Consider the following 43,877-nt stretch of genomic DNA (forward strand, 5'->3'; position numbering starts at 1 on the left):
GCACGCCTCGCAACAATGATCGTAGGCAGCGTCATCAGCGTCAGCACGAAACCGCCCACCAAGGCCGCCGAACGCGGCATGCCGGCGAAGTTGATGAAGACGGCAAGCCCGAGAAGACCGTAAACGATCGACGGTACGGCCGCGAGATTGTTGATGTTGACTTCGATCAGGTCGGTGAGGCGGTTCTTCGGCGCGAACTCCTCGAGGTAGATCGAGGCGGCGACACCGATCGGCAGCGCCAGCACCAGCACGATCAGCATCATGTAAAGCGATCCGACGAGTGCGACGCCGACGCCCGCCGCTTCCGGGCGGCTCGACGCACCGAAGGTGAAGATGCCGGTGTTGAAGCCCTTCTTGAGCACGCCGGCATCGGCAAGCTGGTTCATCCAGGCGACCTGCTGGTCCTTGACCTTGCGGTTGGCCTCGGCGACCGAGAGATCGATCTGGCCCTTGAACGCGGAATCGATGTTCGCTGCGGCGAGCAGAGTCACCGGCACGGTCTTTCCGATAATCGAAGGGTCGGCGACGACGATATCCCGCAATTGCGTGCGGGCGCTCGCGGAAACCATGTCGGTCGCCTGTTTGACCAAGGGCCGCTTCGTCGCATCGAGCCCAAGCTGGTTCACGAGCGCATTTCGGACGAGCACCGGATAGTTTGCGGTCATCAACGTTTTGGGATCGGTGGCGCGCTCGTTCTTCGGATCGATCACCTTCTCGGTGAACTCGATCGGCAGCGTGATCGTCGTCTGCAGGAAGGCGGTGTAACCGTTGGAGACCACCGTCGAGATGAGGATCGCCAGAAACAAGAGGCCAAGGGTGATGGCCGTGATGCCGTAGGCGCGAAAGCGCCGCTCTGCCGCATAACGGCGCTTGATGCCAATATCGCGGCGGGTTTCGGCAGGACGGGTGGAGACCTTTACCGTGGGGGAGGCAAGCTCGGTCATTCGTACTGTTCCCGATATTTGCGCACGATGTAGAGCGCGTAGATGTTGAGGCAGAGCGTGATGACGAACAGCGTGATGCCCAACGCGAAGGCGACCAGTGTCTGCGGCGACGTGAACTCCAGGTCGCCCGTCAACTGATGGACGATCTTGACCGTAACCGTCGTCATCGGCTCGAAGGGGCTCAATTGCATGCGCGCCGCGACACCGGCGGCAAGCACGACGATCATCGTTTCACCGACCGCTCGCGAGGCCGTCAGCAACAACGCGCCGACGATGCCGGGCAGTGCGGCCGGCAGGATGACCCTCTTCACCGTCTCCGAACGCGTGGCACCAAGGCCAAGGGAGCCATCGCGCAGCGCCCGCGGCACCTGGGTGATGATGTCGTCGGACAACGAGGACACGAACGGAATGAGCATGATGCCCATGACGATCCCAGCCGTGATGACGCTCTGCGCCTGAATGAAATTCTGGTAGCTGCCAGTGATGAGACCGCTCAATTGCGCCGAAATATCGCGCAGGAACGGGCCGACCGTGACGAGCGCAAAGAAGCCGTAGACGATCGTCGGGATGCCGGCGAGCACCTCAAGCAGCGGCTTCGCCGTCGAACGCAGCCGCGGGCTTGCGTATTCAGCCATGTATATGGCCGCAAAGAGCCCGATGGGCACTGCGAACAGCATCGCGACGAAGGCGATATAGAGCGTGCCGCCGAGAAGCGGCAGGAGACCGAACTGGCCCGATGTGCCGCTGCTGCCGGCTGCCGCGAAGCGGGGGTCCCAAACCGTGCCGAAGAAGAACTCGACAGGCGATACCATGGTGAAGAAGCGCCCCGCTTCCGACAGCATCGACGTGACGATACCGATCGTCGTGAGGATGGCGATCGACGAGGCCACAATCAGCGAAGCGAGCATGACGCGCTCCACCTGGTTGCGGGCGCGAAAACGGGCGCTGATGTTGCGGATCGCATAGATGCAGCCCGCAACGGCGACGAGCAGCACGACAGCGCTCATCAGCCAACGGCTCGTGTCTCGCATCGCATTGAACTGCTTGGCGGCCTCGACCATGTACGGCTCGCCCTCGCCGGCGAGAGCCACGCCCTTGGCTGCAAGCGTTTCGCGCAGGTTGGCGGAGCCGTTTTCGAGCGCGGCGATTTCGTCCGCGTTCAAGCGGGCGAGACCGACGGCGACAGACTTGACCTGTCCGAGCGCAAGCTGCGTCGTCGCTTCACCCTGGCTCAGTACGGAATCGGGAAGCGACGAGCGAACGCTGGAATCGATGTAAAGCGGCGATGCGATCAGCCAGGCGGCAAGCACAAGCGCCGCCGGCAGGATCGCCCAGATGGCAACATAGCTGCCGTGATAGCCGGGCAAGGAGTGCAGATTCGCGAGTTTGCCGCCCGACTGAGCAAGCGAACGCGCGCGACCGGCGAAATAGGCAATGAAACCAATCAAAACAATGATCAAAAGAAGGAGCGAAGTACTCATCGGCACGTCTCCCCGGCAACGACCGTCGCGGCCACCGGCAAATCGAATGAACGCAAACCCGGGCGCGACGCAAGGCCACGCCCGGGCGTGTCTTTAGTTAGAGCAGGTTACCGGCTTCGAAAGCCTTGCGGATTTCTTCACGCTCGGCATCCGGAGCAGAAACCAGGCCGTATTCGGCGAGCGGGCTGTCGGGGCCGATCATCTGATCGTCAATGAAGAACTCGACATATTCCTTGAGGCCCGGAACGACGCCCAGATGCGCCTTCTTGACGTAGAAGAACAGCGGGCGGGAAACCGGGTATTCGCCTGAAGCGATCGTTTCGGTCGAGGGAACGATGCCGTTGACGGTTGCAACCTTCAGCTTGTCGGCGTTGTTTTCGTAGAACGAAAGGCCGAATACGCCGATGCCGCTCTTGTTGGAGGCGATCCGGGCGAGCGTTTCGGTGTAGTCGCCGTCGATGTCGACAGCCATGCCATCCTTACGGACAGCGATGCACTTGGCGAGCTGTTCCTTGGCATCGCTGACGGCAGCCTTGATGACGTCCTGGGCGCCCGATTCCTTGCAGCCTTCCGTGAGAATCTTCTCTTCGAAGACTTCGCGCGTGCCGTGCTTCTGGCCCGGGATGTAGGCGGCAATTTCAGCTTCCGGCAGCGAAGCGTCGATTTCCGACCACTTCTTGTAGGGGTTGGCAACGAGCTTGCCGTCGACGACGACTTCAGCGGCCAGAGCCTTGTAGAGGTGTTCCGGCTTCAGGGCGAGGTCGGGGTTGCCGGCGTCGGTTGCGAAGACGATGCCGTCATAACCGATCTTGACTTCCTGGATTTCGGTTACGCCAGCTGCCTTGCAGGCCTCGACTTCGCTGTCCTTGATCTTGCGCGAGGAGTTGGCGACGTCGATCGTGTCTTCGCCGACGCCCTTGCAGAATTCCTTCAGGCCTGCACCGGAGCCGCCGGATTCGACCACCGGAGTCTTGAAGTCCGGGAAGGCTTCGCCGAAGCTTTCGGCGACGATCTTTGCGTAGGGAAGAACGGTCGAGGAGCCGGCGACCTGGATCTGGTCGCGAGCCGCTGCGACGCCCGCGAAGGCGGCGGATGCGACAAGCGCCGCTACAGTGAGTTTAAGAGCTTTCATTGATGTTCTCCCGGAATGGGCTTGTGGTTGGTGCGCTAAGGATCCAGCGCTCTCTTCGCCGTGTAATCGGCTGCCCCTAGTTAGCCGCCGATGGTCACACCTTTTATGTCAGTTCGGTGAAACATTTATGACAGGCTATGTCATTGAATAAGCTGCGTTATTTCGAATTCCACGAGAAGGCGGCGACGTTTTGTGTCAGAAGCGGACCGTGAAAATCGTGCCTTTGCCGACCTCCGAATGGACAAGGAGGCGGGCACGGTGGCGCGTGAGAATATGCTTGACGATGGCAAGCCCGAGGCCGGTTCCCTTTTTCGAACGGCTCGCCTCCACGTTAACCCGGTAGAAACGTTCGGTAATTCTCGGTACGTGCTCGGCCGGAATGCCCGGGCCATGGTCCTGGACGGTCACCTCGGCCTGCTCGCTCTCTCCGCCTGTGAGACGCACCTCGACCCTCTTGCCCTCCTGCCCGTATTTGCAGGCGTTCTCGATCAGGTTCTCGAAAACCTCGATCAATTCATCGCGATCGCCCGGGACGAAGACCGGTGCATCGGGAACGTCGAGCGATATCGCCACGTCGAGCTCGGTCGCGAGCGGCAGCAGGCTGTCGCGCACGTGCCCGAGCAGCGGCGCCAGATCGACCATGTCTTCCGGGGCAAGATGCGATTTCAGTTCGAGCCTGGAGAGCGACAGGAGATCGTCGACGAGCCGGCTCATGCGGGTGACCTGCTCGTGCATGATGCCGAAAAACCTCTCCTGCGCCTTCGGATCGTTGCGCGCCGGCCCCTGCAGCGTCTCGATGAAGCCGCGAAGAGAGGCGAGCGGCGTACGCAGTTCGTGGCTGGCATTGGCGACGAAATCCGAGCGCATCCGGTCGATCCGGCGCGCCTGCGAGATGTCGCGATAGGTCAGCAGGAAGATACGCCGGCTCGAAGCATCGGTTCCAATCTCGGCAGGCGCCACCCTCACGACATAGACGGCATCCGACGGCAGTCTCTCGGTGTGTTCGATCTGATTGATCTTGCCGGTGGCGATTGTCTCACGAACCATATCGAGGATGCCCGGGGAACGGACGCGCGCGGAAAGATCGCTGTTCGGGGGAATCGTGCCGAAGGCCTTTTCGGCGGCAATGTTCTGGAACAGCACTGTCTCGTCCGCGCCAACGACGAGCACGGGCATATCGAGTGCGTTCAACGCCGGTACCAGCGGGTCGCTCCCCTTCTCGGCGACAACGGCACTTACCGGCGCCGGCTGGACCGACGGCACGCTGCGATTGAGCAGCGCCGCGGCAAGCACGATCCAGAACGGCAGCACGGCGAGGATGTGAATACCGGCGAACGTGGCGAGAACGGCGATCAGGATCGAAAGGCCGAGAACCCACCGTTCCGCCTTCAGCTTCGGCAACAGCGTTCGCCAGAACACCTTTGCGTCGTCCAACACAACATCCTCATGACTCAATTGCAGTTCTCCCTGATCACGATGCCGCGAAAGCAGAGAGATAGCGCTGCTTCATGACATGATTTTCACGACGTGCTTGAATCCGCAATGCAATTATGGCCTCCTTCGCGGAAATCGAGCGTCAGCGGGAGGCAAAGCAAATGGCAGCAGAAACAGCGGCAGCTGGGGCCAAACCGGAGAGCCGGGCGGTCGAATTGCGGATCGGCGGCAAGTCCCGCATCTTCGATATCGATAACCCGGAATTGCCGAAATGGATCGATGACGACGCCTTCTCGTCCGATGATTATCCCTACAAGAAGAAGCTGGAAGAAGACGAGTACGAAGAAACGCTGACGAAACTGCAGATCGAACTGGTCAAGGTCCAGTTCTGGATGCAGGCGACGGGCAAACGGGTGATGGCGCTTTTCGAAGGCCGCGACGCGGCCGGCAAGGGCGGCGCCATCCACGCGACGATGGCCTATATGAACCCTCGTTCCGCCCGCATCGTCGCGCTTACCAAACCGACCGAGACCGAGCGCGGCCAGTGGTATTTCCAACGCTACGTGGCGACCTTTCCGACGGCTGGGGAATTCGTGCTCTTCGATCGCTCCTGGTACAACCGCGCCGGTGTGGAACCGGTCATGGGTTTCTGCACATCGGAGCAATACGAGCATTTTCTCAAGCAGGCCCCCCGCTTCGAGAAAATGATCGTCCACGAGGGCATCCAGCTGTTCAAATTCTGGCTCAATATCGGCCGGGAGATGCAGTTGAAGCGTTTCCATGATCGCCGGCACGATCCCTTGAAGATCTGGAAGCTGTCGCCGATGGATATCGCCGCGCTGAACAAGTGGGACGACTACACCGAGAAGCGTGATCGGATGCTGAAGGAAACGCACACCGACCATGCCCCCTGGACGGTCATTCGCGGTAACGACAAGCGCCGCGCGCGGATCAATCTGATCCGCCACATGCTCAAGAATCTGGACTATGACGGCAAGGACAAGGCGGCCATCGGCGAGGTCGACGACAAGATCGTCGGCTCCGGGCCGGGCTTTCTGAAATGATCTGAAGCGCGGGACGCGCGTCCGAGTAAACGCGCGCCATGTCGAGTCCAGGAACAGTCATGCCCCACATAGAAGTGCTCGTGCGCGCTCGAACGCGGGCGGCGCAGAACGCTCGACCGCACTAGATCATTTCACTGTTTCATTGAAACAGTGAAATGATCTAACTCTTTGAAACTACGCAATTCCGGACGGAAAACCGTTTACCCACTTTTCCTGGAATTGCTCTATTGCCCCGGCAGCACACGAATCGCGAAAATATCCAGGCTGTTGCCCGCGCCGCTGACGTCGCTGTTCAGCACGAGCCTGCCGGGACCGCTTGGCGCGAGACTCCGATCGAATGAGATCTTGAAAAGCATATCCAGCCGCTCGTCATGCACGGTGAACCGGTGGCGGCCACAGGCACCGAGCGAGGAGAAGTCGCATTCGACGGAAAATTCCGCCGTCTTGCCGGGCATCGCCTGGACGGTGAGCGCCAACGTCGATGATTTGCCCGAGAGCTGTGTCAGTATATCGGCGGGAATTTCGAAGACGAGATCCCCTTCCTTGCCGCCGACTGCCGAGGTCACGCGCACGCGCTCGCCGCCTGCGTCGTTCAAAGGCTCGACGGTGGAGCGCGCGCCCGGCTTGATCGCCGCGACCTCCGCCGGCGTGAATACCTCAACCCACTCGCCCGAGAAGCCCTCCTGCGCGGCGAGGTTCTGAAGTCCCGCCGCCCCATCGAAATCTTCCGATTCCACCGTGGCAGGCGGATTGGCGACGCCGGTATCGGCCGGGGATTTCAGCAAATCGTTCGTCTGGATCCACCACACCGCGGCGCCGGCCGCCGCCGCGAGCGTTGCCACGACCATGGCAAAGGAGAGCAGGCGGCCTCGCCGACGCTTGCGCGGCCGCTTTTCCGCGGCGCCGACGTCGGGCGCAGCCGACGCGGCCTTGTCGCCCGCAGCTGTGGATTGCGGTGCGGGGACTGTCCGCCCCGAGGCCAACGAGTCCTCACGATCGGCGCGCAGGGCACCCAGGTCGCTTTCGCCCTGTCCCGCGCGGCCTTGTCCATCGGCAGTCGGCTCGCGCCGGGGGGAAACGGAAAGATCCGCAGCCGCCGGGCTTGGCGCCGCCCGCTCGCCCGCTCCGCCCTGGCCGACGACCGGTGCTGCAGGTGCCGCAGCGGAACGCCCCCGCAAGGCCGCGCGTTCTTCCGTCTCGATCGCGTGAATGACCGCTTCGAGCCGGTGACGCTGTTTCGCGATCACGTCGGGGTCTTCGATTTGCTGCTTCTTCAGTCCGTTTTCCAGCGCCTGGCGGGCCGACTGATAGATGCGTGCACGGATTTCCGCATTGGTCCTGTCGGAGCGTTCCAGTGCATTTCTGATCGCAGTTTCGAGTCCGCTCACATCAAGTCCTTCTGTGCAACGAAGCCTGCTGCAGGTTTCCTCAGATCGTGCTGATTTAAAGAAACATGCAACAATTCAAAGCAGTACAGCGACCTTTGCGCGCCTGACAAGACGCGCGGCGCTGCAGCGGCGCGCCGCGGCCCGAGCGGGTGTTCCATCCTTTCAGGAGAGAACAGTCCCCTACCCGATCCACGCCGTTGGTTTTATTAACGATTGGGTAACCGTTGCTTTCGGAATTCGCAAGTCCGGGTGCAAAACCACCGGGACTTCTACGGGGAAAAACCAGGTGGGTGCGCATCACTGCGTGGAAAGCGTCTCTTTGCAAGTTCGTTGGTTGCTGTTATTTGTTTTGACGTTTACGCAAACGTCAAAAGAGTGAAGGATGGAGAAACCTGATGTCCTTGCCGCCAATCCTTTCCGGAACAACGAGACTGCCGGTGGTCGGCGCACCGCTCTTCATCGTCTCGCATCCACGGCTGACGATCGCGCAGTGCAAGGCGGGCGTCATCGGCTCCTTTCCCGCCCTCAATGCGCGCCCGCAATCGCAACTGGATGAGTGGCTTGCGGAAATCACCGAAACGCTCGCCGATCACGATGCCAGGCATCCCGACCGGCCTGCGGCGCCGTTCGCGGTCAACCAGATCGTCCACAAGTCGAACGCCAGGCTTGAGCAGGACCTGATGCTCTGCATCAAATACAAGGTGCCGATCGTCATATCGTCGCTCGGCGCCGTCCCGGAAGTGAATGCCGCCATCCATTCCTACGGCGGCATCGTGCTCCACGACGTCATCAACAATCGGCACGCCAATTCGGCGATCCGTAAGGGCGCGGACGGACTGATCGCGGTTGCGGCCGGGGCCGGCGGGCACGCTGGAACGCTTTCGCCGTTCGCGCTTGTCCAGGAGATCCGGGCGTGGTTCGATGGGCCGCTTCTGCTTTCGGGCGCCATCGCTACCGGCGGCGCCATCCTCGCGGCAGAGGCGATGGGCGCGGACATGACCTATATCGGCTCCCCCTTCATCGCCACCGAAGAAGCGCGCGCCAGCGATGCCTACAAACAGATGATCGTCGACAGCAGCGCCGCCGACATCGTCTACTCCAACTATTTCACCGGCATTCACGGCAACTACCTGAAGCCCTCGATCAGCGCGGCAGGCATGGATCCGGACAGGCTGCCGGAGGCGGATCCCTCCAAGATGGACTTCGGCAGCGCCGCCGAAGGGGCAAAGGCCTGGAAGGACATCTGGGGCTGCGGCCAGGGCATCGGTGCGATCCGCGAGATCGGCACGGTGGCGCAACTCGTCGACCGGCTGGAGCGGGAATACGACGCGGCGCGAGCAAGGCTCGGCCTTCGCGCCAATCGCCATGTCCAGCCGTCCAAGGAATTTTCAACTTCTCGAAACTGATGGCTTGAAATCTTGCCGCTTTGCGTTTATCAGCGCCTCACACTTCGTTCCGCGGCTTTCCGCGGGACCGTTGAGGGCCGCTTTAGCTCAGTCGGTAGAGCACATCATTCGTAATGATGGGGTCACGTGTTCGAGTCACGTAAGCGGCACCATTTCTTCCCAGGCGTCGACTTGCGATGCGCTTGCGCTGAGCCAAATGTGCAGCGCCTTTGAGAGTTCGTCACCCAGCTCACACGCACGATTAGACCAAATCCGGTCGCAACGATCGACGCGGCGACCAGTTGCCCTCGCCTGCCGGATGATTTGGCTTAACTTAACCAAAATTTAACCATGACGGACATCGGTGAAGTCTTCGACGAGGGCTGCCCCGCTTTGCTCGCATTCACCCGACCATGATGGGCGATGGATAAGGCAGGCATCGCGTTTCTGGCTCTTATACTCGTCCTCATCTCTATCGTGATGAGCATACTGGCGGTCGATCAAACAGCGATAGAAATGCCGCCCAATAAGCCGGCAATAGTTCCCACCAACTTCGCTCCTCTTCAATGAAGCGACCATCCGCGCTGGAACAACAACGGCTCCCAGCGAGTTGCTGCTGCATGTCTTTGTCCCTAAATCGACCTCGATTTAGGGACAAAGACATGCAGCAATTCAAAGTGCTACAGCGATCTTTGCGCGTCCGATGAGACGCGCGGCTGTAGGCGTGACAACGAGCCCGGAAAACTGCATGCGTCTTGTGATAATGGCTGTAGTCGCCTCAGTGATCAGCATACTGGCCTTCAAATATGCTGATAATTCCTTGGGGAACGCACCTATCGCGGCCACAGCCGAAGAGCTTTCCAAAGATTGAGACGTGATTGAGCAGGCCTGGTCTTAGCGGTCTTGCACGGATCGCGAGGGGGCGATACAGCTACATCGCGATGAAGGTCAGTGGCATTGGACGGGTCATCTTCTGGGGTGGCGGGAGCCTGTGGATCGGACAGGCCATCGCCCCGGCGCAACTGCACAGGCATCATGCGATACAGGTCTGCATCGGCTTTGATGGCCCGATCCAATTTCGCGGGCGGACCGATGTTCCCTGGATCTCCTATCGCGGTGCGCTGATCGCTCCGGATCTTGCCCATGAATTTCGCGCCCCTGGGCGTCAGGTCGGCAATATTCTGTTTGCGCCGGAAACGCCGATCGGGCAGGCCCTGCTCGAGCGGTACAGCAACGGCTCCATCGCGCGCATTCCGGACAGCCTCGCGGCAGACGTTTCAGCTGATTTGAAAGCGGCCTGGGCAGCCGGTGCCGGTGACGACGATCTCGCCTCTCATGCGCAGGCATTGCTCAACCGATTGGCCGGCACGGCTTCGTCTCGCCACAGGGCGGATCCCCGCATTCTGAAGAGTATCGACTGGATTTCGCACCATCTCGACGGGCCTTTGCGTCTTGCCGATGTTGCCGCCGTCGCGGGGCTGAGCGAAGGGCGTTTCAGGCATCTGTTCGTTGCCGAAACGGGGATCGCCTTCCGCCCCTATATCCTCTGGACAAGGCTAAACAGGGCTTTGGAGCTCGGCTTCGGCGGGACAAGCTGGACCGAGGCGGCCCATGCGGCGAATTTTTCCGATCAGGCGCATCTTATCCGCACCTGCCGCCGGATGCTCGGCCTTGTGCCAACATCACTGCGGATCGACATCACCGCTGCCGAACAGAAAATACCGGTCTGACACATTTCAACGGCGCGCGCCGGTTCAGACCTACAATTGCTTCCGATTCAGAAATCGCGCAGTAGCCCTTTCGTTCAATTCTCTCCGCCGAACAGTCCGTAAAGCAGGCCATCCCAAACCTGTTCGAAATGGAGCTGCCATGACAAGGCGTCAGATTCTGAAATCAAGACTTCTATGGGCCGCACCGCTCGCGCTGATCACAATGGTCGGCCTCGGCGCCGCAGCAAAAATGAGGTCGCCACTTCCCGAAAACCTCGATCTCTCACTCACCCGTTACTCGGACGCGGGCGTCTATGAAACCCGCCTCGACACAGACATGAACCCTGTCTCGATCGGGGCTATGCACGTTTTCACCGTCACCCTGAAGACGCGCGACGGAAGGCCGGTGGAAAAAGCCGCATTGACGATCGATGGCGGCATGCCACAGCACGGCCATGGTCTGCCGACCACGCCGCGCGTGACCGCCGATCTGGGTGGCGGCCGCTATCGCGTCGAGGGGATCAAATTCAACATGCCGGGCTGGTGGACCGTAACCGTGCACGCGACAAGCGGCGCAGGCAGCGACGAAACCACCTTCAATCTGAAACTCTGAGGCGAGCCCCATGAAACGGTCCGGCATTCCCTACGCCGCCGCCGGCATCATCGCGCTCGTTGTGCTGGCCGGTTTTTCATACAAGGGTGGAATTTTCGTCAACCAGAACTGGTCCGAGGAGCAGAAAAGCCTGATTGCCTCACTGTCGCTCGATGCCTTGCCCGCCCTGCCCGCCGATCCGTCGAACCGGGTCGCGGATGACCCCAGAGCGGCGGAGCTCGGCAAGGCGCTGTTCAACGACAGGCGTCTGAGCGCAAACGGCAAGGTCGCCTGCGCGACCTGCCACTTGCCCGACCGCCAGTTCCAGGACGGTACGCCCCTCGGCCACGGCGTCGGACAGACGAACCGAAGGACCATGCCGATCAGCGGCACGGCCCATGCACCCTTCCTCTTCTGGGATGGCCGCAAGGACAGTCAGTGGGCACAGGCCCTCGGGCCGCTCGAAAGCGCCGTCGAGCACGGCAGCGACCGGACCGCTCTCGCACGACAGGTCGCGGTTCACTACCGCCGCGACTATGAGCGGCTGTTTGGCCCGTTGCCCGAGCTCACAAGTCTGCCGGATCACGCATCGCCGGAGGGCAACTCCGCGGCCAAGTCTGCCTGGCCGAACATGACCGAGGGGGAGCGCGAGGCGGTCAACCGTGTGTTTGCCAATATCGGCAAGGCCATCGCCGCCTTCGAGCGGACCATAAAGCCGCGCGAAACGCGCTTTGACCGCTATGCCCGCAGCCTTCAGGCGGGAACGGCACCCAATAACGGGCTGAGCGAAACCGAAATCGCGGGATTGGCCATCTTCATCGGAAAGGGAAACTGCATCAATTGCCACAACGGGCCGCTGCTGACAGACAATCACTTTCACAATACGGGCGTTCCGACCGTCGAAGGACTGCCCAAGGACACCGGCCGGGCACTCGGAGCCTTGCAGGTGAAGAACGATCCGTTCAATTGTCGCGGCCGCTACAGCGACGCCGCGCCACCCGACTGCACCGAACTGAATTTTATGGTCAGCGAAGGCGATGAGCTGTTGCGCGCCTACAAACCGCCGTCGCTCCGCAACGTGGCACTGAGGCCACCTTACATGCATGCCGGACAGTTCAGGTCGCTTGACGAAGTCGTTCGTCACTACAACAAGGCGCCTCCGGCGCCGGCTGGACATTCGGAGCTTGAGCCACTGAACCTGAATGACAGGGAAGTCCAGGCGCTACAGGCCTTCCTTGCCACTCTGAGCGAAGAAGACTGATTGAAAACGAGCGCCCGGATCCGGCGCTTTCGCCAATACATCAGGATTCGTCGCGCGCGCAAAATCACACGGCATCCGATGGGTATGAAGCGGAACACGGTGTGAGGCTGGGTTTCGGTCCAGATGCCTGGGCGACGAATCGTGGAAATTTGGGGCGCAGCGAAACCGGAACTTGATGCTCAAACATATGGAAGGGTCCCAAGCGACGAGTAGCGTTCGTTCAGGCCATCGAGGGCTTCCAGGTCGTCGCCATTGATATCGAAGTCAAACACGTCGATGTTCTCTTCCAAATGTTGCCGCTGATTGGCCTTGGGAACGGGGACCGTGCCACGCTCAAGGTTCCATCGGATCAGCACCTGCGCCGGCGATTTGCCGTATTTGGCGGCAATCTTTGCAAGCGTCGCATCCCGAAGCCGTTTCGTACGCGTGAGGGGGCTGTATGCCTGGATGACGATCTGCTTTTCCCGCGCATAACGCAGCATGTCATTGCTGTGTCCGAACGGACTCCACTCGATCTGATTGACCGTCGGGACTTCGCCGGTCGCATCTATCAACGTGTCGATCAACTCGATCGAGTAATTGCTGACGCCGATGTCTTTCGTAAGGCCATCCTCTTTCGCCCGGATAAGACTTCGCCAAAGATCCTCTCCCGCACCCGTTCGCGGCGGACGGTGTATGAGCATGAGATCGGCATAGTCCAGCTGCAGTTCGTCGAGATTTTTTCGCGTCGCGTGATAGGCGTCCCCGAGCTCCTCCACTTTCGTTACCAGATAGAAGCCCGCGCGCTCGACGCCGCTCCTGCGGATTCCGTCGGCGATGCCTGGCTGGGTTCCGTAGTCTCCGGAGGTGTCGATCATTCGATAGCCGAGATTGAGGGCGGTCGCGATCGTGTCCGCGGTGTCGCTCGTCAACTGCCAAGTCCCGACGCCCATGACCGGTATCCTGTTGCCGGTGTGCAGCTTTATCTCGGTTCTCGGGTCCATGATTTGCACCTTTGCCTTGGTTGGAACGATTGGATCCAGGGCGCCGCAGCGCTCTGCTCTCACCACCAAACATCTGCTCGGGAAAAGGGTTCCAGCCGATCGCTCTGTGGAGCGGGGAACAATCGGCGCTTGCGGGGATTGAATCACATGAAGTCGGCGGAACGCTCCATCCAGTACCACGCTGAACTTGTTTCTGGTGGGAAGTCGGATCGGGGCGAAGCCGAAGCTCCCAGCGACGATACCGCGGGCGCCTGCGCCGCGACTGAGAGGGCAAGCACATGGCCTTTTCGGCACCTGAAGATGTACAGTCCGTAAGAATCGACCGAGCGGGTATCGAGGCCTTTCTCGGCGTTCCTTCCGGTGCGAGCGGCCTGGTGATCTTTGCCCATGGCAGTGGAAGCGGGCGCTTCAGCCCTCGCAACAATCGCGTTGCGGCCGCACTGAGGGAAGCAGGATTGGCGACACTTCTCGTCGATCTCCTGAGACCTGAAGAGGAACAGGACCGCCGGAACGTCTTCGACGTCGATCTCCTTGCCGAACGGCTCGTGGCGGCCAAGCGTTGGGTCGCCGAAGCTCCCGAGACCGTGCACTTGGCGGTCGGCTACTTCGGCGCGAGCACAGGTGCCGGCGCGGCGCTGCAGGCGGCTTACGCCGAACCGGATGTAGCCGCCGTGGTATCACGCGGCGGACGCCCTGACCTTGCCATCCAGATGCTACCGGGCGTTCGCGCCCCAACCCTGCTTCTCGTCGGAAGTCTCGACGGGCCGGTGATCGACATGAACCAACGCGCCTTCGACGCGCTGGCCTGCGAGAAGCGGCTCATCATTATCGACGGTGCGGGCCACCTGTTCGAGGAGCCCGGCACGATGGATCAGGTGATCCGGCATGCGACAGATTGGTTCTTGATCCATCTCGGCAACACTCAAAGAGGGATATGACCATGACATCTCCACAACAGAAATTTGCAGATCGACAGGACGCCGGACGGCAGCTCGCAGGCGTTCTGGCGAAATATGCCCGGTCGGACCCCCTGGTCTTGGCATTGCCGCGTGGCGGCGTGCCCGTGGCATCCGAAATAGCGAAGGCCTTGCACGCACCGCTCGAACTGGTTCTGGTGCGCAAGATCCGCGCGCCGGGACATCCCGAATATGGCATCGGCGCTGTGGTGGACGGCAGTGATCCGCAGCTCGTATACAACGAGGAGGCAATGCGCCTCGTCAATCCGAATGCTGCTTACGTCGAGGCCGAAACCCGGCACCAGCTCGCGGAAATCGAGCGGCGGCGCGAAGTCTATCAGGGAGCCCAGGCTCCTACGCCAACCGAGGGGCGCACGGTGATCGTCGTGGACGACGGCGTCGCAACCGGCGGCACTGTCAAGGTTGCTATGAAGGCGTTGCGCAAAGCGGGAACGGGCAAGATCATCCTTGCCATTCCGGTCGCAGCGAGCGACGCGCTCGAGCAACTGAAATCGGAAGCTGACGACGTCATCTGCCTGCAAACCCCGGAGCCATTCCGGGCGGTCGGCGTCCACTATAGCGACTTCGACCAGACATCGGACGAAGAGGTCACAAGGCTTCTCGACGAGGCTCGCAGCGGTACGGCTTGAGCTGCCTGCGTCTTCAAATCTACGGCTCGCCGTCATCCGCCAGCAGCGAATACACTCCCTCGGGCGTCGATGCGGAACGGACCGCCTCGACGATTTCCGGTGACCGCAGCTTTCTGGCCAGGTGGGCCAGTACGTTTAGTTGGCTTCCCGGAACCGGTGTCAGCAACAGGCAAACAATATCGACCGGAGCATCGTCGACCGCTTCGAAATTAATCGGTTGCTTCAGCCGTACGATCAGGAAGAAGGGGCTCCCCACAGCCGGCACGGGCGCGTGCGGAATGGCGATGCCTTGACCGATCCCGGTCGAGCCGAGCTTTTCCCGGTTGGTCAAAGCAAGGAATATTTCCGACGCTGCAATGCCAAGCGCCGTTGCGGCGATTTCCGAAATCGTCTGAAGAAGGCTCGTCTTCGATGGAGAGGTCAGATCAAGTCTCACACTCTCCGGACTGATGATTTCCGAGATTTTCATGATGCCGTTTCGCTGTTTACCCGTCCAGGAGCGATGCTGTCCCGTAAGACTTAATCGACCTCGCACAGGCGATAGCCGACGCCGGTCTCGGTCGTGATGTATTGGGGCTGGTCCGGGCTGCGCTCTATCTTCTGGCGGAGCTGGCGGACATAGACGCGAAGATACTGGACGTCGGTCGACCCGCCCCAAACCTGGTTCAACAGATACTGGTGCGTGATGACCTTGCCTGCATGCTGCACGAGCACGCGCAGAATATCGTACTCCTTCGGCGACAGCTTGATCTCCTTGTCCCCGATCTTCACGATGCGTTTGACGAGGTCGACCGAAAGTTCACCGGTTTTGAAGACCGGCCGCTCTCCCTGCTGCTGCAACCTGTGCCGAAGCGCGACCCGGATGCGCGCCGCGAGTTCCTTCATGCCGAACGGCTTGGTGACATAGTCGTCAGCCCCGATCTCCAGCGCCCGGACGATACCGGTCTCGTCGGTGCGGCTGGAGAGAATGACGATCGGCAAATCCAGAGCGTCTTCGTTTCGCCATTTGGCAAGGAGGTCGTGGCCGGGCATGTCGGGCAGGCCGAGATCGAGCAGGATCAGGTCTGGCTGATCCGCACCCACCTGGGCGATCGCGTCCTTGGCATTGATCGCTTCCATCACCTGATAGCCTTCCGTCGTCAGGCCCACGCGAAGCAGCTTCCGGATCGCCGGTTCATCGTCCACGACCAGTATTTTCACAGCAGAGATCGTCATGTCAGATTTTCCAGATTTGGGTTTTCCGCCGGGATGGGCATCCTGATCGTAAAGATCGCACCCGACCGGTCCGTCCTGTTTCCGGCCGAAATCGTACCGCCCATCGCCTCGACAAATCCCCTGCCGATGGAAAGGCCGAGGCCGGTGCCAGCCCGGACATGATCACGTTTTTCGACGCGATAGAAGGAATCGAACACACGCTCGAGGTCGCCGCTCGGAATGCCCGGCCCCTCGTCCATGACCTGCAGCAAAACGACGCTGCCGTCGGCCCAGCCGCGGATCTGGATCGTGGAGGTCGGCGCGGCGTATTTGGCGGCATTGTCGAGAAGATTGAACAGCACCTGCTCGAACAGGACGGGGTCAAGCCTCAACATCGGCAGGTCCGGCGGAATGTCGATCAGCGTCCTGTGGTTTGCCAGGATCTTGTTCGCCCGGCGCAATGCGGTGCCGACGATGTCGCCGACGTAATGCGAGGAGGCGTTCGGTTGCGTCGCACCGGATTCGATCCTGGTCATGTCGAGGAGGTTGGTGATGAACCGGTTGAGACGCTCGGATTCGTCGACGACGGTCGAAAGGAGGTCCACGCGATCGTCCTCCGGCATGGAGGCCGAATAATCACGCAAGGTGCCCGCCGCTCCCATGATCGCCGCAAGCGGTGTCTTGAGATCATGGGAAATCGACGTCAACAGCGCGGAGCGAAGCCTGTCGGCCTCGGCCGCCAGTCTGGCACGATCGACGTCGGCGACAAGCTGGATGCGCTCGATGGCAAGCGCCGCCTGATCGGCCAGGGCATCGAAAAGCCGCTGTTGCTCCGGTGTCAGCAGCGGTCCCTGCTTGTCATTGTCGAGCCCCACCACACCGATCGCCGTGCGGCCGGTCTTAAGGGGAAGGTAGAGGCGTTTTGCGCCCGGCAGCGTGTCGGCTCCCCGCCCCGCCGGCCGATCATGTTCCCATGCCCAACGGGCGGCGGCGATGTCGGCATCCACCAGCGTGTCGTCCGGTGGATAACCCGCCTTGACCTCGATCGTATCTTCCTCCGGAAGGAGAATGACGACACGCACCTTCAGCATCGAGGCGATCTGGTACGCCGTGGCCCACAGCACGTCGTCCAATGTGCCGGTGCTCGCGAGCTTCTTCGAGAAGAGATAGAGGTCTTCGGTCGCCCTCGCCCGCTGCCGCGCAGCGATCGCCTGCCGCTGCACGCGCGCCGTCAGATTGCTCGCGATCACCGCGACCACGAGAAAGAAGACGAGCGCCAGAACGCTTTCCGGGTCTTCGATCGTCAGGGTGTAGCGCGGATCGAGAAAGAAGAAGTTGAAAGCAAAAGCGCTCGCGACGCAGGCATAGAGCGCCGGCCACAGTCCGGCGGTCAGCGCCGAAGTCAGCACAGCCATCAGGAAGACGAGCGCGATGTTCTGGACGTCCAGAATCTGATCCAGCAGCGCGCCAAGGGCGAGTGCGACGGTGATATAGACCGTGCTCAAGAGATAGGGTCGGAGCTTGACCTGTGTCGGAGGGGGCGCGGTCTTGATGCCGCGCTGCTCGGCCGGCGTCGCCGTTGCGCCCGAAACCACGTGCACGCTGATGTCGCCGGCATGCCCGATCAGGTCATGGGACACTGATCCTTCGACGAGCTCGCGCCATCGGGACTTGCTGGGCTTTCCGACGATCACTTGCGTAAAATTGTTCGCCGCCGCGTGGCGAAGGATTTCGCCCGCCACGTTCTGCCCGGGAACGGTCGTTGCCTCTCCGCCCAATTGCTCCGCAAGCCGCAGATGCGCCGCAAGCCGGTCCTGGTCGGCGTCGGAGAGGCTGACCGAGCGTGACGTCTCGACGTGAAGCGCCGCCCAGGGTGCACGCAATCGATCGGCCTGACGCTTGGCGTAGCGGACAAGCGACGCTCCGCGCGGCCGTTCGTCGATGCAGACGAGCACCCGGTCTCCCGCCGCCCAAGGGCCTGGAATGGCGTGCGCCTGCATGTGGCTGACGAGCTGTTCGTCGACGCGCTGCGCCGTGCGACGCAAGGCGAGTTCGCGCAGGGCCGTTAGGTTGCCGGGTGAAAAGTAGTTCTGGATCGCCCGTTTCGCTGTCTTCGGCAGGTACACCTTGCCCTCATGCAGGCGCTTGATCAGGTCATCGGGAGTGAGATCGATGATCTCGATGTCGTCGGCCCGATCGATGATCGAGTCCGGCACGGTCTCGCGCACCCGGATGCGCGTGATCTGCGCGACCACGTCATTGAGGCTTTCGATGTGCTGGACATTCAGCGTGGTGTAGACGTCGACGCCCCGGGCGAGGATTTCCTCGACGTCGAGATAGCGCTTGGCATGGCGGCTGCCGTCGACATTCGTGTGGGCAAGCTCGTCGACGAGAACCAATTCCGGGCGGCGCGCGAGGATGGCGTCAATGTCCATCTCGTCGAGGAGGTGGCCCTTGTAGTCGACCCTCTTGCGCGGGACGACCTCGAACCCTTCGGCAAGCGCTTTGGTCTCCTTGCGACCATGGGTCTCGACGACGCCGATGACGACATCCACGCCCTCGGCCTTGCGCGCCCTGCCCGAGACCAGCATTTCATAGGTCTTGCCGACGCCGGGCGCGGCACCGAGGAAGATCTTCAGGCGGCCGCGCGTTTCGCGTTCGGCATTTTCAAGGAGAGCGTCCGGCGAGGGTCGGGCATCAGTACCGTGTCTCTCGTCAACCATTGATCTTTCCTCGTTGAAGGCACCGAAGCCCGTCGTAAAACGGGCCTCGACGCCTTCGTCTTATTGCGCGCCTGCGCCATCGAGCGCAAGGTTGAGGGCCAACACATTCACTCGCGGCTCACCCATGAAACCGAGCTCGCGCGCTTCGATATGACCATCGACCATTGCGCTCACCGTTGCTTCGTCCATGCCTCGGGCCCTGGCGACGCGCGGCACCTGGAAATAGGTGGCTTCCGGTGAAATATGCGGATCGAGGCCGCTGCCGGAAGTGGTGACGAGGTCCATCGGCACCGGCGACGAGGGGTTTTCCGCTTTCAGCCCCTCGGTATCGGTCTTGATGCGGTCGATCAGCTTCGCGCTGGTCGGGCCGAGGTTGGAGCCGCTTGATCCGGCAGCGTTGTAACCGTCGCCGGCGGCAGAAGGACGGCCATGGAAGTAGCCCTCACCGCTGAAGGCCTGGCCGATCAGTTCGGAGCCGATCACCTTGCCGTCCTTCTCGATCAGGCTGCCATTGGCCTGATGCGGGAAAAGGGCCTGAGCGATCCCGGTCATCCCGAGGGGATAAACCAGTCCGGTTATGACGGTCAGTGCGATGATCATGACGATCGCGGGTCTGAGTTGTTTCAACATGAAGATGATCCTTATACGAGGCCAAACGCGGTGATGACGATGTCGATCGCCTTGATGCCGACGAAGGGCACGATGATGCCGCCGAGGCCATAAACCAGCAGGTTTCGCGACAGCAGCGCGCCGGCTCCGATAGCCCTGTATTTCACGCCTTTCAGCGAGAGCGGGATCAACGCGACGATGATCAGCGCGTTGAAGATGATTGCCGACAGGATTGCACTTTGCGGCGTAGCGAGCCCCATGATGTTGAGCGCACCGAGCTGCGGGTAGAAAGCAAGGAACATCGCCGGGATGATCGCGAAGTACTTCGCCACGTCATTGGCGATCGAGAAGGTTGTCAAGGCGCCGCGCGTCATCAGCAATTGCTTGCCGATCTCGACGATCTCGATGAGCTTGGTCGGATCGGAATCGAGATCGACCATGTTGCCGGCTTCGCGCGCCGCGACCGTGCCGGTGTTCATCGCGACGCCGACGTCGGCCTGGGCGAGAGCGGGCGCATCGTTGGTGCCGTCGCCGCACATCGCCACCAGCTTGCCCTTGGCCTGTTCCTCGCGGATGAGGCTGAGCTTGTTTTCGGGTGTCGCTTGCGCAAGGAAATCATCGACGCCAGCTTCCGCGGCGATCGCAGCGGCCGTCATCGGATTATCGCCGGTGATCATGACGGTCCGAATGCCCATGCGGCGCAATTCGGCGAAGCGTTCGCGGATGCCACCTTTGACGATGTCCTTCAGGTGAACGACGCCAAGCAGCCGTCCGTCCTTGACGACGGCCAGCGGTGTGCCGCCGGACCTGGCGATTTCATCGGCGATTGCCTGGATCTCGCGAATCGCCTGCGGCTCGCGCAGGCCAACGACGCCTCCAGTCCCATTCGCGCCCCCCGCGACGGTGCGCTCCACGTGCTGAAGAACGGCATCGACAGCACCCTTGCGGATAGTGGAACCGTCGAAGTCGACGCCACTCATCCGGCTCTGCGCCGTGAACGGCACGAAGGTGGCATGCAGGCTGCTCATCTCGCGGGCGCGGATGCCATATCTCTCCTTGGCAAGCACGACGATGGAGCGGCCTTCCGGCGTCTCGTCGGCAAGCGAGGCGAGCTGAGCGGCATTGGCAAGTTCCTCGGCCGTGACACTCGTGACCGGCTTGAACTCGGTCGCCTGGCGGTTGCCGAGCGTGATCGTGCCGGTCTTGTCGAGCAGCAGCGTGTCGACATCGCCCGCCGCCTCGACCGCACGGCCCGACATGGCAAGCACGTTGAAGCGCACGAGGCGATCCATGCCCGCAATGCCGATCGCCGAGAGCAAAGCGCCGATCGTTGTCGGGATCAGCGTGACGAAGAGGGCGACAAGCACCAGAACCGGGATATAGCCGCCGGCATAGGTGGCGAAGCTCGGAATGGTGACCGTTGCGAGCAGGAAGATCAGCGTCATTCCAGCCAGCAGAATGTTGAGAGCGATCTCGTTCGGCGTCTTCTGGCGTTCCGCGCCTTCGACGAGGGAGATCATGCGATCGATGAAGGTCGAGCCCGCCGCAGCCGTGATCCGCACGCGGATCCAGTCCGAAAGGACCTGGGTACCGCCGGTGACGGCCGACCGGTCGCCGCCGGACTCACGGACGACGGGAGCGGATTCGCCGGTAATCGCCGCCTCGTTCACCGAGGCCACGCCTTCGATCACCTCGCCGTCGGACGGGATGATGTCGCCGGCCTCGACGAGGACGAGGTCGCCGACTTTCAAACTGGTTCCGGGCACGAGTTTGTAGTCCGCGCGGTCGCCGCCGGTCAGCAGCTTGGCCTGAGTTTCCGTGCGCGTGCGCCTTAGAGACTCGGCTTGTGCCTTGCCGCGGCCTTCGGCAACCGCTTCCGCGAAATTGGCGAAAAGCACGGTGAACCAGAGCCAGAGGACGATCTGGAACGAGAAACCGATATTGTCGCCACCGGTCGCGAGATCCCTGAACAGAAGGATGGTCGTGAGTGCGGAAACGACGGCGACGACGAACATCACCGGGTTTTTGGCAAGGCTCCTCGGATCGAGCTTGCGGAATGCATCGCCAATGGCGGGCACGAGGATGCGAGCGTCCATGATGCTCGCGGATTTGGACTGGCTCATAGGAGACTCCAGCTTGAAGTTTGTGAACGCCCGGCGAGCAATCAGCTCACTGCGAACAGAAGGGTGAACGCCTTGCCGATGAGCACGAGGAGCGTCATCCCACCTACGATCAGGCAGAGGATGGTCGAGACCCGTGGCGGCGCCTCTTCCCGCGCCGAATGTTCGACGCGGGAAGGGAACGACGTATGTGGTTGACGGATTATCCGGGCCATGACGCCACCTCAGAAGGTCTGTCCGAGAAGCATGGCGAGATGCTCGACGATCGGGCCGACGGCGAGGGCCGGGAAGAACGTCAACCCGCCAACGATCAGGATGACGCCGCCCAGGAGGCCGACGAACAGTGCGCCGTCGGTGGGGAACGTCCCGGCGGAGGCGGGCACGGTCTTCTTGGTTACGAGCGAGCCGGCGATCGCGAGTGCCGGAATGATGATCAGGAAGCGTCCGATCAGCATCGCAAGACCGATGGTGATGTTGTACCAGGGCGTATTCCCGGTCAGACCGCCGAAGGCAGAGCCATTGTTCGCCGCACCCGACGTATAGGCGTAGAGGATCTCCGAGAAGCCGTGCGGGCCCGCATTTCCGATCGAGGCGACGCCCGTAGGCAGGACCGCGGCAATAGCTGTAAAGATCAGCATCGCTGCCGGCAGGCAGAGAACGGCGAGGACGGCCATCTTGACCTCCTTCGCCTCGATCTTCTTTCCGAGATATTCCGGCGTACGCCCGACCATCAGCCCGGCAACGAAGATCGCGAGAACGACGAACAGCAGGATGCCGTAGAACCCCGCGCCGACGCCGCCGACGATGATCTCACCCAGCTCCATATTGATGAGCGGAATGAGGCCGCCGAGTGCCGTGAAGCTGCCATGCATGGCGTTGACCGCGCCGCAGGAAGCAGCTGTGGTGATCACAGCAAAAAGCGCCGACATGGAAATTCCGAAGCGGACCTCCTTGCCTTCCATGTTGCCACCTTCGAGGCCAAAGGCATGGACGAGCGGATTGCCTGCGGCTTCCGCCCAATAGCAGACGACAACGCCGGCAAGGAAAAGAGCGCTCATGGTCGCTAAGATGGCCCAGCCCTGCCGCTGGTTACCGACCATGCGGCCGAAGACGTTGGTCATAGCCGCGCCGATCGCGAAGATCGACACCATCTGGATCAGGTTCGAGATCGCGTCCGGATTCTCAAAGGGATGCGCCGCATTGGCATTGAAGAAACCGCCGCCATTGGTGCCCAGCATCTTGATGGCGATTTGCGAGGCGACAGGCCCGACGGCTATCGTCTGCTGCGCGCCTTCAAGCGTCGCGGCGTTGACGTAGGCACCGAGGGTCTGGGGTATGCCAAGATAGACGTAGACGAGCGTCAGCGCGACGCAGATAGGCAGCAGCACGTAAAGCGTGCTTCGGGTCATATCGACCCAGAAATTGCCAACCGATCTTACCGATGCCCTGGCGAAGCCGCGGATCAAGGCGACCGCGATGGCCATGCCGGTTGCAGCCGAGACGAAATTCTGCACCGTCAGTCCGGCCATTTGCACGAGGTAGGACATCGTGCTTTCGCCGCCGTAGTTCTGCCAATTGGTGTTGGTCATGAAGCTCGCCGCTGTGTTGAAGGCGAGTTCCGGCGGAACGGCGCCCATGCCGGCCGGATTGAACGGCAATGTACCCTGAAGGCGCTGAAGGAAATAGAGGAGCAGGAAGCCGGCGAGGTTGAAGAACAAAAGCGCCGCGGCATAGGCTGTCCAGTGCTGTTCCTCGCGTTCGCTCGTCCCGGCGATCCGATAGAGGCCGCGCTCGATCGGCCCGAAGATGAGCGAAAAAATGGTGCGCTCGCCGTTGAAGACGCGCGTCATGTAACCGCCAAGCGGTTTCACGAGCAAAATGACGATCCCGCAGAAGACGAGAATCTGTATCCATCCATTGAGAGTCATAGACGTGGCTTTCCGGGTGTTGTGCGATCAAAAGCGCTCAGGACGAAGGAGCGCGTAGATCAAGTAGGTGAAAAGAAACACCGTTACGGCGCCACCAAGAATGTAGTCGACGAACATGTTGTGTTCACACTTCTAAAGTTTATCGCAGGCATTGACGTAGGCAAAAGACAACGCGAAGAACAAAACCCCTATCGAGAGGACGAAGAAATCCATTCGCATCACTCATATTTCTTATAACGACTGAAACGTATCATCGCGCCAACCGCATAAATGTTCGAGAGAGGTAGAAGTGCAAAGAAATAAAAAACTTATATAGGTGGATTGGCTCTCGGCTGTTCAGCCGCGGACGAACGCAACAGCGTAGGCGCGCCGCCGGGACCTCCCCGCCCTGATTGCTCATTTTGAGAACGGTGTACCGAGCGGACCGGGACTCCTGGGCCTATCAAGAGGTGGGAGCAGAGCGTGAGACGGCGGGTCTGGATCGGGCAATCTTGCAGCCGATCCCGCAGCTCGACGCCCGAACCAAGCGGACGACGGTCGCAAGCAGCAGCACCGTTCCCATGAAGGCGAACATAACCATTGCAACCGGAATGAAGCGCGCCGCCTCCCTCGTCAGCGAATCCACAAAGAACGCGGCCCTTGCGTTGTTCTGCCCTGCGGGTTCGGTACCCGCCGGCTTCTGTCGTGGTCCATCTTCAGTTTGCCATCGCCAACACAAGGGCGACGGCTGCGACAGCTCCGCCGACCACCGCCGTGAGCCGCAGAAACATCGCCAACTCATCGGAGTAGGACGCAACCCGCACGTTGACTTGTTGACGTTCTTGGCCGTGCGAGCTGCTGCGATGTTTTTTCTGCATGTCGAGACGAGGATCCATTCCTGCCGCTCCTTCCTTTCACCTGCCCATCGGTCCTGCCAAAGCAGTCGCCAAAATTGCGGGCAGAAGAGCTCTGGCGTCTGCGGAAACCTACCGGGCAACCTGAGCGTATCGACGTCGGCATATGTTTTCGATTGGTGAGGGAAAGCGAAGAAATAAAAATGTCATAAGTATTCTTGGGAGGCTTCGGAGGATCGGCACCTACAGCTACGTCCTTATTCGACTTCGCCCGCATCAAATCGCTGCTTGTATCTGCACGGAGAACACCACATGCAGATTGAGCGGCGCAATGCTTTTGGGGACGGGCACCGAGTCCGCCTTCCGAAGGGGATGGCAGGAGCCCAGTGCGAACTGGGGCTTAGCTAGCATCGGCCGCGGCGTTTCCGCGCCAGCACGAGAATATCGACCGTGTCTCGACCCCGGACGCAATTGTTGGCTGCTGCAGATCGAGTTGCCGGGCCGAGACCGCGATCCCCTCAGGAACCGTCGATTTCGGCTGGCCATTTTTCTTAAGGGATCACTTTACGGATATGTCCGCTCGCGAGATGTGATCGACGGTCGGCGGCTCGGGCTGCGTTGTCACCTCGTGCAGCCATTCGCGCCAGATGGCGACGAGCAGCGCCATCAGCACCGGCCCGACGAACAGGCCGAGGAAGCCCATCGTTTTCACGCCGCCGATCAGGCCGAAGAATGTCGGCAGGAAAGGCAGCTTGATCGGTCCGCCGACGAGCTTTGGCCTCAGCGTCTTGTCGACGATGAAAAGCTCGGTCGTGCCCCAGGCGAAGAGGGCGACGCCCTGCACCGGCGAGCCGCTTGCAACCAGATAGATCGACACCAGGGTAAAGCAGAGCGGCGCGCCTCCGGGTACCAGCGCCATGATGCCGGTGATGATGCCGAGTGTTACCGGTGACGGCACGCCGGCCAGCCAATAGGCCACGCCGAGAACAATGCCTTCGCCGATCGCGATGATGCCCATGCCGGTCACCGTCGAGCTGATGGTCAGCGGCACGACGCGGGACAGACGTTCCCAGCGCATCGGAAAGATCCGCTCGCCGAGATGGTCGAGTTGCTTCGAGAAGGACTGGCCGTCGCGATAGACGAAGAACAGCGTGATCAGCATGAAGAGCAGTGTCAGGAAGGACTGGAAGGCGGATGCGCCGACCACCAGCACGCCGCGATAGATATTGCCTATATTGGAGCCGCTGACGAGTTGCACCAGCTCGCCGAGCGCCCCCGGATGGCCGATATATTTGACCCATTGCTCGCCGAGCCAGGCGCCCGCAATCGGAATCGTCGTCAGCCAGGCGGGCACCGATGCACCATTGGCATTGGTCTCGACCGCCCAGACCAGCCAGTCGCGCACTTCGTCGACCGCATAGGCCGCGGCCAGCGAGATCGGGACGACGATGAAGGCGATCACGGAGGTGATGGCGATCGTTGCGGCAAGCGTGCGGTTACCGTTGACCGCCTGCAGCAGCCATCGATAGATCGGCCAGCTGGCAAAGCCGATGACGACGGCGGCGAGCACCGGCACGACGAAACCGTGGAAGAAATAGACCCCTGCCAGCAGAACGAGGACGAGCAGCCAGCGAGCGGCCGAGATCGGCAGGACAAGGGCAGAGCGTGAATGGGCCGGCTGCCCGAAGAGCCGCGGCTCCGCGGGAAGGTTTTCTCGTTCACGATTGCCCAATTGCACCTGTCATCCTCCGTCTTTTAGAAACTTTACAACAAAGCCGAGACCTTGCCAGCCCATCTGCGGCGTTGACACTCAGTTTCCGATGGGAGGCCGACCGCCGCGGACGTTAGCGGCGGGACATGACAGGGAAATTTAGGCGGACTCAAGATTGTTCCGCAAATTTGGACCGATTGGCTCTCGCAAGCTGATGTGCCCGCCGCGTTCTGCGATCGACGAGGACCGAGACGAAGAAGATGGCAAAGCCGGCAAGACCGAGAATGGCGCCGACGAGCCCGGTGGAGGTCCAACCGCAACCGGCGGCGATCGACAAGCCGCCGAGCCAGGCGCCGAGCGCATTGGCGAGGTTGAAGGCGGAGTGGCTGAGGGCCGCGGCGAGCGTCTGCGCCTTGCCCGCCACGTCCATCAGACGCGTCTGCACGCCGGGCACGACGGCAAAGCCGCCGCCGATGAAGAGCACGTTGATGATCGCTATCCACGGGTTGGTCATGGTGAAATAGAACAGCACGTAGGCGAAGATGTTGAAGGCGATCGCAATCCCGATCGCCGGCAGCAACGACCAGTCGGCGAGCCTCGAGCCGACGATGTTGCCGAGTATCATCCCGGCGCCGAAGACGGACAGCATGATCGGCACATTGGTAAGCGAGACGCCCGCCACTTCGGTCAGCGCCGGCGTGATGTAGCTGAAGACTGCGAACATGCCGCCGCAGCCGATGGCACAAATGCCGAGCATCGGCCAGACCTGCAATTTTCGGAGCGCGCCGAGCTCGCGCAACGGTGTTGCCTGCGGGTCGCCCTTGTCTCGCGGAACGTGGATCCAGACAAGGACCACTGTCAGCAGGCTGACGCCGCCGACGATGGCGAAGGCGGTCCGCCAACCGAGTGCCTGCCCAAACCACGCGGCGACCGGCGTGCCGAAGAGTGTGGCAATCGTCAGGCCCATCATCACCCGGCCGATCGCCCGCGCCCGCTGGTTCGGTGCAGCGAGGCCGGCCGCGACGAGTGCCGCAATGCCAAAATAGGCGCCATGCGGCAGCCCGGCGAGGAAACGCGCCGCGACCAGCGTGTAAAAATCCGGAGCCACCGCGCTTGCAAAGTTGCCGAGTGCGAACAGCGTCATCAGGACGAGAAGAGCGTGAAAGCGGGCAAAGCGGGCGGCGAGGACGGCGATCAACGGCGCCCCCGCCACCACACCCAAGGCATAGGCGCTGATCACGGCGCCGGCCTCCGGCACAGAGACGGCGACGTCTTCGGCGACCTGGGGCAAAAGCCCCATGATTGCAAATTCACCCGTGCCAATGCCGAACCCGCCGACGGCGAGAGCAATCTCGGCGGCGGAAACGCGGCTGCGGGGCGCGGCAATGGGCAGGACGTCGTCGGACATGGAACAGCCTTGCTGCGACACTTCGGCCGCTGCTCAAAAATCGATATGTGGAAATGCCGCGAACGGCGTGGCACGAACGATGCCGAGGGAGAATTATGCTGCGATGCACTATAGATTGTTTGCCAACGATCGCAAGGAGTTATGCTGGAGCGCCGATCAAAATCTCGTACATTCTGCCGGTTTGTCGTACAGCGCCCATTATTGACGTTTACGTCAAAGTCATATAATCGGATTCCCGGCTTGAAGAGAGGCTGCAAAAGTTTCATCTTCGACGGAGAGGAAGATCGGGAGGGATTTTTCTTCGCCGTGAGCACGGCCGGTCAATGGCGACCAGAGGGAGAGAGGTCATGGCGGAAGCAAGCACGCAGCAGGCGGGTTCCAACGCGGGAAAAATCTGGCTGAAATCCTATCCGCCCGGCGTGCCAGCCGAAATCGGCCCCCTGCCCTATCGCTCCATCGGCGAGTTCTTCGACCACGCGGTCGCGCAATATTCCTGGCGTCCGGCGTTCACTTGCATGGGCAAATCGCTCCGTTTCTCCGATCTCAACGCGCGGTCGGCCGCGATCGGCGCATGGCTGCAATCGCTCGGCCTCAAGAAGGGCGATCGCGTTGCCGTGATGATGCCGAACATTCTGCAGAACCCGGTGATCGTCTACGGCATCCTGCGTGCCGGGCTGACGGTGGTCAACGTCAACCCGCTCTATACGCCGCGCGAGCTCGAGCATCAGCTCGTCGATGCGGGCGCCAAGGCGATCTTCGTGCTCGAGAACTTTGCCCACACGGTCGAGCAAGTCCTCGCCCGCACATCAATCAAACATGTGGTGGTCGCCAGCATGGGCGACATGCTCGGGGTCAAGGGAGCGATCGTCAATCTCGTCGTGCGGCGCGTCAAGAAGCTCGTGCCGGCCTGGTCGATCCCCGGACACCTCTCCTTCAGGACCGCGCTTGCCAAGGGCACGAAACAGACCCTCACGAAGCCTCATGTGGCGCCATCAGATGTCGCTTTCCTGCAATATACCGGCGGCACCACCGGCGTCTCCAAGGGCGCCACCCTCACCCATGCGAACCTGCTGTCCAACATGGCGCAGATGGAGCTGTGGCTGGAAACCGCCTTCCGGCGCAAGGCGCGCCCGGAAAACCTCACCTTCATGTGCGCGCTGCCGCTCTATCATATCTTCGCGCTTACGGTGAATTCGCTGATGGGCCTCTCGACGGGCGGCAACAACATCTTGATCCCCAATCCGCGCGACATTCCGGCTTTCGTCAAGGAACTCGGCAAGTACCGGACGAACATCTTCCCCGGCCTCAACACGTTGTTCAACGCACTGATGAACAACGCCGAATTCAAGAAGCTCGACTTTTCCTCGCTGGTGCTGACCTTCGGCGGCGGCATGGCCGTGCAGCGGCCCGTGGCCGAGCGTTGGCTGGCGGTGACCGGCTGCCCGATCCATGAAGGCTACGGGCTTTCCGAAACCTCTCCGGTCGCCACCGCCAACCGGCTCGACACGGGCGATTTCACCGGCACGATCGGCATGCCGCTCCCCTCCACCGAGGTCGAGATTCGCGATGACGCAGGCAACACGCTTCCGGTCGGCGAAATCGGCGAAATCTGCATCCGCGGTCCGCAGGTCATGGCCGGCTACTGGCAGCGGCCGGACGAAACGGACAAGGCGATCTCGCCGGACGGCTTCTTCCGCACCGGCGACATCGGCTTCATGAATGCCGAGGGGCTGACGAAAATCGTCGACCGCAAGAAGGACATGATCCTCGTTTCCGGCTTCAATGTTTTCCCGAACGAGATCGAAGAGGTCGCGGTAACGCACCCGGGTATCCTCGAATGCGCCGCCATCGGGATCGCCGATCCGCATTCCGGCGAGGCCGTGAAGCTTTTCGTCGTGCGCAAGGATCCGGACCTCACCGAAGAGGACGTCAAGCGCCACTGCGCCGCCAACCTCACCAACTACAAGCGGCCGAGATACGTGGAATTCCGCACCGAGTTGCCGAAGTCGAATGTCGGCAAGATCCTGCGCAAGGATTTGCGCGGTTAGACCCCGTTCGCCACAAAAGCCGCGAAGCCCCCTCATCCGGCCTGCCGGCCACCTTCTCCCCGCAGGCGGGGCGAAGGGGATCTGCCGCAGCCGCCTCGCTCTATAATTCCCTGAAAAGTACGCCGCACGTCCCCTCTCCCCGCCTGCGGGGAGAGGGGATTGGGTGTCCGAACCGGGTAGATAGGTAACAGAACGGACCGTTTACATAGGTGACAGTTCTCTGAATGCCGGGAGGAACCGGCGATGGTTTGGAGAGAGACTGGCATCATGGACGAGCGGCTGAAATTTGTTGCTGCGTGTTTGTCTGGCGAGGAGACGATGGCGGCGCTGTGCCGGCTCTACGGGATTTCGCGCAAGTGTGGTTACAAATGGCTGGGGCGCTACAAGGCGCACGGGGCCGACGGTCTGCACGATCTGCCGCGGGCGCCGCTGCACCCCGGGCGGGCGACGGCGGCCGGTCTGGTGGAGCGGATCGTCGCCGAGAAAGAGACGCATCCGCTGTGGGGTCCGAAGAAGATCGTCGCCCGGTTGAACCGGCTGCATCCGGAGGTTCCGTGGCCGGTGGCCTCGACGGTGGGCGAGATTTTGAAGCGGCACGGCCTGGTGGGGCGGCGGCCGGCGCGCTGGAAGGCGTGCGGCACCGGCCCGTTTTCCGAGCCGGAGGCGCCCAACGCGCTGTGGACGGCCGATCACAAGGGCTGGTTCCGGCTGGGTGACAGGAGCCGCTGCGAACCCCTGACGGTGATGGACGCCAAAAGCCGCTACATGCTGGGGCTTGCGGCGGTGAGTTCGACCGGTGAGAGCGAAGCCTGGCCGGTGTTCGAGCGGCTGTTTGGCGAGTTCGGGCTGCCGCAGCGGCTGCGCAGCGACAATGGCCCGCCTTTTGCCAGCGCCGGTGTCACCGGGCTGACGCCGCTTTCGGTGCGCTTCATCAAGCTCGGCATCACGCTGGAGCGGATCGCCCCCGGCAAGCCGCAGCAGAACGGCCGCCACGAGCGCTTCCATCTCACGATGATGCCGCTGGCCAAGGCGGCGCGGGCCGATCGTGACGAGCAGCAGCGGGCCTTCGACGCCTTCCGGACCGAATATAACGACGAGCGGCCGCACGAGGCACTCGATCAGACGCCGCCGGCCGAACACTACCAGAAGAGCCCGCGTCCAATGCCCGACCACTGGCCCGAGCCGGATTATCCCGCCGAGGCCGCAGTCCGGCGGGTGCGCCACAGCGGCGAGATCAAGTGGAACGGCGACCTGATCTACATCGCCCAGAGCCTCGCCGGCGAGCCGGTGGCCCGGTACCGGGCCCCTTGCTGCTGCATCAACTGCACCGGAATTGTAACCCATGTATCCGGTTCAATCTGTTACCCATCTTTCAGTTGGACAGGTGAGGGGCAGACTCCGCGCCGGCATAAACATGAGGGCCGAAGCTCGGGGCGCCGGCTTTTTTCGCTGCAGTGCACACATGCCCTTGATTTACCGCAAACAAACCGACTAGCTATCGCAGCCAATTTCCGATGCAAGGAGCCTGCGATGAAAGCGCTTGTCGAAAACCTCAAAGCCACTGCACGCGAGACCAATGCAACCGATATTCGCGCCGCGTTCGCGGCCGACCGGAGCCGCTTCTCCCGCTTCAGCACGACGCTCGGCGACCTCCTCTTCGACTATTCGAAATGCGCGGTGAACGACCGAATTCTCGATGGGCTCGAAGCGCTCGCCAAGGCGGCGAAGGTCGAAGAGAAGCGGGATGCCATGTTCCGCGGCGACATCATCAACATCACCGAGGGCCGAGCCGTGCTGCACACGGCGCTCAGGAACCGGAGCAACCGGCCGATCCTCGTCGACGGCAAGGACGTGATGCCCGATGTCAATGCCGTGCTGGATGCGATGGGCGCCTTTGCCGATGGCATCCGTTCGGGTGCGTTGAAGGGCGCCACCGGCAAGAAGATCACCGATGTCATCAACATCGGCATCGGCGGCTCCGACCTCGGCCCGGTGATGGCGACGCTGGCGCTCGCTCCCTTCCACGACGGCCCGCGGCTGCATTTCGTTTCCAATATCGACGGCGCGCATATCGCCGACACGCTGAAGCTCATCGATCCGGAAACCGCGCTCTTCATCGTCGCCTCGAAGACCTTCACGACAATCGAAACGATGACCAATGCCGCCACTGCCCGGGCCTTCATCGCCGGCAAGCTCGGGGAGGCGGCAGTCGGCCACCACTTTGCGGCCGTCTCCACCGCACTCGACAAGGTCGCTGCCTTCGGTATCGATCGGAAGTGCGTCTTCGGCTTCTGGGACTGGGTCGGCGGACGCTATTCGATCTGGTCGGCGATTGGCCTGCCGCTGATGATTGCGATCGGCACTGAGAATTTCGGCCGCTTCCTCGATGGTGGCCACGCCATTGACGAACATTTCCGCAACGCTCCGCTGCGCCAGAACATTCCGATGCTGCTGGGCCTCATCGGTTTCTATCACCGCAACGTGCTCGGCTATCCGTCGCGGGCGATCCTGCCTTACGATCAGCGCCTTGCACGCTTTCCGGCCTATCTGCAGCAGCTCGACATGGAATCGAACGGCAAGGGCGTCACCATGGACAGCACGCCGGTCGAATTCTCGACCGGGCCGGTTGTCTGGGGCGAACCGGGCACCAACGGCCAGCACGCCTTCTACCAGCTCATCCACCAGGGCACCGACATCATCCCGGCCGAGTTCATGATTGCCGCGAACGGTCATGAGAAGGACCTGCGCCACCAGCACCAGCTGCTGATGGCAAACTGCCTGGCACAATCGGAAGCCCTGATGAAGGGCCGCACCCTTGCCGAAGCCAAGGCGCAGCTCACCTCGAAGGGCATGGATGACGCGAAGGCCGACAAGATCGCACCGCATCGCGTCTTCACCGGCAACCGGCCGTCTCTCACCATCGTCTACGATCAGCTCGATCCCTTTGCCCTCGGTCGGCTGATCGCGCTTTACGAGCACCGCGTCTTCGTCGAAGGCGCGCTCTTCAACATCAATTCCTTCGACCAGTGGGGCGTCGAGCTGGGCAAGGAACTGGCCACGGGCCTTCTTCCGGTCGTCGAAGGCAAGGAAAGCGCCGAGGCGCACGATTCCTCGACCGCCGGCCTTGTTGCTGCCTTACTCAAGGCAGCGCGCTGACCAGAAAAAAGGGCGCCAGCGATGGCGCCCTTCTGCCTTCAGTGCGCCCCGCCGTGGGCGTTCGAAAAACTCAGAGCCCGATTTCGTATTGCCACGGCGGATTTGCGCCGGCGCGCGAGACTGTAACAGCCGCCGCCCTCGCGCCAAGCGCCAGGGCCTGACGGACCGCCGCATCGCTGAGATCTGCCACCGCATCCTTGGTCAGCAGGTTGTTGAGCTTCAATGAAGCGAGCACGCCGGCGTCGAACGTGTCGCCGGCGCCGACCGTATCGACAACGGTTACCCGTTCGCCGGCGACTTCCACCTTGTGGTTCCTCGTATAGCCCACTGCGCCATCCGCGCCCTTGGTGATCAGCACCAGCTTGGGGCCGCGTTTCAGCCATTCGGCGGCAAGCTCGTCATGGCTGCCTTCCATGCCGAACCAGGCGAGGTCCTCGTCCGAGAACTTGATGATGTCGGACATCGCGGCCATGCGGTTCATGCGGCCAAGATGCGCCTCGCGATCCTTGATGAAGCCGGGACGGATGTTCGGGTCAAAGGAGATCACCCGTTTCTCGTGTTCGCGCGCCATCAAGGCCTCGTAGGTCGAGCCGCATGGCTCGGGGATGAGGCTGATCGCACCGAAATGCAGTGCTTCACAGGAATCGCCGAGCGCCGGGAGATGATCCTTGGTGATCATCCGTCCGGCCGTGTTCTCGTCAAAGAAGGCATAGCTCGCGTGACCGTCGACCAGTTTCACGAAGGCAAGCGTTGTGTGCAGCGGCAGGGTCGCGCAAGGGCCGAAATCGACGTTCGCGGCTTTCAGCGTAGCGCGCAGGATATCGCCGAACATGTCGTCGGAGAGGCCGGTGAAGAAGCCGGTGGGAATGCCGAGCCGTCCCAGCGCGATCGCGGTATTGAAGATCGCGCCGCCGGCATAGGGCGCAAAGGCGCTCTCCCCGGCTGCCGTGTCGCGCGGCAGCATATCGATCAGGGCTTCCCCGCAGCAAACGATCATCGGCATTCCTCCCTTACCGGTCATTCCGTCGATTATTCAATCGATTTAAATCAGATTTCCCGCCAAAGCCAGCGGGAAAGGCTACTGGGCTGCCAGCGCGCTGACGCCGCCATTGCGTCCGGACCAGGCGAGCGGGGCGTTGAGGAAGGCTTCGACCTCGTTCAGCGTCTTCTCGTCGAACAGCGCCTGCTCGCGGGCAACCGCCAGCACGTTGCGCCAGGTGGCGATGAAGTGCAGATCGACGCCCTTCGATTTCATGTCCGCCCGCGCTTCCGGGAAGATGTCGTAGTAGAAGAGCGCGATGCCATGATCGACGATGCCGCCGGCCGCGCGGATCGCGTCGATGAACTTGAACATCGAGCCGCCGGCGGTCGTCAGGTCCTCGATGACCAGCACGCGCGCGCCTTCCGGCATATGGCCTTCGATCTGGGCGTTGCGTCCGTGGCCCTTCGGGGCCTTGCGCACATAAATCATCGGCAGGCCGAGCCGCTCGGCCAGCATGGCTGCGAAGGGAATGCCAGCCGTCTCACCACCGGCGACGACATCGAACTGCTCGAAGCCGGCCTCGCGAAGGATCGTCGCGGCGGCGAAATCCATCACCGCCGAACGGATGCGCGGATAGGAGATGAGCTTGCGGCAATCGATATAGACGGGGCTCGCCATGCCGGAGGAAAGCTTGTAGGGCTCGTCGGCGCGGAAATGCACCGCCGTGATCTCCCAGAGCATTTTCGCGACCAGCTCGGCCATCACCGCCTTGTCGGTGAACGCATTGGAAAACATGAAACTCTCCTTCTAGCGCGACCCGAAAAGTGGGACCGGTTTCCGGCTTCCGTCACGCGACAAAACAAACCCTCATTAAATCAGACAACCGCCCAGTGGAGCGGGAACATCGGATCGAAAACCGTGACCGGGCCGGCCTCCGTCGAGACCTTGGCGGGGTAACGGACCGGCTCTTCGCTCTTGCGCAGGGTGATCGTCTCCTCGTTGACCGGCAGGCCATACCAGGCGGGACCGTTCAGCGACGCAAAGGCCTCGAGGCGGTCGAGCGCCCCCTCTTCCTCGAAAACATGGGCGAGGCAGCTCAAGGTGTTGATCGAGGTGTAAATGCCGGCGCAACCGCAGGCGCATTCCTTCAGCGGATCGACATGCGGCGCGGAATCGGTGCCGAGGAAGAAGCGGGTATCTCCGGACGTCGCGGCCGCGCGCAGCGCCAGGCGGTGCGTCTCACGCTTGGCGACCGGCAGGCAATAGTAATGCGGCTTGATACCACCGACGAGGATGGCGTTGCGATTGATGATCAGGTGGTGGGTCGTGATCGAACCGGCGAGATTGGCTTTCGACGCCTTGATGTAGTCGATGCCGTCCTTGGTCGTTACATGCTCCATCGTGATGCGGAGCTCGGGCAGGCGCCGGCGGAGGGGATCGAGTACGGTTTCGATGAACACCGCTTCGCGGTCGAAGATGTCGACGTCTGCGGTCGTCACCTCGCCGTGGACGCAGAGGGGCACGCCAATCTCCGCCATGCGCTCCAGCACCGGCATCGCCTTCTCGACGTCGCGAACTCCGCTGCTAGAGTTGGTCGTCGCCCCTGCCGGATAGAGCTTGACCGCCTTGACGAGGCCGCGCCGGTATCCGGCCTCGACATCGTCCGGGTCGGTGCCTTCGGTCAGATAGAGGGTCATCAGCGGCTCGAACCGATCCTCAGCGGGGACGGCGGCGAGGATGCGCTCTCGATAGCCAGCCGCATCGGCCGTGGTCACGACCGGCGGCACCAGATTGGGCATGATGATGGCGCGGGCGAAGTGGCGGCTCGTGTCCGCGATTACGCCGCGCAGCATGCCACCATCGCGCAGGTGAAGGTGCCAATCATCCGGGCGGCGGATAACGAGGTCTTGCATGGTCAGCGTTCTCCCGATGCTCGCGCCCGATCGGCGCGAGCGGCGTTGGAACCGGTCGGTGCGCTCGATGGGCGGGACTTCATTTGGTGAAACCGCGCCTCGATATCATCATTGCGCCGCAAAAGACAATGGCGATTCGAAAATGCAAAGCGGGATGCGGGCGGAAAACCGCGCACACTTTTCCTCATCCCGCTCCAAGGCCATCTCTCAGAAATCCCGAATGACGCGGTCGGCCGGCCGACGGCTGGCGAGGACGCGCCGCGCGTTCGGAATATCGTTGCCGAATGCCTTCGTCTTCGCGGTCTCGTCGTCGTAGCCGTGATCGAACCAGCGTTTCAGCAACCGCCGCTCGATCACCTCAAGGCCGGGATCGATGAAGATCGAAAAGTCGAAGGCGCCATCGAGCCTGTTCCACGGCGCTTCGTCGAGCATGAGATAGTTGCCTTCGACAAGGATGATGCGCGTTTCCGGTGCGACCACCCGCGCGGACGCAATCGCCAGTTCGCGCGATCGGTCGAAGATCGGCACGAGGACCTCGCCGTCATTGGCGCGAACGGCGACGACCGTCGAGAGAAACGATCGAAAGTCGAAGGTTTCGGGCGCACCCTTGCGGGCAAGCAGTCCCTTCTCCTCAAGCACGGCATTGTCCATGTGGAAGCCGTCCATCGGCAGCACAGCCGCCTTCTCCCCGGCTTCGACAAGGGCCTTTGCGAGCGCTTCGGAGAGCGTCGATTTGCCGGCGCCCGGCGGGCCCGCAATCGCAACCATGAAACGGGCGGCGCCGGCCGCCCGTTTCAGGATTTCGTCCCTCAAGGCCTGCACATTCATGCAGCCAGCACCTCGCCGGGCGGCGCCTTCGCACCGGTCATGAAGGCGACCGCATCCGACATCGTGTATTCCTTCGGATTGATGACGCAGAGCCGGCGGCCGAGGCGGTGGATGTGGATCCGGTCCGCGACCTCGAAGACGTGCGGCATATTGTGCGAGATCAACACGATCGGCAGGCCGCGGCGGCGGACGTCGAGGATCAGTTCCAGCACGCGCCGGCTTTCCTTGACCCCGAGAGCGGCCGTCGGTTCGTCCATGATGACCACCTTGGAACCGAATGCCGCGGCGCGCGCGACGGCAACACCCTGACGCTGACCGCCCGACAGCGTCTCCACCGCCTGATTGATGTTCTGGATCGTCATCAGGCCGAGTTCGGAGAGCTTTGCCCGCGCCTGTTTTTCCATGGCCGCGCGGTCCAGCGAGCGGAACCACTTGCCCATGATGCCCGGTTTGCGGATCTCGCGGCCGAGGAACATGTTGTCGGCGATCGACAGCGCCGGCGACAGAGCGAGGTTCTGATAGACGGTTTCGATGCCGGCTTTTCTGGCTTCCATCGGCGAGCGGAAATTCACCGTCTGGCCTTCAAGCTGGATCTCGCCCTCGTCGGGGTTGATGGCGCCGGAGATCGCCTTGATCATAGAGGATTTGCCGGCGCCGTTGTCGCCGATCACAGCCAGGATTTCACCCGGATAGAGATCGAAATCGGCGTGGTCGAGAGCGGTCACGCGACCGTATCGCTTGACGAGACCGCGAGCGGTGAGGATGGGTTGTTGTGCCATCAGGCTGCTACCTTTCTGATCCACTGGTCGATTGCGACGGCGATGATGATCAGCAAGCCGATCAGGAGATAGGTCCATTGCGGGTCGGTGCCCATGAGGCGAAGCCCAAGCGAGAAGACGCCGACGATCAACGCGCCGAAGAGCATGCCAAGGATGGAGCCACGGCCGCCGAAGAGCGAGATGCCGCCGATCACCACGGCAGTGATCGATTCGATGTTCGCGAACTGGCCTGCCGTCGGCGAGACCGAGCCGATGCGGCCGATCAAGGCCCAGCCGGCAAGCGCGCAGATGAGGCCCGACAGGGTGTAGATGGTAACGAGCATACCCTTGACATTGACGCCGGCGAGCTTGGCCGCCTCCGGGTCGTCACCGACCGCGTAGACATAACGCCCCCAGGCAGTGCGGTTGAGCACATACCAGAGCAAGGCCACGAGAAGCACCATAGCGATTACGCCATAGGTGAAGACGGCATTGCCGATGCGGAAGTTCTGGCCGAAGAACTGCAGGATCGGCGCGTTGGCGGAGATATCCTGGGCGCGGATCGTCTCGTTGGCGGAATAGAGGAAATTGGTGGCGAGCACGATCTGCCACATGCCGAGCGTGACGATGAAGGGCGGCAGCTTCATGCGCGCAACGAGCGTGCCGTTGATGAAGCCGCAGAGTGCGCCGACGCCAAGACCGCAGAGGACCGACAAGGCCGGCGGCAGGCCGTAGCGAAAGGTGAACTGCCCCATGATCACCGATGACAGCACCATCATGGCGCCGACCGAGAGATCGATGCCGGCCGTCAGGATGACGAGCGTCTGCGCGGCACCGACAATGCCGACGATCGCCACCTGCTGCAGGATCAGCGTCAGCGTGAAGGCGGAAAAGAACTTGCCGCCGAGGATGGCGCCGAAGGTCGCCAGCGACAGGACCAGCACGATCAGAGGAACGGCGGCCGGGCTTGAATGAAGGAAATGCTGGAGCTTCTGAAGCGGCGTCTTGTCATGCGTGTCGAAGGACGCCACGTCCGTCGAGCTGTTGGCCAGGACCTTTTCGAATTCCTGGGATGGCTGTGCGGCTGTATTTGGTTCGGCCATGGAGACTCCTCCCGTGAACCCCACTCCCAAGGGGGGTTGCATTGCTGCCGGATGCGGCCCGCCTGTGATCGCGGCGAGTTTCAGCAATTACTAAAAATTGTGCAGGTTTTCCGCGCCTTGTCAAAGACTGCGGCGCTTACACGAAGGGCGGCCGGGGCCGCCCTTCCCTGTCACATGATCTGTCTCGATCAGGAGCCGATCAGCCCCAGCACTTGTCCGTGCCGACCTTGGTGTCGATCGACTCGACACCCGAGACCGGCTTGTCGGTGACAAGCGAGACGCCGGTATCGACGAAGTCCTTGCCTTCGGTCGGCTTCGGCTTTTCGCCGCTGTCGGCGAACTTCTTGATCGCCTCGATGCCAAGCGCGGCCATCATCAGCGGATATTGCTGCGACGTCGCGCCGATGACGCCGTCGGCGACGTTCTTGACGCCCGGGCAACCACCGTCGACGGAAACGATCAGCACGTCCTTTTCACGGCCGACGGCCTTCAGCGCCTCATAGGCACCGGCGGCGGCCGGTTCGTTGATGGTGTGCACGACGTTGATGGTCGGGTCCTTCTGGAGAAGGTTCTCCATCGCCGTGCGACCGCCTTCTTCGTTGCCGTTGGTGACGTCGTGGCCGACGATGCGTGCGTCGTCCTCGTCACCGATCTTGTTCGGGTCCTTCGGGTCGATGCCGAAGCCAATCATGAAGCCCTGGTCGCGCAGAACGTCGACGGTCGGCTGCGACGGCGTCAGGTCGAGGAAGGCGACCTTGGCTTCCTTGGCGGCGTCACCGAGCGTCGCGGCCGCCCATTGGCCGATCAGCTTGCCGGCAAGCAGGTTGTCCGTCGCGAAAGTGGCGTCAGCGGCATCGAGCGGCTCAAGGGGGGTGTCGAGCGCGATGACCAGGATGCCGGCGTCACGCGCCTTCTGCACCTGGGGCACGATGCCCTTGGTATCGGACGCCGTGATCAGAATGCCCTTGGCGCCATCGGCGATGCAGGTTTCGATCGCCGCAACCTGGCTTTCGGAATCGCCGTCGATCTTGCCGGCATAGGACTTCAGCGTCATGCCGAGTTCCTGCGCCTTGGCGGTGGCACCTTCCTTCATCTTCACGAAGAAGGGATTGGTGTCGGTCTTGGTGATGAGGCAGGCGGAGACATCGGCCGCCTGCGACGGCGAAGCGAAGGCCACGCCAAGCGCGAGCGCGCCGAATGCGGCAGAAAGAACTGTTTTCTTCATAAAACCCTCCCAAGGATGAAAACGCCGGCGGACCGGCACAGGCATCGCCGCCGCAGCATTCTCCTTCCTGCGGACGGCGCTTCCGAAGGTAAGTCAAACACCAAAGTTTTTGGGTGTCAATAAATAAATCAAATTGAATTATTATTCAGTTGTGGCATTCTGAGGCTCGGACGAGCTTGGAGGAACCCCGACCGTCCCGGCAAATTGACAGATCCACCTGAAGTGGAAACAACAGACTCGCGCCAAGCGAGCATCTACAGCGCCGCACGTCCGAACGGACGCGCAAGAGTCGCCGTAGCACTTTGAATTTGCTGCATGATTTTGTCCTTACATTGGTTCAAGGAATCATGCAGTGGTGCCAACGGGAGGAGACGGTGGCATGTCACTGACAGACGATTCCCGCGGGGGATCGACACAACCGGACGTGATAGACCCAAGCGGCGGGGCGAACCAGACCCGCGTGCGCGCCTATAACGAGCGCCTGGTCATGTCGCTGGTTCGCCGCCACGGCAGCCTGTCGAAGGCGGACATCGCCCGTCGCTCCGGCCTCTCGGCCCAGACCGTCTCGGTCATCATGCGCGCGCTGGAACGCGACGGCCTCTTGATCCGTGGCGCCCCGGTGCGCGGCCGTGTCGGCCAGCCGTCGATCCCGATGCGCCTCAATCCGGATGCGGTCTACTCCTTCGGCGTCAAGATCGGCCGCCGCAGCGCCGACCTGGTCTTGATGGATTTCGTCGGCAATATCCGGCTGCATCTGCATCAGATCCATACCTACCCGCTACCCGAGGACCTCGTCACCTTCATCGTCGGCGGCATTGAAAAACTCGAGCAGCAACTTGCGCCCGAGCAGCGGGCGCGGATCGCCGGCGTCGGTATCGCGACGCCCTTCGAACTCTGGAACTGGGCCGAGGAAGTCGGCGCGCCGCGGGAAGAAATGGACCGCTGGCGTGACGCCAACCTGCAGGCGGCCGTGGCCGCACAGATACGCCACCCGGTCTTTCTGCAGAACGACGGAACGAGCGCCTGCGGAGCCGAGCTCGCCTTCGGTGTCGGCTCAAGCTACCCCGACTTCGTCTATTTCTATATCGGCTCCTTCATCGGCGGCGGCATCGTCCTCAACTCCGCCCTCTTTTCCGGGCGGACCGGAACCGCCGGGGCCGTCGGTCCGCTGCCGGTCTCCGGCAAGGACGGCAAGTCCACGCAATTGCTGAAGATCGCTTCGGTCTTCGTGCTTGAAAACCTCTTGCGCGAGCGCGGCATCGATCCGCAGCCGCTCTGGTATTCAGCCGACGACTGGATCGACTTCGGCGAACCGCTCGAGATCTGGATCCAGGACACCGCCTATGCGCTCGCGCAGGCCGTGGTCTCCGCCGCATCGATCATCGACTTCTCGGCGGCCGTCATCGATGGCGGTTTTCCCGCCTGGGTGCGGGCGCGCATCCTTGCGGCGACACGTCGCGCACTGCAGACACTCGACCTCCAGGGCGTGACGGTTCCGGATCTCGTCGAAGGCGTGGTCGGAAGCCACGCCCGGGCGATCGGCGGCGCCAGCCTTCCGCTGTTTTCGCGCTATCTGCTGGACACCAATGTCCTCTTCAAGGAGCTTAGTTAATGTTGAAAGGAATAAACCCGCTGCTCGGCCCGGAACTTCTCGCGGCACTGAGGGCAATGGGTCACGGCGACGAAATCGCGCTCGTCGACGGCAACTATCCGGGCGAGGAACATGCGCGTCGCCTTGTCCGCCTCGACGGGCACGGGCTCATCCCCGTACTCGACGCGATCTTGAGCGTCCTCCCGATCGACGACTTCGTGCCAGAGGCGATCTTCCGCGCCACCGTCAAGCAGGACAAGCAGGCGCTCGACCCCGTACATCGGGAAATCATCGAATGCTGCGGCAAGCATGAGCCATCACGGGAAGTCGTGCCGCTGCTCGGCGCCGACTTCTATCCGCGCGTGAAGGCCGCCCATACGGTGGTGCAGACCAGCGAACCGCGCCTTTATGGCAACGTCATTCTCCGCAAGGGCGTCATCTACCCCTGACATCATGCGACAACGCAAAGAACCCGCCGGGACAGCCGGCGGGTTCTTTGTTCTGGTCGGAAACTTTCGTCACGCCTTAGGCGGTGGCGAGGGCCCTTCCAGTGCGGGCATCTACCGAAAGCGCGCCCGGACCGAAGGCGGCCAGCACCAGGAAGGCACCGGCGATGGTGATGTTCTTCATCAGCATGATCTGGTTGAAGACGGTCAGTAGGCCGTTGGCAGCTGCCGGAAAGTCCGGAACGTTGATGGCGCCGCTGTGGAAGACGAGACCGGTGACAAGGCAGAAGGCGGCAAGCAGATAGGCCGCAATGCGCGTCTGGAAGCCGACGAGGATCGCAATACCGGCAACGAGTTCAAACAGACCGGCGAGGTAGGCGAATGCCGTTGCAGCCGGCCATCCTGCGCCGGCGATCATGCCGGCAGTGGCCGTCGGATCGGTCACCTTGCCGAAGCCGGACATGATGAACATGATCGAAAGGAGGATTCGCCCAATAAGGACGATAACATTCTGAGACATGCGCGAGGCTCCTGTTGGAAACGTGTTGGCGGTAGAAATATCAACATTTTCAAAAACATCTAGCTGCACTACCGATAACACATCGTTCACAATTAGGAGACAGACGCGACCTATCGTCAACCTCCTCCTGGCCCGACCGGCTCTTTTCTGTTGCAACGGCGGAAGGACTGGGTGAAGAATTTCAATGCGTTGCAGGGAACGCAGGGGAGATGTCATGGCTGAAGTCAACAGGAGTCCCGCCTTCTGGCGATCCTTTCCGATTTTCGAGGAGTTCGACAAGGAGACGCTGACGGAGCTCGCCGGCATCGCCACGTACCGGAAGTGGCCGGCAGGTACGGTCATCTTCCAGCGCGGCGACGAAGGCAACTACATGGTTGTCGTGGTTTCCGGCCGCATCAAACTCTCGCTGTTCACGCCTCAGGGCCGCGAACTCATGCTGCGCCAGCACGAGGGGGGCGCACTCTTCGGTGAAATGGCCCTGCTCGACGGCCAGCCGCGGTCGGCCGATGCGACAGCGGTCATCGCATCCGAAGGCTACGTGATCGGCAAGAAGCCCTTCCTCGACCTCATCATCCACAGGCCGCAGATCGCCGAGGCCGTGATCCGCTTTCTCTGCGCGCAGCTTCGCGATACCACCGAGCGGCTGGAAACGATCGCGCTCTACGACCTCAACGCTCGCGTCGCCCGTTTCTTTCTGGCAACGCTCAAACAGATCCACGGCCACGAGCTTCCGAGCAGCGCCAATCTGCGCCTGACCTTGAGCCAGACCGACATCGCCGCCATTCTCGGCGCGAGTCGGCCAAAGGTGAACCGTGCCATCCTGTCGCTCGAGGAATGCGGCGCGCTGAAGCGTACGGAAGGCATTATTTGTTGCAACGTCGATCGCCTCCTGAATGTCGCCGATCCGGAGGAGGGCTAGCTCGATTGAGTGCGAACCACCGCCGCCGCCGTCGCGTCACCCCGCTCTTCGGCGGGATCGTCGCAAGCCTGGCGGCGGCGCTGCTCCTCTATCTCTATGGCGAAACTGTCTTCAAAACCCCGCGTGAACTTTTCTTCGATAACCTCACACAATGGGTGACCTCGCCCCGCTCACCGGACATCACCGTTGTCGACGTCGATCGCAAGGCGCATGAGGCGCTTGGCTCCAGAAACTGGGACCGGGCGGAAACGGCCGCGCTGATATCGCGGCTGGCCGCCGCCGGACCGAAGGTGATTGCGGTCGATTTCGTTTTCAGCTCTGAATGCGAGGCCGACGCCGCAGGCAATGTCGCGCTTGCTTCCGCGATCGCGGAGGCACCCGTCGTTCTGGGCTTTCTCGCGGCTGACCGTGCCCTGGACCATCCGCGCCCCGTTCCTCCGCTCGCGCTCAGACGCCCGCTTGCGGTGCCGGAGCCGTGGTTCATTGCCGGGGCGGAAACATCCTGCCCGGCATTCATGGACCACTCCAAGGCGGCGACCGCCGGCTTCCTCGTCGGTGACGAGGATGCGCGCGTGCGGCGGGCGCAGGCTTTTGCGATCCTCGGCAACGACGCCTACCCGGCGCTCGCGATCGAAGCGGGACGGCTCGCAGCCGGGAGCAGCACCCCGGTGCTCGGCGGCGAGCCTGCCTGGCTCAGGCTCGATCATGCCATCGTCCCCCTTGACGAGGCGGGAAACCTGCGCTTCGTCGCAAGTTCGGAAGAGGCCATTGCCGCGCGCACGCTCTCGGCTGCCGACGTCATGGCAAACACGGCCGATCGGAGCCGCCTTACAGGCAAGCTTCTCATCGTCGGCAGCAGCATGCCCGTAAGGCGGCTCCGATC

38 protein-coding genes, 1 tRNA gene and 1 pseudogene are annotated in these 43,877 nt (G+C 62.0%); 15 read left to right on the forward strand and 25 right to left on the reverse strand.

The genetic code is table 11. From position 1 onward, the window contains the following. The 4 genes from QN222_RS25230 to phoR form a co-directional block, all read right to left on the reverse strand. A partial coding sequence (locus tag QN222_RS25230; protein WP_284005640.1) for a DUF3333 domain-containing protein occupies window positions 1–944 on the reverse strand: 944 nt, incomplete at its 3' end. Beyond that, a complete protein-coding gene (gene pstC, locus QN222_RS25235; RefSeq protein WP_283963280.1) occupies window positions 941–2,425 on the reverse strand; it encodes a phosphate ABC transporter permease subunit PstC in 1,485 nt (494 codons plus the stop codon). The genes QN222_RS25230 and pstC, both read right to left, overlap by 4 nt. A gap of 97 nt (window positions 2,426–2,522) precedes the next feature. Next, on the reverse strand, window positions 2,523–3,557 hold the full coding sequence (locus QN222_RS25240; RefSeq protein WP_283963279.1) for a substrate-binding domain-containing protein: 1,035 nt from the start codon (window positions 3,555–3,557) through the stop codon (window positions 2,523–2,525). Window positions 3,558–3,752: 195 nt separating this feature from the next. After that, window positions 3,753–5,012, reverse strand: coding sequence for a phosphate regulon sensor histidine kinase PhoR (gene phoR, locus QN222_RS25245; protein WP_283963278.1), 1,260 nt, complete (start codon window positions 5,010–5,012; stop codon window positions 3,753–3,755). A gap of 140 nt (window positions 5,013–5,152) precedes the next feature. Between phoR and ppk2 the strand changes: the two genes are divergently transcribed. Beyond that, the gene (gene ppk2 / locus QN222_RS25250) at window positions 5,153–6,055 is read left to right on the forward strand and encodes a polyphosphate kinase 2 (RefSeq protein WP_283963277.1); all 903 of its coding nucleotides are present in this window, start codon (window positions 5,153–5,155) and stop codon (window positions 6,053–6,055) included. A 224-nt stretch (window positions 6,056–6,279) separates the two neighbouring features. Here ppk2 and QN222_RS25255 read toward each other — a convergent pair whose 3' ends face one another. Beyond that, a complete protein-coding gene (locus QN222_RS25255) occupies window positions 6,280–7,443 on the reverse strand; it encodes a biotin transporter BioY (protein ID WP_283963276.1) in 1,164 nt (387 codons plus the stop codon). A gap of 395 nt (window positions 7,444–7,838) precedes the next feature. On the opposite strand from QN222_RS25255, the gene QN222_RS25260 reads away from it, so the two are divergent. The 5 genes from QN222_RS25260 (at window position 7,839) to QN222_RS25280 (ending at window position 12,390) form a co-directional block, all read left to right on the forward strand. Continuing rightward, complete coding sequence (locus tag QN222_RS25260) at window positions 7,839–8,849, forward strand: nitronate monooxygenase family protein (protein ID WP_283963275.1); 1,011 nt, start codon at window positions 7,839–7,841, stop codon at window positions 8,847–8,849. Window positions 8,850–8,925: 76 nt separating this feature from the next. Continuing rightward, window positions 8,926–9,001, forward strand: a tRNA-Thr gene (locus tag QN222_RS25265). A gap of 705 nt (window positions 9,002–9,706) precedes the next feature. After that, window positions 9,707–10,558: an AraC family transcriptional regulator gene (locus tag QN222_RS25270; RefSeq protein ID WP_283963274.1), complete on the forward strand. Its 852-nt coding sequence runs from the start codon at window positions 9,707–9,709 to the stop codon at window positions 10,556–10,558. Window positions 10,559–10,697: 139 nt separating this feature from the next. Continuing rightward, window positions 10,698–11,150: a FixH family protein gene (locus QN222_RS25275; RefSeq protein ID WP_283963273.1), complete on the forward strand. Its 453-nt coding sequence runs from the start codon at window positions 10,698–10,700 to the stop codon at window positions 11,148–11,150. Between the two features lie 10 nt (window positions 11,151–11,160). Continuing rightward, on the forward strand, window positions 11,161–12,390 hold the full coding sequence (locus tag QN222_RS25280) for a cytochrome-c peroxidase (RefSeq protein WP_283963272.1): 1,230 nt from the start codon (window positions 11,161–11,163) through the stop codon (window positions 12,388–12,390). A gap of 179 nt (window positions 12,391–12,569) precedes the next feature. On the opposite strand, the gene QN222_RS25285 is transcribed toward QN222_RS25280, so the two are convergent. Beyond that, window positions 12,570–13,373 (reverse strand): aldo/keto reductase, encoded by an 804-nt coding sequence (locus QN222_RS25285; RefSeq protein ID WP_283963271.1) that lies wholly within the window; start codon window positions 13,371–13,373, stop codon window positions 12,570–12,572. A gap of 278 nt (window positions 13,374–13,651) precedes the next feature. Here QN222_RS25285 and QN222_RS25290 point away from each other — a divergent pair, with 278 nt between their 5' ends. Both QN222_RS25290 and QN222_RS25295 read left to right on the forward strand, forming a co-directional pair. After that, window positions 13,652–14,311, forward strand: a complete 660-nt coding sequence (locus QN222_RS25290) for a dienelactone hydrolase family protein (RefSeq protein ID WP_180940046.1) — start codon at window positions 13,652–13,654, stop codon at window positions 14,309–14,311. Window positions 14,312–14,313: 2 nt separating this feature from the next. Further along, complete coding sequence (locus QN222_RS25295) at window positions 14,314–14,979, forward strand: phosphoribosyltransferase (protein WP_283963270.1); 666 nt, start codon at window positions 14,314–14,316, stop codon at window positions 14,977–14,979. Between the two features lie 19 nt (window positions 14,980–14,998). Here QN222_RS25295 and QN222_RS25300 read toward each other — a convergent pair whose 3' ends face one another. The 11 genes from QN222_RS25300 to QN222_RS25345 all read right to left on the reverse strand — a co-directional run bounded on the left by QN222_RS25300 (window position 14,999) and on the right by QN222_RS25345 (window position 27,505). Continuing rightward, a complete protein-coding gene (locus tag QN222_RS25300) occupies window positions 14,999–15,448 on the reverse strand; it encodes a PTS sugar transporter subunit IIA (RefSeq protein ID WP_283963269.1) in 450 nt (149 codons plus the stop codon). Between the two features lie 50 nt (window positions 15,449–15,498). Beyond that, a complete protein-coding gene (locus QN222_RS25305; protein ID WP_283963268.1) occupies window positions 15,499–16,194 on the reverse strand; it encodes a response regulator transcription factor in 696 nt (231 codons plus the stop codon). Continuing rightward, window positions 16,191–18,896 (reverse strand): sensor histidine kinase KdpD, encoded by a 2,706-nt coding sequence (locus QN222_RS25310; protein ID WP_283963267.1) that lies wholly within the window; start codon window positions 18,894–18,896, stop codon window positions 16,191–16,193. Before QN222_RS25310 ends, QN222_RS25305 begins: the two co-directional genes overlap by 4 nt. 60 nt (window positions 18,897–18,956) lie before the next feature. Next, complete coding sequence (kdpC, locus tag QN222_RS25315) at window positions 18,957–19,526, reverse strand: potassium-transporting ATPase subunit KdpC (RefSeq protein ID WP_283963266.1); 570 nt, start codon at window positions 19,524–19,526, stop codon at window positions 18,957–18,959. Window positions 19,527–19,537: 11 nt separating this feature from the next. Continuing rightward, on the reverse strand, window positions 19,538–21,628 hold the full coding sequence (gene kdpB, locus QN222_RS25320; RefSeq protein WP_283963265.1) for a potassium-transporting ATPase subunit KdpB: 2,091 nt from the start codon (window positions 21,626–21,628) through the stop codon (window positions 19,538–19,540). Window positions 21,629–21,669: 41 nt separating this feature from the next. Next, window positions 21,670–21,840 (reverse strand): hypothetical protein, encoded by a 171-nt coding sequence (locus QN222_RS25325; protein WP_283963264.1) that lies wholly within the window; start codon window positions 21,838–21,840, stop codon window positions 21,670–21,672. Window positions 21,841–21,849: 9 nt separating this feature from the next. Continuing rightward, entirely contained in the window at window positions 21,850–23,553 is a 1,704-nt protein-coding gene (gene kdpA / locus QN222_RS25330; protein WP_283963263.1) for a potassium-transporting ATPase subunit KdpA, read from the reverse strand. 27 nt (window positions 23,554–23,580) lie between these two features. Then, window positions 23,581–23,670, reverse strand: coding sequence for a K(+)-transporting ATPase subunit F (kdpF, locus tag QN222_RS30415; protein ID WP_369292081.1), 90 nt, complete (start codon window positions 23,668–23,670; stop codon window positions 23,581–23,583). A gap of 578 nt (window positions 23,671–24,248) precedes the next feature. Further along, window positions 24,249–24,428 (reverse strand): hypothetical protein, encoded by a 180-nt coding sequence (locus tag QN222_RS25335; protein WP_283963262.1) that lies wholly within the window; start codon window positions 24,426–24,428, stop codon window positions 24,249–24,251. Window positions 24,429–24,945: 517 nt separating this feature from the next. Then, entirely contained in the window at window positions 24,946–26,124 is a 1,179-nt protein-coding gene (locus QN222_RS25340) for an AI-2E family transporter (RefSeq protein ID WP_283963261.1), read from the reverse strand. A gap of 142 nt (window positions 26,125–26,266) precedes the next feature. After that, complete coding sequence (locus QN222_RS25345; RefSeq protein ID WP_284005642.1) at window positions 26,267–27,505, reverse strand: MFS transporter; 1,239 nt, start codon at window positions 27,503–27,505, stop codon at window positions 26,267–26,269. Between the two features lie 347 nt (window positions 27,506–27,852). Here QN222_RS25345 and QN222_RS25350 point away from each other — a divergent pair, with 347 nt between their 5' ends. From QN222_RS25350 to pgi, 3 genes and pseudogenes are all read left to right on the forward strand, one after another. Continuing rightward, window positions 27,853–29,553, forward strand: a complete 1,701-nt coding sequence (locus QN222_RS25350; RefSeq protein WP_283963259.1) for a long-chain fatty acid--CoA ligase — start codon at window positions 27,853–27,855, stop codon at window positions 29,551–29,553. Between the two features lie 267 nt (window positions 29,554–29,820). After that, window positions 29,821–30,672 (forward strand): annotated as a pseudogene (locus QN222_RS25355) (integrase core domain-containing protein); the annotation flags it as partial. A 411-nt stretch (window positions 30,673–31,083) separates the two neighbouring features. Further along, a complete protein-coding gene (gene pgi, locus QN222_RS25360; RefSeq protein WP_283963283.1) occupies window positions 31,084–32,709 on the forward strand; it encodes a glucose-6-phosphate isomerase in 1,626 nt (541 codons plus the stop codon). A 70-nt stretch (window positions 32,710–32,779) separates the two neighbouring features. Here pgi and QN222_RS25365 read toward each other — a convergent pair whose 3' ends face one another. From QN222_RS25365 to QN222_RS25395, 7 genes are all read right to left on the reverse strand, one after another. Beyond that, on the reverse strand, window positions 32,780–33,706 hold the full coding sequence (locus QN222_RS25365; RefSeq protein ID WP_283963282.1) for a carbohydrate kinase: 927 nt from the start codon (window positions 33,704–33,706) through the stop codon (window positions 32,780–32,782). A gap of 81 nt (window positions 33,707–33,787) precedes the next feature. Next, a complete protein-coding gene (locus tag QN222_RS25370) occupies window positions 33,788–34,486 on the reverse strand; it encodes an orotate phosphoribosyltransferase (protein ID WP_283963258.1) in 699 nt (232 codons plus the stop codon). An 80-nt stretch (window positions 34,487–34,566) separates the two neighbouring features. Further along, window positions 34,567–35,604, reverse strand: coding sequence for a dihydroorotase (gene pyrC, locus QN222_RS25375; protein ID WP_283963257.1), 1,038 nt, complete (start codon window positions 35,602–35,604; stop codon window positions 34,567–34,569). Window positions 35,605–35,811: 207 nt separating this feature from the next. After that, a complete protein-coding gene (locus QN222_RS25380; RefSeq protein WP_283963256.1) occupies window positions 35,812–36,432 on the reverse strand; it encodes a nucleoside triphosphate hydrolase in 621 nt (206 codons plus the stop codon). After that, window positions 36,429–37,211: an ATP-binding cassette domain-containing protein gene (locus QN222_RS25385; protein ID WP_180940028.1), complete on the reverse strand. Its 783-nt coding sequence runs from the start codon at window positions 37,209–37,211 to the stop codon at window positions 36,429–36,431. The genes QN222_RS25380 and QN222_RS25385 overlap by 4 nt, the downstream gene beginning before the upstream one ends. Next, window positions 37,211–38,293 (reverse strand): ABC transporter permease, encoded by a 1,083-nt coding sequence (locus tag QN222_RS25390; RefSeq protein WP_283963255.1) that lies wholly within the window; start codon window positions 38,291–38,293, stop codon window positions 37,211–37,213. Before QN222_RS25390 ends, QN222_RS25385 begins: the two co-directional genes overlap by 1 nt. Before the next feature lie 199 nt (window positions 38,294–38,492). Continuing rightward, complete coding sequence (locus tag QN222_RS25395) at window positions 38,493–39,518, reverse strand: sugar ABC transporter substrate-binding protein (protein WP_180940026.1); 1,026 nt, start codon at window positions 39,516–39,518, stop codon at window positions 38,493–38,495. A 379-nt stretch (window positions 39,519–39,897) separates the two neighbouring features. Here QN222_RS25395 and QN222_RS25400 point away from each other — a divergent pair, with 379 nt between their 5' ends. Together QN222_RS25400 and QN222_RS25405 are read left to right on the forward strand one after the other, a co-directional pair. Next, a complete protein-coding gene (locus tag QN222_RS25400) occupies window positions 39,898–41,130 on the forward strand; it encodes an ROK family transcriptional regulator (protein WP_283963254.1) in 1,233 nt (410 codons plus the stop codon). Beyond that, window positions 41,130–41,558, forward strand: coding sequence for an RbsD/FucU family protein (locus QN222_RS25405; protein ID WP_283963253.1), 429 nt, complete (start codon window positions 41,130–41,132; stop codon window positions 41,556–41,558). The genes QN222_RS25400 and QN222_RS25405 overlap by 1 nt, the downstream gene beginning before the upstream one ends. 76 nt (window positions 41,559–41,634) lie before the next feature. On the opposite strand, the gene QN222_RS25410 is transcribed toward QN222_RS25405, so the two are convergent. Continuing rightward, window positions 41,635–42,075, reverse strand: coding sequence for a DoxX family protein (locus QN222_RS25410; RefSeq protein WP_283963252.1), 441 nt, complete (start codon window positions 42,073–42,075; stop codon window positions 41,635–41,637). Window positions 42,076–42,289: 214 nt separating this feature from the next. Here QN222_RS25410 and QN222_RS25415 point away from each other — a divergent pair, with 214 nt between their 5' ends. After that, window positions 42,290–42,994: a Crp/Fnr family transcriptional regulator gene (locus QN222_RS25415; protein WP_283963251.1), complete on the forward strand. Its 705-nt coding sequence runs from the start codon at window positions 42,290–42,292 to the stop codon at window positions 42,992–42,994. A 5-nt stretch (window positions 42,995–42,999) separates the two neighbouring features. Then, the coding region (locus QN222_RS25420; protein WP_284005643.1) for a CHASE2 domain-containing protein at window positions 43,000–43,877 on the forward strand (878 nt) is incomplete at its 3' end.

The organism is Sinorhizobium sp. 6-70, assembly GCF_030124375.1.
Lineage (GTDB): Bacteria > Pseudomonadota > Alphaproteobacteria > Rhizobiales > Rhizobiaceae > Sinorhizobium.

Excerpts from the sequence above, each read along its gene's own strand:
- pstC (WP_283963280.1), bottom strand. The coding sequence starts at position 2,425 with ATGAGTACTTCGCTCCTTCTTTTGATCATTGTTTTGATTGGTTTCATT.
- QN222_RS25240 (WP_283963279.1), bottom strand. The coding sequence starts at position 3,557 with ATGAAAGCTCTTAAACTCACTGTAGCGGCGCTTGTCGCATCCGCCGCC.
- ppk2 (WP_283963277.1), top strand. The coding sequence starts at position 5,153 with ATGGCAGCAGAAACAGCGGCAGCTGGGGCCAAACCGGAGAGCCGGGCG.
- QN222_RS25260 (WP_283963275.1), top strand. The coding sequence starts at position 7,839 with ATGTCCTTGCCGCCAATCCTTTCCGGAACAACGAGACTGCCGGTGGTC.
- QN222_RS25275 (WP_283963273.1), top strand. The coding sequence starts at position 10,698 with ATGACAAGGCGTCAGATTCTGAAATCAAGACTTCTATGGGCCGCACCG.
- QN222_RS25280 (WP_283963272.1), top strand. The coding sequence starts at position 11,161 with ATGAAACGGTCCGGCATTCCCTACGCCGCCGCCGGCATCATCGCGCTC.
- QN222_RS25285 (WP_283963271.1), bottom strand. The coding sequence starts at position 13,373 with ATGGACCCGAGAACCGAGATAAAGCTGCACACCGGCAACAGGATACCG.
- QN222_RS25290 (WP_180940046.1), top strand. The coding sequence starts at position 13,652 with ATGGCCTTTTCGGCACCTGAAGATGTACAGTCCGTAAGAATCGACCGA.
- QN222_RS25295 (WP_283963270.1), top strand. The coding sequence starts at position 14,314 with ATGACATCTCCACAACAGAAATTTGCAGATCGACAGGACGCCGGACGG.
- QN222_RS25300 (WP_283963269.1), bottom strand. The coding sequence starts at position 15,448 with ATGAAAATCTCGGAAATCATCAGTCCGGAGAGTGTGAGACTTGATCTG.
- QN222_RS25305 (WP_283963268.1), bottom strand. The coding sequence starts at position 16,194 with ATGACGATCTCTGCTGTGAAAATACTGGTCGTGGACGATGAACCGGCG.
- QN222_RS25310 (WP_283963267.1), bottom strand. The coding sequence starts at position 18,896 with ATGGTTGACGAGAGACACGGTACTGATGCCCGACCCTCGCCGGACGCT.
- kdpC (WP_283963266.1), bottom strand. The coding sequence starts at position 19,526 with ATGTTGAAACAACTCAGACCCGCGATCGTCATGATCATCGCACTGACC.
- kdpB (WP_283963265.1), bottom strand. The coding sequence starts at position 21,628 with ATGAGCCAGTCCAAATCCGCGAGCATCATGGACGCTCGCATCCTCGTG.
- QN222_RS25325 (WP_283963264.1), bottom strand. The coding sequence starts at position 21,840 with ATGGCCCGGATAATCCGTCAACCACATACGTCGTTCCCTTCCCGCGTC.
- kdpA (WP_283963263.1), bottom strand. The coding sequence starts at position 23,553 with ATGACTCTCAATGGATGGATACAGATTCTCGTCTTCTGCGGGATCGTC.
- kdpF (WP_369292081.1), bottom strand. The coding sequence starts at position 23,670 with ATGTTCGTCGACTACATTCTTGGTGGCGCCGTAACGGTGTTTCTTTTC.
- QN222_RS25335 (WP_283963262.1), bottom strand. The coding sequence starts at position 24,428 with ATGGATCCTCGTCTCGACATGCAGAAAAAACATCGCAGCAGCTCGCAC.
- QN222_RS25345 (WP_284005642.1), bottom strand. The coding sequence starts at position 27,505 with ATGTCCGACGACGTCCTGCCCATTGCCGCGCCCCGCAGCCGCGTTTCC.
- QN222_RS25350 (WP_283963259.1), top strand. The coding sequence starts at position 27,853 with ATGGCGGAAGCAAGCACGCAGCAGGCGGGTTCCAACGCGGGAAAAATC.
- pgi (WP_283963283.1), top strand. The coding sequence starts at position 31,084 with ATGAAAGCGCTTGTCGAAAACCTCAAAGCCACTGCACGCGAGACCAAT.
- QN222_RS25365 (WP_283963282.1), bottom strand. The coding sequence starts at position 33,706 with ATGATCGTTTGCTGCGGGGAAGCCCTGATCGATATGCTGCCGCGCGAC.
- QN222_RS25370 (WP_283963258.1), bottom strand. The coding sequence starts at position 34,486 with ATGTTTTCCAATGCGTTCACCGACAAGGCGGTGATGGCCGAGCTGGTC.
- pyrC (WP_283963257.1), bottom strand. The coding sequence starts at position 35,604 with ATGCAAGACCTCGTTATCCGCCGCCCGGATGATTGGCACCTTCACCTG.
- QN222_RS25380 (WP_283963256.1), bottom strand. The coding sequence starts at position 36,432 with ATGAATGTGCAGGCCTTGAGGGACGAAATCCTGAAACGGGCGGCCGGC.
- QN222_RS25385 (WP_180940028.1), bottom strand. The coding sequence starts at position 37,211 with ATGGCACAACAACCCATCCTCACCGCTCGCGGTCTCGTCAAGCGATAC.
- QN222_RS25390 (WP_283963255.1), bottom strand. The coding sequence starts at position 38,293 with ATGGCCGAACCAAATACAGCCGCACAGCCATCCCAGGAATTCGAAAAG.
- QN222_RS25395 (WP_180940026.1), bottom strand. The coding sequence starts at position 39,518 with ATGAAGAAAACAGTTCTTTCTGCCGCATTCGGCGCGCTCGCGCTTGGC.
- QN222_RS25400 (WP_283963254.1), top strand. The coding sequence starts at position 39,898 with ATGTCACTGACAGACGATTCCCGCGGGGGATCGACACAACCGGACGTG.
- QN222_RS25405 (WP_283963253.1), top strand. The coding sequence starts at position 41,130 with ATGTTGAAAGGAATAAACCCGCTGCTCGGCCCGGAACTTCTCGCGGCA.
- QN222_RS25410 (WP_283963252.1), bottom strand. The coding sequence starts at position 42,075 with ATGTCTCAGAATGTTATCGTCCTTATTGGGCGAATCCTCCTTTCGATC.
- QN222_RS25415 (WP_283963251.1), top strand. The coding sequence starts at position 42,290 with ATGGCTGAAGTCAACAGGAGTCCCGCCTTCTGGCGATCCTTTCCGATT.